The 57537-nt window shown below is 73.2% G+C and carries 46 protein-coding genes and 2 pseudogenes (2 of these 48 only partly in view); 30 read left to right on the forward strand and 18 right to left on the reverse strand.

Annotation, left to right across the window (positions count from 1 at the left end):
- From ACF089_RS21040 to ACF089_RS21080, 9 genes are all read left to right on the forward strand, one after another.
- A protein-coding gene (locus ACF089_RS21040; RefSeq protein ID WP_392028645.1) for a putative baseplate assembly protein crosses the window boundary here: on the forward strand, positions 1–1087 show its final stretch. Its footprint begins 2213 nt before the window's first position; the window shows 1087 of its 3300 coding nt (coding positions 2214–3300); its start codon lies off the left edge, out of view; its stop codon occupies positions 1085–1087.
- Positions 1084–4809 (forward strand): putative baseplate assembly protein, encoded by a 3726-nt coding sequence (locus ACF089_RS21045; protein WP_392028647.1) that lies wholly within the window; start codon positions 1084–1086, stop codon positions 4807–4809. Before ACF089_RS21040 ends, ACF089_RS21045 begins: the two co-directional genes overlap by 4 nt.
- 133 nt (positions 4810–4942) lie before the next feature.
- Complete coding sequence (locus ACF089_RS21050; RefSeq protein WP_392028649.1) at positions 4943–7120, forward strand: hypothetical protein; 2178 nt, start codon at positions 4943–4945, stop codon at positions 7118–7120.
- A 75-nt stretch (positions 7121–7195) separates the two neighbouring features.
- On the forward strand, positions 7196–8809 hold the full coding sequence (locus ACF089_RS21055) for a DUF6519 domain-containing protein (protein WP_392028651.1): 1614 nt from the start codon (positions 7196–7198) through the stop codon (positions 8807–8809).
- Between the two features lie 30 nt (positions 8810–8839).
- Positions 8840–9745: a peptidoglycan-binding protein gene (locus ACF089_RS21060; protein ID WP_392028653.1), complete on the forward strand. Its 906-nt coding sequence runs from the start codon at positions 8840–8842 to the stop codon at positions 9743–9745.
- A 91-nt stretch (positions 9746–9836) separates the two neighbouring features.
- Positions 9837–10343: an FBP domain-containing protein gene (locus ACF089_RS21065; protein ID WP_392028655.1), complete on the forward strand. Its 507-nt coding sequence runs from the start codon at positions 9837–9839 to the stop codon at positions 10341–10343.
- Between the two features lie 130 nt (positions 10344–10473).
- Positions 10474–11388 carry a zinc metalloprotease HtpX gene (gene htpX, locus ACF089_RS21070; protein ID WP_392028657.1) on the forward strand — a complete coding sequence of 305 codons (915 nt, stop codon included), beginning with the start codon at positions 10474–10476 and terminating at the stop codon, positions 11386–11388.
- Positions 11389–11398: 10 nt separating this feature from the next.
- Positions 11399–12004, forward strand: a complete 606-nt coding sequence (locus ACF089_RS21075; protein WP_392028659.1) for a hypothetical protein — start codon at positions 11399–11401, stop codon at positions 12002–12004.
- 287 nt (positions 12005–12291) lie between these two features.
- Entirely contained in the window at positions 12292–14028 is a 1737-nt protein-coding gene (locus ACF089_RS21080) for a lysyl oxidase family protein (RefSeq protein ID WP_392028661.1), read from the forward strand.
- Positions 14029–14191: 163 nt separating this feature from the next.
- On the opposite strand, the gene ACF089_RS21085 is transcribed toward ACF089_RS21080, so the two are convergent.
- Complete coding sequence (locus tag ACF089_RS21085; RefSeq protein WP_392028663.1) at positions 14192–15556, reverse strand: lysine N(6)-hydroxylase/L-ornithine N(5)-oxygenase family protein; 1365 nt, start codon at positions 15554–15556, stop codon at positions 14192–14194.
- Positions 15557–15605: 49 nt separating this feature from the next.
- Between ACF089_RS21085 and ACF089_RS21090 the strand changes: the two genes are divergently transcribed.
- Positions 15606–16553 carry a methionyl-tRNA formyltransferase gene (locus ACF089_RS21090; RefSeq protein ID WP_392028665.1) on the forward strand — a complete coding sequence of 316 codons (948 nt, stop codon included), beginning with the start codon at positions 15606–15608 and terminating at the stop codon, positions 16551–16553.
- Between the two features lie 342 nt (positions 16554–16895).
- Here the strand turns inward: ACF089_RS21090 and ACF089_RS21095 are convergent, their stop codons facing one another.
- Complete coding sequence (locus ACF089_RS21095) at positions 16896–17666, reverse strand: hypothetical protein (RefSeq protein ID WP_392028667.1); 771 nt, start codon at positions 17664–17666, stop codon at positions 16896–16898.
- A gap of 204 nt (positions 17667–17870) precedes the next feature.
- Between ACF089_RS21095 and ACF089_RS21100 the strand changes: the two genes are divergently transcribed.
- Positions 17871–19430, forward strand: a complete 1560-nt coding sequence (locus tag ACF089_RS21100) for an amidohydrolase (protein ID WP_392028669.1) — start codon at positions 17871–17873, stop codon at positions 19428–19430.
- Between the two features lie 88 nt (positions 19431–19518).
- Here ACF089_RS21100 and ACF089_RS21105 read toward each other — a convergent pair whose 3' ends face one another.
- Positions 19519–20073 carry an ATP-binding protein gene (locus ACF089_RS21105; protein WP_392028670.1) on the reverse strand — a complete coding sequence of 185 codons (555 nt, stop codon included), beginning with the start codon at positions 20071–20073 and terminating at the stop codon, positions 19519–19521.
- A 193-nt stretch (positions 20074–20266) separates the two neighbouring features.
- On the opposite strand from ACF089_RS21105, the gene ACF089_RS21110 reads away from it, so the two are divergent.
- Both ACF089_RS21110 and ACF089_RS21115 read left to right on the forward strand, forming a co-directional pair.
- Positions 20267–20482, forward strand: coding sequence for a DUF397 domain-containing protein (locus ACF089_RS21110; RefSeq protein WP_392028939.1), 216 nt, complete (start codon positions 20267–20269; stop codon positions 20480–20482).
- Positions 20483–20568: 86 nt separating this feature from the next.
- Positions 20569–21471 carry a helix-turn-helix domain-containing protein gene (locus ACF089_RS21115; protein WP_392028672.1) on the forward strand — a complete coding sequence of 301 codons (903 nt, stop codon included), beginning with the start codon at positions 20569–20571 and terminating at the stop codon, positions 21469–21471.
- Between the two features lie 169 nt (positions 21472–21640).
- Here the strand turns inward: ACF089_RS21115 and ACF089_RS21120 are convergent, their stop codons facing one another.
- On the reverse strand, positions 21641–22453 hold the full coding sequence (locus ACF089_RS21120) for an SAM-dependent methyltransferase (protein ID WP_392028674.1): 813 nt from the start codon (positions 22451–22453) through the stop codon (positions 21641–21643).
- Positions 22454–22965: 512 nt separating this feature from the next.
- Here ACF089_RS21120 and ACF089_RS21125 point away from each other — a divergent pair.
- From ACF089_RS21125 to ACF089_RS21135, 3 genes are read left to right on the forward strand one after another with little or no spacing between them, the layout of a single operon-like run.
- The gene (locus ACF089_RS21125) at positions 22966–24018 is read left to right on the forward strand and encodes an iron-siderophore ABC transporter substrate-binding protein (protein WP_392028676.1); all 1053 of its coding nucleotides are present in this window, start codon (positions 22966–22968) and stop codon (positions 24016–24018) included.
- Positions 24019–24045: 27 nt separating this feature from the next.
- Positions 24046–25077 (forward strand): FecCD family ABC transporter permease, encoded by a 1032-nt coding sequence (locus tag ACF089_RS21130; protein WP_392028678.1) that lies wholly within the window; start codon positions 24046–24048, stop codon positions 25075–25077.
- Positions 25074–26168, forward strand: coding sequence for a FecCD family ABC transporter permease (locus ACF089_RS21135; RefSeq protein WP_392028680.1), 1095 nt, complete (start codon positions 25074–25076; stop codon positions 26166–26168). The genes ACF089_RS21130 and ACF089_RS21135 overlap by 4 nt, the downstream gene beginning before the upstream one ends.
- A 285-nt stretch (positions 26169–26453) precedes the next feature.
- Here ACF089_RS21135 and ACF089_RS21140 read toward each other — a convergent pair whose 3' ends face one another.
- From ACF089_RS21140 to ACF089_RS21160, 5 genes are all read right to left on the reverse strand, one after another.
- On the reverse strand, positions 26454–27917 hold the full coding sequence (locus tag ACF089_RS21140; protein WP_392028682.1) for a glucoamylase family protein: 1464 nt from the start codon (positions 27915–27917) through the stop codon (positions 26454–26456).
- Positions 27918–28124: 207 nt separating this feature from the next.
- The gene (locus ACF089_RS21145) at positions 28125–29972 is read right to left on the reverse strand and encodes a glycoside hydrolase (RefSeq protein ID WP_392028684.1); all 1848 of its coding nucleotides are present in this window, start codon (positions 29970–29972) and stop codon (positions 28125–28127) included.
- 181 nt (positions 29973–30153) lie between these two features.
- Positions 30154–30984 (reverse strand): carbohydrate ABC transporter permease, encoded by an 831-nt coding sequence (locus tag ACF089_RS21150; protein WP_392028686.1) that lies wholly within the window; start codon positions 30982–30984, stop codon positions 30154–30156.
- Positions 30981–31844 (reverse strand): carbohydrate ABC transporter permease, encoded by an 864-nt coding sequence (locus ACF089_RS21155; protein WP_392028941.1) that lies wholly within the window; start codon positions 31842–31844, stop codon positions 30981–30983. The genes ACF089_RS21150 and ACF089_RS21155 overlap by 4 nt, the downstream gene beginning before the upstream one ends.
- A gap of 106 nt (positions 31845–31950) precedes the next feature.
- Complete coding sequence (locus ACF089_RS21160) at positions 31951–33192, reverse strand: sugar ABC transporter substrate-binding protein (RefSeq protein ID WP_392028688.1); 1242 nt, start codon at positions 33190–33192, stop codon at positions 31951–31953.
- Between the two features lie 2006 nt (positions 33193–35198).
- On the opposite strand from ACF089_RS21160, the gene ACF089_RS21165 reads away from it, so the two are divergent.
- Positions 35199–35651, forward strand: coding sequence for a VOC family protein (locus ACF089_RS21165; RefSeq protein WP_392028690.1), 453 nt, complete (start codon positions 35199–35201; stop codon positions 35649–35651).
- A gap of 393 nt (positions 35652–36044) precedes the next feature.
- On the opposite strand, the gene ACF089_RS21170 is transcribed toward ACF089_RS21165, so the two are convergent.
- A complete protein-coding gene (locus ACF089_RS21170; protein ID WP_392028692.1) occupies positions 36045–36509 on the reverse strand; it encodes a GNAT family N-acetyltransferase in 465 nt (154 codons plus the stop codon).
- Between the two features lie 585 nt (positions 36510–37094).
- Between ACF089_RS21170 and ACF089_RS21175 the strand changes: the two genes are divergently transcribed.
- Positions 37095–37874 carry a calcium-binding protein gene (locus ACF089_RS21175; RefSeq protein WP_392028694.1) on the forward strand — a complete coding sequence of 260 codons (780 nt, stop codon included), beginning with the start codon at positions 37095–37097 and terminating at the stop codon, positions 37872–37874.
- A gap of 215 nt (positions 37875–38089) precedes the next feature.
- Positions 38090–38781 (forward strand): annotated as a pseudogene (locus ACF089_RS21180) (MOSC domain-containing protein).
- Positions 38782–38812: 31 nt separating this feature from the next.
- Here the strand turns inward: ACF089_RS21180 and ACF089_RS21185 are convergent.
- Positions 38813–39886: a LacI family DNA-binding transcriptional regulator gene (locus ACF089_RS21185; protein WP_392028696.1), complete on the reverse strand. Its 1074-nt coding sequence runs from the start codon at positions 39884–39886 to the stop codon at positions 38813–38815.
- A gap of 220 nt (positions 39887–40106) precedes the next feature.
- Here ACF089_RS21185 and ACF089_RS21190 point away from each other — a divergent pair, with 220 nt between their 5' ends.
- Together ACF089_RS21190 and ACF089_RS21195 are read left to right on the forward strand one after the other, a co-directional pair.
- On the forward strand, positions 40107–40421 hold the full coding sequence (locus ACF089_RS21190) for a DUF1778 domain-containing protein (RefSeq protein WP_392028698.1): 315 nt from the start codon (positions 40107–40109) through the stop codon (positions 40419–40421).
- Positions 40418–40816 carry a fic family toxin-antitoxin system, toxin component gene (locus ACF089_RS21195; RefSeq protein WP_392028699.1) on the forward strand — a complete coding sequence of 133 codons (399 nt, stop codon included), beginning with the start codon at positions 40418–40420 and terminating at the stop codon, positions 40814–40816. Before ACF089_RS21190 ends, ACF089_RS21195 begins: the two co-directional genes overlap by 4 nt.
- A gap of 46 nt (positions 40817–40862) precedes the next feature.
- Here ACF089_RS21195 and ACF089_RS21200 read toward each other — a convergent pair whose 3' ends face one another.
- Positions 40863–41300: a PPOX class F420-dependent oxidoreductase gene (locus ACF089_RS21200; protein ID WP_392028701.1), complete on the reverse strand. Its 438-nt coding sequence runs from the start codon at positions 41298–41300 to the stop codon at positions 40863–40865.
- 140 nt (positions 41301–41440) lie between these two features.
- The gene (locus ACF089_RS21205) at positions 41441–41770 is read right to left on the reverse strand and encodes a winged helix-turn-helix transcriptional regulator (protein ID WP_392028703.1); all 330 of its coding nucleotides are present in this window, start codon (positions 41768–41770) and stop codon (positions 41441–41443) included.
- Positions 41771–41991: 221 nt separating this feature from the next.
- Between ACF089_RS21205 and ACF089_RS21210 the strand changes: the two genes are divergently transcribed.
- Both ACF089_RS21210 and ACF089_RS21215 read left to right on the forward strand, forming a co-directional pair.
- The gene (locus ACF089_RS21210) at positions 41992–42882 is read left to right on the forward strand and encodes an NAD(P)-dependent oxidoreductase (RefSeq protein WP_392028705.1); all 891 of its coding nucleotides are present in this window, start codon (positions 41992–41994) and stop codon (positions 42880–42882) included.
- A gap of 414 nt (positions 42883–43296) precedes the next feature.
- The gene (locus ACF089_RS21215) at positions 43297–44487 is read left to right on the forward strand and encodes a Cmx/CmrA family chloramphenicol efflux MFS transporter (protein ID WP_392028707.1); all 1191 of its coding nucleotides are present in this window, start codon (positions 43297–43299) and stop codon (positions 44485–44487) included.
- A gap of 122 nt (positions 44488–44609) precedes the next feature.
- Here ACF089_RS21215 and ACF089_RS21220 read toward each other — a convergent pair.
- Together ACF089_RS21220 and ACF089_RS21225 are read right to left on the reverse strand one after the other, a co-directional pair.
- Positions 44610–44837, reverse strand: a pseudogene (locus ACF089_RS21220) (HAD family hydrolase); the annotation flags it as partial.
- Positions 44726–45148 carry a hypothetical protein gene (locus ACF089_RS21225; protein ID WP_392028709.1) on the reverse strand — a complete coding sequence of 141 codons (423 nt, stop codon included), beginning with the start codon at positions 45146–45148 and terminating at the stop codon, positions 44726–44728. The gene ACF089_RS21225 and the pseudogene ACF089_RS21220, both read right to left, overlap by 112 nt.
- Before the next feature lie 357 nt (positions 45149–45505).
- On the opposite strand from ACF089_RS21225, the gene ACF089_RS21230 reads away from it, so the two are divergent.
- The gene (locus ACF089_RS21230) at positions 45506–46417 is read left to right on the forward strand and encodes a nucleoside hydrolase (RefSeq protein ID WP_392028943.1); all 912 of its coding nucleotides are present in this window, start codon (positions 45506–45508) and stop codon (positions 46415–46417) included.
- 54 nt (positions 46418–46471) lie between these two features.
- Here the strand turns inward: ACF089_RS21230 and ACF089_RS21235 are convergent, their stop codons facing one another.
- Positions 46472–47311, reverse strand: a complete 840-nt coding sequence (locus ACF089_RS21235) for a nitroreductase/quinone reductase family protein (protein ID WP_392028711.1) — start codon at positions 47309–47311, stop codon at positions 46472–46474.
- A 1284-nt stretch (positions 47312–48595) separates the two neighbouring features.
- Positions 48596–49282, reverse strand: coding sequence for a 2-oxoglutarate/malate transporter (locus ACF089_RS21240; protein ID WP_392028713.1), 687 nt, complete (start codon positions 49280–49282; stop codon positions 48596–48598).
- Positions 49283–49320: 38 nt separating this feature from the next.
- On the opposite strand from ACF089_RS21240, the gene ACF089_RS21245 reads away from it, so the two are divergent.
- Complete coding sequence (locus ACF089_RS21245) at positions 49321–49992, forward strand: TetR/AcrR family transcriptional regulator (RefSeq protein ID WP_392028715.1); 672 nt, start codon at positions 49321–49323, stop codon at positions 49990–49992.
- 157 nt (positions 49993–50149) lie between these two features.
- On the opposite strand, the gene ACF089_RS21250 is transcribed toward ACF089_RS21245, so the two are convergent.
- On the reverse strand, positions 50150–51355 hold the full coding sequence (locus ACF089_RS21250; protein WP_392028717.1) for a thiolase family protein: 1206 nt from the start codon (positions 51353–51355) through the stop codon (positions 50150–50152).
- A gap of 432 nt (positions 51356–51787) precedes the next feature.
- Here ACF089_RS21250 and ACF089_RS21255 point away from each other — a divergent pair, with 432 nt between their 5' ends.
- The 5 genes from ACF089_RS21255 to ACF089_RS21275 all read left to right on the forward strand — a co-directional run.
- Positions 51788–52396: a response regulator transcription factor gene (locus ACF089_RS21255; protein ID WP_392028719.1), complete on the forward strand. Its 609-nt coding sequence runs from the start codon at positions 51788–51790 to the stop codon at positions 52394–52396.
- 199 nt (positions 52397–52595) lie between these two features.
- Complete coding sequence (locus ACF089_RS21260) at positions 52596–54242, forward strand: ABC transporter substrate-binding protein (RefSeq protein WP_392028721.1); 1647 nt, start codon at positions 52596–52598, stop codon at positions 54240–54242.
- Positions 54239–55282: an ABC transporter permease gene (locus tag ACF089_RS21265; protein ID WP_392028722.1), complete on the forward strand. Its 1044-nt coding sequence runs from the start codon at positions 54239–54241 to the stop codon at positions 55280–55282. Before ACF089_RS21260 ends, ACF089_RS21265 begins: the two co-directional genes overlap by 4 nt.
- Positions 55279–56139, forward strand: coding sequence for an ABC transporter permease (locus ACF089_RS21270; protein ID WP_392028724.1), 861 nt, complete (start codon positions 55279–55281; stop codon positions 56137–56139). Before ACF089_RS21265 ends, ACF089_RS21270 begins: the two co-directional genes overlap by 4 nt.
- On the forward strand, positions 56136–57537 hold the 5' portion of the coding sequence (locus ACF089_RS21275; protein WP_392028726.1) for a dipeptide ABC transporter ATP-binding protein. Its footprint extends 266 nt past the window's final position; 1402 of the gene's 1668 nt are visible here — the first part of the coding sequence; its start codon is at positions 56136–56138; the stop codon falls past the right edge of the window. The genes ACF089_RS21270 and ACF089_RS21275 overlap by 4 nt, the downstream gene beginning before the upstream one ends.

The following is a 57537-nucleotide window of genomic DNA, read 5'->3' on the forward strand; positions in this document are numbered from 1 at the left end:
GAGCTGGGGGCCCCGATACGCGGCGGGGCTGCGTCCGGACGCGCCGGAGCTGCGCGGTCCGGCGTCGGACGTGCAGGATCCGCGGGCGGCGCTGCCCGCGGTGTCGGTCGCGCACGGCGGTGGGCGGTGGACGCCCCGGCGCGATCTGCTGGGCTCGGGTCCACGCGATCGGCATGTCGTCGGGGAGCTGGAGGACGACGGGCGGATCGCGCTGCGGTTCGGCGACGGCCGGTACGGGGCCCGGCCGGGGCCCGGGTCGCGGCTGGAGCTGCGCTATCGCGTCGGCGGCGGCGCGGCGGGCAATGTCGGCGCGGAGGCCATCCGCCATCTGCTGCTGCGCCGCCCGGCGGACGGTGCGGAGGCCGGGGAGGCGTGGCCCTCGGTCCGGGTGCGCAATCCGCTGCCGGCCGTCGGCGGCGCCGAGCCGGAGCCGCTGGGGCGGGTGCGCGGGGCGGCTCCGCTGGAGCCGCGGCGCACCCGGCTGCGGGCGGTGACGGCCGAGGACTACGCGGAGCTGGCGGGCGGCCTTCCGGGGGTGCGGCGCGCGGCGGCGGAGCTGCGGTGGACGGGCAGCGTGCGCGAGGCGCATGTGGCGGTCGACGCACGGGGCGGCGGCGACGCTTCCCCGGAGCTGCTCGACTCGGTGGCGTACGCGCTGGAGCGGTATCGCAGGATCGGCCACGAGCTGGTGGTCGGCCCGGCCCGGAGCGTGCCGCTGGACATCGCGCTGGCGGTGTGCGCGTCGCCGGGGCATCAGCACGGGCAGATCCTGGCGGAGCTGTACCGGCTGCTGGGCCGGGGGCGGCTGGCCGGCGGACGGCCGGCCTTCTTCCATCCGGACGCGCTCGATTTCGGGGAGCCCGTGCGGCTGAGCCGGCTGGTGGCCGTCGCGGCGTCCGTGCGGGGTGTGGAGAGCGTACGGGCGGTGCGGCTCGACCGGCTCTTCCCGGAGGGGCCGCCGGACGGGGCCGCGCTGCGGGAGGGCGTGCTGCGGGTCGGCCCGCTGGAGGTGGCGCGCTGCGACAACGACCCCGACCGGCCCGGACTGGGCCGGCTCACGATCGAGCTGGGGGGAGACACCCGGTGAACGTCTTCGACGACGGCTGCGGCTGCGGCGGCCACGACGAGCTGCGCGCTCCTCCGGCCCCGTACAACCCGCCGGGCCGTACGGGGCTGGAGTACCGGGTCGGCGACCACGGTTCGTTCCTGGCCGCGATGACCGACCGGCTGGCGTCGCCCGCGTATCCGGCGCTGCGCGGGCTGACCGTGCGGACCCCGGAGGATCCGGCGCAGGCTCTGGTGGACGCCTGGGCGGTGGTCGGGGATCTGCTGACCTTCCACTCCGAGCGGATCGCCGACGAGGGGTATCTGCGGACGGCGAAGGAGCACCGTTCGCTGGTGCTGCTGGGGCGGCTGGTGGGTCACCGGCCGAGGCCCGGCGTCGCGGCGGCCGCGCGTCTGGCGTACACCCTGGACCGCGATCCCCGGGCGACGGATTCGGAGGTGGTGATTCCGATCGGGGCGCGCGCGCTGAGCGTGCCCGCGTCCTCGGCGGAGGAGCCGCGGACCTTCGAGACCGGCGCGGAGCTGACGGCGCGCTGGGCGTGGAACGAACTGTCCGTGCGCCGCCGCCGTCCGGGGCTGCTGACCGCCGAGGATCTGCGGACGCGTTCCGGGATCGAGGTGCTGGGCACGGACGTTCCGCTGAGCGTCGGCGACCGGCTGCTGTTCGTCTTCGGCGAGGGACCGGGCGCGCCGGAGCGGCTGCTGCTGTCGGTGGCGCGGGTGCGGGAGGACCGGGACGAGGGGGTGACGGTGATCGGGCTGCCGAGGTCCGCGCCGCCGTCGCTGCGGGAGGCCGCCGCCGAGCTGCGGCTGTGGATCACCGAGGACGACCGGGAGACGGAGGACGGCGATCCCGCTCCCGGGAATCCGAATCCGCGTCCGGTCAGCCGGCTGATCGCGGACTTCGACGCCCAGGTGCTGGCGCCGCTGCGCGCGGACCTGGACGGGCTGGGGAGCGCGGCCGAGTTCGCCCGGCGGCTCGCGGGCCCGCTGGAACGGCTGGCGGAGGCTCGGGCGCTGGCCGCCGGGCACGAGGAGGTCGCGGAGTGGTTCGAGCGGCTCGCTGCCGTCGTCGGCGAACTGCGGGAGCGGGCGGCCTGGCTGGAGCCGTCCCGGCCCGCCGAGGAGGGCGACGGGGGCGGTCCGGCGGCGGCGCGGGCGCTGGCGGCCGTCCTGCCCGCGCTGCGCGCCCCGGCCCCGCCGCCGCCCGCCGCGACGGCGGGCGGCGTCTTAGAGTCGGGCCCGGAGCCGGCCGCGCAGCTGCTGTCCGCGCTCGATCCCGGGGCCGGTCCCGGGCTGTACGCGGCGTGGCGGCGGGCCGCGCCCGTCGTCGAGCCGCTGCTGCGCGAGCTTCAGGCGCTGCGGGTGACGGCCGCGCCGTTCGGCGCGACGGCTCCGCTGCGTCCGGTGCAGGACGAGCGGGGGCGGGTGGTCCGGCAGACGGACTGGCCGCTCGGCGGTTCCGCGCTGGTGGCGGCGCGGGTGGTGTTCGACACGGCGGGCCGGGTGCCGGTGCGGGCCGAGTTCCAGTACACGGAGCACGGTTCCTCGGTGCAGAGGTCGGAGCATCTGCCGGCCGGGACGGAGTTCGCGCTCGGTCCCGGGCGGGTGTCGCTCGGCGCGGGCACGGGCGCGGACTCGGGACCGGCCGGCGCGGTCGGGTCGCCGGAGGAGGGGGTGGTCGCGCGGTTCTCGCCCGGCCTGCCCGAGGCGACCGTGTTCGTGGCCCGGCCCGGCGGCGACGGGCGGGTGCGGGTGGAGGTGCGGGTCGGCGAGACCCGGTCCTTCGATCTCGCGCCCGGCGAGCGGCGGCAGGTCGGCCACGGCGGGCACGCGGTGACCGTGGCGTACACGGCCGCCGGGGAGCCGCCGAATGTGGAGGTCGGCGTCGCGACCGTGCCGGAGCGGGCCGACCGCCGGGTGCTGTCGCTGGACGCGGTGCACGAGGGGATCGCCGTCGGGAGCTGGGTGGCGGTCGAACGCCCCCGCAAGGGCGCGGAGGGCGGCATTCCGGGCGATGCGGCGCTGGCGCTGGTGACGACCAGGGTGACCGGGGTGCGGACGGCCGCGTACACCGATTTCGGCATCACGGGCCGGGGCACGGAGCTGACGCTGGCCGATCCCTGGCTGGACGGGCACGATGTGCTGCTCTCCACGATCCGGGACGCCGCCGTGCACGCGGGCGGCGAGGCGCTGCGCCTGGCGGACGAGCCGCTGGGCGAGGAGGTGCACGGGAACGAGATCGAGCTGGCCGCGCTGTACGACGGGCTGCGGCCGGGACGCGAACTGATCGTCTCGGGCGAGCGCACGGACGTCCCCGGGACGTCGGGGGTGCGCGGCGCGGAACTCGCGGTGATCGCCGCCGTGGAGCAGCGTCTCGATCCGCTGCTGCCGGGCGACCATGTCCACACCCGGCTCACGCTGACGGCCGATCTGGCGTACCGCTACCGCCGGGACTCGGTGCGGATCCGGGGCAATGTGGTGGCGGCGAGCCACGGCGAGAGCCGCGACGAGCCGATCGGCAGCGGGGACGCGAGCCGTCCCGGCCAGTCGTTCACGCTCTGGCAGTCGCCCCTGACCTGGCTGCCGGACGACGGCCCGCTGGGCGCGGCCCCGGCCCTGGAGGTGCGGGTCGAGGGGCTTCGGTGGCACGAGACGGACGATTTCACCGGCCGCGGTCCCGGGGAGCGGCTCTATGTCCGGGGCACGGACGCGGCCGGGCGGACGACGGTGACCTTCGGCGACGGGGTGAACGGCGCCCGGCTGCCCACCGGGCACGAGAACGTCCGGGCCCGCTATCGCTTCGGCACGGGAGGGGCCGCGAATGTGGCCGCCGACCGCATCACCCAGGCGGCCACCCGGCCGCTGGGCGTCACCGCCGTCACCAATCCGCTGCCCGCGACGGGCGGCGCGGACGCCGACGGGCCGGAGCTGACCCGGCGGACGATCCCGCTCGCGGTCTCGGCGCTGGACCGGCTGGTGTCCGTCGCGGACTACGAGGACTTCGCGCGCTCGCGGGCCGGGATCGGACGGGCCTCGGCGCGGGAGGTCTTCGACGGGCGGCGCACGGTGCTGCATGTGACGGTCGCCGGGGTGGACGACGCGCCGATCGGCGAGGGCTCCGAGGTGCTGCGGTCGCTGCGCGCCGCGCTGGCCCGGTACGGCGACGCCCGGCTGCCGGTGCGGGTCGAGGCCCGGGAGCTGGTGCGACTGCTGCTGGCCGCGCGGGTGAGGACGGCCCGCGACCACAGCTGGACGGTGGTCGGGCCGCGGCTGCGGCGGGCGCTGCTGGGACGGTTCGGCGCCGGGGAGCGGGAACTGGGCGTCCCGGCCCGGCTCTCCGAGGTGCTGGCGGTCGCCCACGAGGTGCCGGGCGTCGGCCATCTGGACGTCGACGTGTTCGAGGGCGTGACGCTCTCGGCGCTCTCGGCGCTCCCGGAGCGGCTCGCCGGCGCGCACTCGGCTCCCGCAGGGCCGGAGTCCGTCGTACGCGCCGGGCCGGCGCGGTACGAGGAACGGGTGCACCGCGTCACCGCCGGGGGCGGGGAGACGCTCACCGCGATCGCGGCCCGCTACGGCATCCCGCTGGACCGGCTGCTGCGGCTGAACCCGGACATCGCCGACACCAGGCCGCTGGAGCGGGGACGGGCGGTGTTCGTCTTCCGGGGGGTGCGGCCGGCCCGGCTGGCGCTGCTGTCGCCGGGGGCCGCCGAGGCGCTGGTGCTGTCGGAGATCACCGGATGAGCGGCCCCGGGCGAGAGGCCGCGGACGCGGCGCCGGGCGGACGCGGAGTGCTGTCGTACCGGACCCGGGGCGTCCGCCGGGGCCGGGAGTCCACCGTCCCGCCCGTGGAGGCGGCGGAGAGGAGGGTCCTGTCATGAGCAGGGAACCGGACGGGCTCGCGGAGCTGTTGCCCCGGTGGCACCGGCTGCGCGACGCGGACGCCGGGGGCGAGGAGCCGCTGCGCGCGCTGCTGGCGGTCCTCGCCGAACAGGCGGACCGGGTGCGGGACGGCGTCGAACAGGGCTATGAGGACTGGTTCGTGGAGACCGCGGCCCCCTGGGTGCTGCCGTACATCGGCGATCTGGTGGGCCACCGTCCGCTGCCGGGGTACGAGCGGGTGCTGACCCGGGGGCTCGGCGGCGGCGATCCGCGCGGTCTGCTCGCCGAGGCTCTCGCGCCGCGCCGCGACGTCGCCGCGACCGTGGCCCACCGGCGGCGCAAGGGGACTCTCGCGCTGCTGGAGGAGCTGGCGGACTCGGTCGCCGGATGGCCCGCGCGCGCGGTCGAGTTCTCCCGGCTGGTCGCGGTCCATCAGCCGGTCAGGCTGTACGGGACGGGCACGGCGGCCGTGACCGCGCGGCGGCTGGAGCGCGGCCGGCTCGCCGATGTGCGGGAGGGCGCGGAACTGGATCTGGCGGGCGGTCCCTTCGGCACGGTCGCGCGCTCGGCCGGGGTGCGGCGCACCGGCTCGGCCCGTGCCCAGGGCGCGCCCTCGCCCGCCGGGGTGGGGCTGTTCGTGTGGCGGCTGCGGCCGCACCGGATCACCCGGGCCCCCGCGTACTGCGTGGACCGGGCCCGCAGTCTGTACACCTTCTCCATCCTGGGCAACGACGGTCCGCTGGTGACCAGGCCGGTGCCCGAGCCGTCGACCTCGCACATCGCCGCGGTCGACAACGTCCCCGCGTACATCGGCCGCCGTCAGCTCGCCGACCGGCTCGCGGACCACTACGGCCCGGAGCGGTCGTTCGCGATCTGGCGGGACGGCAGGCCGGAGCCGGTGCCGGCGGAGGACGTCGTGGTGGCGGACCTCTCGCACTGGCGGTACCGGCCCCGGCGCGGGCAGGTGGCGGTCGATCCGGTGCTCGGGCGGATCGCGTTCGGGGCGCGCTCCGCGCCCCGGCAGGGGGTGTGGGTCACCTACCATCACGCGTTCTCGCACGACATGGGCGGCGGCGAGTATCCGCGCGACCGGGAGACCTCGCCCGCCGCGAAGGTCTACCGGGTCGGCCCGGACCGGGCGCATCGGCGGATCATGGACGCGTACGCGGCGTGGCGCTCGGACCGGGCGGCCTCGGGCACGGGACCGGACGGGATCATCGAGATCTCCGGCGGCGGGGCCTTCCAGGAGCAGCTGGACTTCGATCTGGAGCCGGGCGACCGGCTGGAGCTGAGGGCGGCGCAGGGCGCGCGGCCGGTGATCCGGCTGCTCGACTGGTACAGCAACCGGCCGGACGCGCTCAACATCCGCGCGCGGGAGTGCGACGGGGACGGCGCGGGCGGCGAGGACGCTCCCCGGTTCACCCTGGACGGTCTGCTGGTGACCGGGCGCGGGCTGCATGTCAGCGGCCCGATGGGGGCGGTGACGCTGCGGCACTGCACCCTCGTGCCGGGCTGGTCGCTGGAGCCGGAGTGCGATCCGCACTCCCCCGAGGAGCCGTCGCTGGTGCTGGACCGGACCACCGCCTGCGTGACCGTCGAGCACAGCGTGCTGGGCACGATCGAGGTGATCGGCGACGAGGTGGGCCGTGATCCGCTGGAGATCCGGCTGCGGGACAGCGTGCTGGACGCCACCGGGCGCGACCGGGCGGCGCTGTCGGCCCCCGACTGCCGCCACGCGCACGCCGTGCTGTCCGCGCACCGCGCCACGGTCCTCGGCGAGGTGCACGCCCACGCGGTGCGGATCGCCGAGAACAGCCTCTTCACCGGGCGGCTGCGGGTGGCCCGGCGCGGCATCGGCTGTGTGCGGTACTGCTGGGTGGCGCCGGGGTCGCGCACCCCGCGCCGCCACCGCTGCCTGCCGGATCCGGCGGCGGGCCCGCACGACCCGGTGGTACGGCCGCTGTTCACCAGCGAGCGGTACGGCACTCCGGGGTACGCGCAGCTGATCACCGGCGGCGGCGGGGGCGCGGATCCGGGCCGGGCCGCGGACGACGGCTCCGAACTGGGCGCGTTCCACGATCTGTACCAGCCGCAGCGGCTGGACAGTCTGCGCGCGCGGCTCGCCGAGTACGCCCCGGCCGGCTCCGACGCCGGAGTCGTCCTGGTCACCTGAGCCGCCCCAGGGCCCCTGATCCATCCGTCCGAGACCACCTCCCACCGAACGCGAACCTCAAGGGGGACCCCTTCCATGCACGCAGACATCTCCCGCGCCACCTTCCGGCCGGACCGGCACTACTCGGCGGTGATCGCCCAGCAGGGGCGGGTGCAGCTCGACGCCGACGCGAACGAACAGACGGCGATCGAGCTGGCGCGGGCCCGGACGCTGGCGGCCGATCTCATCGGGCAGCACGGCGGGCCGAGCGGGGCGACCGGCTTCGCGGTGGGCTTCGAGGGCCGCGGCCGGGAGCTGGACGATCTGTCCATCGGGGGCGGCCGGTACTACGTCGACGGCATCCTGCTGGACGCCACCCGGCCGGAGCCGGGCACGGCGGTGGCCGGCGGGGCGGCCGCGGGGGACGCGGGAGCCGGGCCCCTCCCGCCGGCGGCGACGGCGCCGGCGGGTCCGGCCGCCCCGGCGACCTGGACGTACTGGGACCAGCCCGACGGCCACCGGGACCCGGAGCGCCCCGGCGACCGGCTGCCGGGCCGGTTCCCGTATCTGGTCTTTCTGAAGGTGTGGGAGCGCTCGGTCACGGCGGTCGAGGATCCGCTGCTGCGGGAGGTGGCGCTGGGGTCGGCGGCACCGGACACGACGGCCCGGCTGAAGGTGGTCTGGCAGGTGCTGCCGCTGCCGGGCGACCGGCTGGGGCTGGAGGACGGCGCGGACAAGGACCGGATCCGGGCGGCGTTCGCCGACTGGGCGGCCCGGCAGGCCGCGACCGGGCGGCTGGCGGCCCGCAGCGAGCGCCCCGGCCACGCCGACGACGATCCGTGCCCGGTGGGTCCCGACTCGCGCTACCGGGGGCCGGAGAACCAGCTGTACCGGGTGGAGATCCACGAGGGCGGCGCGGCCGGGGAGGCGACGTACAAGTGGTCGCGGGAGAACGGTTCGGTGGCCCTCGCCGTCGACGGGCTCGACGGCGTCTGGGCGGAGCTGGCCTCGCCGGCCGGGGACGACCGGCTCGGTCTCCAGGTGGGCGACTGGGTCGAGTGGTCGGACACGGCCTCGGTGAGCCGGGGTGAGGCTCTGCCGCTGCTGCGGGTGGAGGAGGTCGATCTGCCCGGCCGGCGGGTGCGGCTCTCCGCCGAGCCGCACCCGTCGGTGGGGCGGCGGCCCGAACTCCGTCCGTTTCTGCGGCGCTGGGACCACCGTCCGGGCGCGCGGCCCGCGGGCGCGGGGGCGCGCGGCACGGTCCGGCTGCGGCGCGGCGCGCTCCCGGTGGAGGAGGGCGGCTGGCTGCCGCTGGAGGACGGCGTCCAGGTGTGGTTCGAGCCGGGCGGGAGCTATCGCCCGGGAGACTTCTGGACGGTCGCCGCGCGGACCGCGACGGGCGACGTCGAATGGCCCGTGGATCCGGCCCGCCGGCCGCTGCTGCGGTCGCCGCACGGGATCCGGGTGCACTACGCGCCGCTGGCGTGGGTACTGGGCGAGGGCTCGGTCGCCGATCTGCGGCTGGCGTTCGGGCCGTCGGCCCTCCCGCTGCCCGCCGCCGACGCCCGGGCGCTCGCTACGGAAGAGGCCGCTGAGGCGGAGACAAACGCCGCGGAGAACACGTTGGCCCCACAAGGCGACGCCCCGGCGGAAAGCGGTTCACAGACACCTGAGACGGGGCATAACGATCAAGGACAGTCCGACGGCTGACCGACGCAACCGGAAGAAGGAGCACGACGTATGGCGACACCACTGACCGCCGCGAGACTGGTGAAGATCCTCCGCGACGAGGGTCTGCGGGTGGTCGAGCACCGCAGCTGGCGCACGCACAACCGGAATCACAAGGGCCCCTGGGGTCCGGTGCACGGGGTGATGATCCATCACACCGTCACCTCCGGCACCGCGAACTCGGTGGAGCTGTGTTACAACGGCCACTCCAGCCTGCCGGGTCCGCTCTGCCACGGGGTCATAGCCAAGGACGGATCGGTCCATCTGGTCGGCCACGGCCGGGCCAATCACGCGGGTCTGGGCGACGGCGACGTACTGCGCGCGGTGATCGCCGAGGCGGCGCTGCCCGCCGACAATGACGCGGACACCGACGGCAATCGCTATTTCTACGGCTTCGAGTGCATCAACCTCGGCGACGGGAAGGACCCGTGGCCCGCCGTCCAGCTGGAGGCCATCGAGAAGGCGTCGGCGGCGCTCTGTCGTGAGCACGGCTGGTCCCAGCGCTCGGTGATCGCGCACAAGGAGTGGCAGCCCGGGAAGATCGACCCGCGCGGGTTCACGATGGAGTCGATGCGCGCCCGGATCAAGGAGCGCCTGGCCGCCGCGAAACCGGCTCCGGCCAAGCCCGCGAAACCGGCCAAACCGGCGAAGCCCGCGAAGCCGGCGGCGAAGTACGAGCCGTTCCCCGGCGCCGCGTTCTTCGCCTCGGGGCGGCGCAGCGCGATCATCACGGCGATGGGAAAACGGCTGGTGGCGGTGGGATGCGGTCGTTACGAAGTGGGCCCCGGTCCGTCGTGGAGCGAGGCCGACCGGAAGTCTTACGCCGCCTGGCAGCGCAAGCTCGGTTACACGGGCGCGGCCGCCGACGGAGTTCCGGGGAAGACGAGCTGGGACCGGCTGAAGGTGCCCAACGTCTGATCCGTCCGCATCCTTCGGCCGCCGCCCCGGCGCGGGGCGGCGGCCGGAAATCCGGATGCCGCCGCCGGTGGACCTGTGTACGGTCCACCGGATGGAACCGCTCACCGAGAAACAGATCCGCTCCTCCTTCGTGAACTGCTCGAAGGGAGAGGCGAAACGGCTCCGGCTGCCGCTGGACTTCGCCGAGCTGCCCTGGCCCGACCTGGACTTCGTCGGCTGGACCGATCCGGGAGCGCCCCTGCGCGCGCATCTGGTGGTCCCCCGGGAGACCGGCCCGGTCGGCATCACGCTGCGGGTGCCCGCGGCCCGGCGGACCAGCGCCGTCAAGTCCAGCCTCTGCGCCATCTGCCTGACCGGGCACGCCTCGTCCGGCGTCTCCCTGCTGGTGGCCCCGCTCGCGGGCGCGGGCGGCCGGGACGGGAACACCGTCGGCGTCTATCTCTGCTCCGATCTCGCCTGCTCGCTCTATCTGCGCGGCAAGCGGCAGCCTCATCTGCGGACCGGCCAGTACGAGGAGTCGCTGAGCCTGGAGGAGAGGATCGCCCGCGCCATGGGCCATCTCGACGCCTTCATCGCGAAGATCACCGCCGGGACCTGATCACCGCGCGCGCCGCCCCCGGGACCGGGAGTGACGTACCGCCCCCCGAATACCCCATATCCGCACACACGCGATGAAGGGGCACAATCGAGGGTGGGGGCAGTGCAACGCTCTGCCGGAAGGTGATCAGATGGCAGCCCGCCGGACCCGGTCCCGATACGCCCCGGACCAGGGGCTCACCACGCGCATGGTGACCACCATGTTCCTGATCGGACTCCTCTACGTGGTCTTCGTGGGGGTGCTGCTCGCGCTCATGCGCGGCGCGTGGCCCATCATCCTGGTGATCTCGGGCGGGCTGTTCATCGCCCAGTTCTGGTTCAGCGACAAGATCGCCGCGCGCGGTATGGGGGCCCGCGAGGTCACCCCCGAGCAGGCGCCCGAACTCCATGGGGCGGTGGACCGGATCTGCGCCCTCGCCGATATGCCCAAGCCCCGGGTGGCGATCGCGGACAGTGATGTGCCGAACGCGTTCGCCACCGGCCGGAGCCAGAAGACCGCCCTGGTGTGCGCCACCACGGGGCTGCTGCGACGGCTGGAGCCGGAGGAGCTGGAGGGCGTCCTCGCCCATGAGCTGTCGCATGTGGCCCACCGCGATGTGGCCGTGATGACCATCGCCTCCTTCCTGGGCGTCCTCGCCGGGCTGATCACCCGCTTCTCGCTGTACGGCGGGCTCAGCCGGGCCGGGCGCGACAGCGGGACGGCGATCGCCGTGGCGCTGATCCCGCTGATCAGCGCGGTGGTGTACGCGATCAGCTTTCTGCTGACCCGGCTGCTGTCGCGCTATCGCGAGCTGTCCGCCGACCGGGCGGCGGCGCTGCTGACCGGCCGGCCCTCCGCGCTGGCGTCGGCGCTGACCAAGGTGACCGGCGAGATGGCGCGGATCCCGACGCGCGATCTGCGCCAGGCGGAGCCGTACAACGCGTTCTGGTTCGCGCCCGCGTTCTCCTCACGGGAGAGCCTCGCCCGGGTGCTGTCCTCCCACCCGACGCTGGAACAGCGTCTGGACCAGCTGGGCCGGATATCGGCCCGGCTGTCCCGTCCGTGACGGGGCCGGCATGGGACTCCTCGATGTCATCCTCGGCCGCAGCAAGCCGGTGCGGCCCGATCTCGACCGGCTCTTCGGGCTGCCCGGCGCGGCGATCACCCTGGAGGCCGGGGCGGACCTCCTTCCCACCGGGGCCGGGTCGGTCTGTTTCGCCAGTGTCGAGGGCGGCGCCTTCGGCCGGCTCCGTACGGAGGTGCGGGAGCTGCTGGACACCGCCGCCGAACCCGGCTCCGGGCAGGGCGGCGTCCCGGTCTCCTTCAGCCAGGACGGCTACGGCTACACCTGGCTGCTCGCCCGCCGGCCGGCCGCCGACACGGTCTCGCTGGTCAATGATCTGCACGCGGTGAACACCCTGCTGGAGGAGGCGGGCTTCGGCCCGCAGCTGCTGTGCTCCCTGATCGGTTTCCGGGCGGCAGCGGGCGATCGGGCGCTGGCGCTGGTCTATCTCTACAAGCGCGGCACCTTCTATCCCTTCGCCCCGCTGCCCGGGGCGGCGGAGCGGAGGGACAACGCGCTGGAGATCCAGCTCAAGGCGCTGCTGGCGGACGATCTGCCGATGGAGGCCGATCTGTCGCGCTGGTTCCCGGTGTGGGGCGCGCCGGGGCTGACGGACTGAGCGGAACACCGGACGGCCGGGGCGGCGGAAACGCCTCTGTAGCAGAACCGGATCCATCGTGCGGGGCAAAGGGAATCACATGGCGCGTTCCCAGAGGAAGCAATCAATTCCGGCCAACGATGGATGAGTTGTCGAAGGTCAGACAACCCTGGGGGAATTATCTCCCTCTCTTACGGCACAGGCCACGAGATCACGCGATATCGGCGCCGTCGGGCGGGTTCGTCCGGCCGGCCGCCCGTGCGCCGCCGTCACTCCCGCCCCAGGGCACTCGCATCAGCAGAGGAACGATGACCAGAACTCCACGTACCCGCATCTGGCGTTCGGCACTGGCCGCCTCGGCGGCGATCGCCGTCACCGCCGGCGTCGTCGCCGCCGCGCCCGAGGGCAGGACGGCGGCCGCGGCCGCCCCGAATCCGAAGCTCAGCCTTGTCACCGCGACCGCCTCGGTCAATCTGACCCGGTACCCGGACGACCCCGACTACCCGCAGTACAACGGCGTCCTGCTGGACCTCGGCACCTATGTCGGCGCCCAGGGCTCGCCGTTCGAGCTGAAGGTGACGCGCAAGTCGTACAAGGACCCGGTCATCGCCCAGCAGATCATCCACGAGGGCAAGAAGAAGCGCGTCAAGAACCTGCCCAAGGGCCTGGTCAAGGACTTCCGGGGGCTGCCCGGGTTCCTCGACGTGAGCGTCTCCGACGCCTCGGGCAAGACGGTGTTCACCGGCAGCCAGGACTTCTGCCCGAACAACGCCTCCGGGCGGATCAGCCACGACGCGCCGGTCAAGTCGCGCTACCCGCAGAGCTGTCCGGCCAACCCCTTCACCCTCGGCTCCGTGTGGGGCGTCGAGAAGGGCTGGGCGGCCAACACCTTCTCGGGCCACTACGACCAGAAGCGCGCGCTGCTCGGCGCCGGCTCCTACACCGCCAAGGTGACCGTCGCGAAGAAGTACCGCGACCTCTTCGGCATCGCCGGCAAGGCCAAGTCGGTCAAGGTGAACGTGGAGGAGTACAAGGAGGAGCCGGGCGGCCCGCAGGGGCGCTCCGCCAACGCGGGCGCGCACGACCACCACGCCGCCGGCCACGCGAGCCACGGCGAGCCGCAGCCCCCGGCGAGCCTGGCCGAGGCGGCGAACGGCACCGCCCCCACGTACAACGTGGGCCACGGCCCGTACCCGCCGGCCCCGCCCGCGCTGCCCTGGGCCCTGAAGAAGGGCGCCCGCTCGGCGGCGAACGTGGGCGACAAGGCAGGGCAGACGGACGGCTCGCGCATGGCGGCCGGCGACAAGCCCGCCGCCAAGCGGCCGACCGGCAAGGCGAAGGTGCCGAATGTGCCCAAGCCCGACCTGCGCTCGCTGCCGGCCTTCGGCATCATCACCACCAACGGCACCGACGGCGGCGCTCCCGGCCGGGACGAGCTGGCCTTCAGCGCCAATGTGTGGAACGCGGGACCGGCCAAGCTCATCGTCGAGGGCTTCCGCGCCCCCGGCAAGGAGCTGATGGACGCGTACCAGTACTTCTACGACGCCAAGGGCAAGCAGGTCGGCTACACCCCCTCCGGCACCATGGAGTGGGACCCGCGCGAGGGCCACGACCACTGGCACTTCACCGACTTCGCCAGCTACCAGCTGTTGACGGCCGACAAGAAGAAGGCGGTGCGCTCCGGCAAGGAGGCGTTCTGCCTGGCCAACACCGACGCCGTGGACTACACGGTGAAGAACGCCAACTGGCACCCGACCGGCACCAACCTCTCGCAGGCCTGTGGCGAGGAGACCGCGATCTCCGTCCAGCAGCAGCTGGACGTGGGCTCCGGCGACACCTACACCCAGGGGACGCCGGACCAGTCCTTCGACATCACGGACGTGCCGAACGGCACCTACTACATCGAGGTGCTGGCCAACCCGGAGAAGCGTCTCAAGGAGACCAGCACGAGCAACAACTCGGCGCTGCGCAAGGTCGTCCTGGGCGGCAAGAAGGGCGCGCGCACGGTGACCGTGCCCCCGCACCACCTGGTCGACGCCAACTGATCCACCGCTGAACCCCGGGCCCGGCCGCCGCTGCGCGGCCGGGCCCGGTCGTGTGTCCGGCCGGTCTTGTGTCCGGCCCGCTCGCTCCGGAACAGCCCGTCACGGTCCGGGGCGCTCCGCCACAGCCCGCTCCGACACGGGCTCCGACACGGCCGCTGCGGGGTCAGGCCGCGCCGCGCGAGCGGGCCTCCGTCGCCCGCCGGGCGATCAGCGAGGCCCTGATCTCCCCCGCGCGCACCGCCGTGTTGGACAGCAGCGTGGAGGTGATGCCGTGGGTGTGCTCGGTGCCGCCCTGAAGATAGATGTCCGAGGTGACCTGGGCGATGGTCTCCACCCGGTGGTCGCGCCCGACGAGCAGCGCGTCCTCCTCGTCCCGCAGACAGAGCTTGCCGATCTCGCCGAGGCGCTCGCCGATGCCCTGCGGCTGATAGCCGGTGGCATGGACCAGCAGATCGGCCTCGAGGACCTCGCGCTCCCCCGTCGGCAGGAACTCGACCGTGATGCCGAGGCGGTCGCCGTCGGCCGAGACCTCGCGGATACGGGAGACATTGAGCATGCGCAGCCGCTGCCGGCCCTGAACCTTCTCCTGGTACATCGTCCTCGACAGCCCCTCGATCAATTCCATGTCGACCACCGAGTAGTTGGTGGAGCGGTGGTAGTCGAAGAGGGAGCGCTTCACCTCGCGCGGCGCGCCGTAGTAGACGTCGACGGCCTCGGGGTCGAAGATCCGGTTGGCGAAGGGGCTGTCGTCGGCCGGTGTGTAGCCGTACTTGGCGAAGACCGAGCAGATCTCGGCGTCGGGAAAGCTGCGGTGCAGATAGTCGACGGCCTCGGCGGCGCTCTGTCCCGCGCCGAGGACCACCGCGCGGCGCACCGGGGTCGCGCCGCCGACGAGCCCGGCGACCCGGGGTATCAGTTCGCTGTTGTGCCAGACCCGGTCGCAGAGCACGGTCCCCGGCGGAAGCCGCGGCTCCATGCCCGTGGCGACGCAGAGGCTGCGCGCCCGGCGGACGGTGAGCCGGCCGCCGTCGGCGGGATCCCTGCTGGTGACGTCGAACCAGCGCACCTCGCCCTGTTCGGTCACCGGTTTCACCGAGACGACCTCCGCCGAGTACTCCACCAGCTCGCCGACCCGGGCGGCGGCCCACTCGAAGTAGTCGTGGAACTCGATTCGCAGCGGAAAGAGCGTTTTCTGATTGAGAAAGTCGACCAGCCGGTCCCGTTCACGCAGATAGCAGAGAAAACTGAAATCGCTGGTCGGATCGCGCATGGTGACGAGGTCTTTGAGGAAGGACACCTGCATGGTCGCGTCATCGATGAGCATGCCCCGGTGCCAGCCGAAACGCGGCTGCTTCTCCAGGAACCCGGCCCGGATCCGATCCCCCTCGGCCACTTGCGCGTTGTACTCCCGGACCGCGATCGCCAGGGCCAGATTCGAGGGTCCGAAACCGATCCCCAGAACGTCGTAGATGGTGCCCGAACCACTGTGCAGTGTGTTCACCGCGTCATCGCCTCCCTCAGCAGGCATATGTTAGATAAGGTTAGCCTTACCTTGCAATGTCCTGAGGAGGATTCGCATGCGGGTCGTCATGTTCGGCTATCAGACCTGGGGTCACCGCACTTTGCAGGCCCTGCTGGACTCCGAGCACGAAGTGGTCCTCGTCGTCACCCACCCCAAGAGCGACCACGCGTACGAGAAGATCTGGGACGACTCGGTGGCCGATCTGGCCGAGACGCACCGGGTCCCGGTACTGCTGCGCAACCGCCCGGACGACGCCGAACTCCTGGACGCGCTGGCGAAGGCGCGTCCCGACATCATCGTGGCGAACAACTGGCGCACCTGGCTGCCGCCCGAGGTCTTCGACCTGCCGCCGCACGGCACGCTCAATGTGCACGACTCGCTCCTCCCGTCGTACGGCGGTTTCTCGCCGCTGATCTGGGCGCTGATCAACGGCGAGCCCGAGGTCGGCGTCACCGCGCACCGCATGGACGCCGAACTCGACCTCGGCGACGTGCTCTTACAGCGGTCGGTGCCGGTGGGACCCGCCGACACCGCCACGGACCTCTTCCACCGCACGGTCGACCTCATCGGGCCGATCGTCCGCGACTCGCTCGATCTGATCGCCTCCGGCTCGGCGGTCTGGACTCCTCAGGACCGCTCCCGGGCCAGCTTCTTCCACAAGCGGGCGATCGAGGACAGCCGAATCGACTGGAACTGGCCGGCCGCCGACCTGGAACGGCTGGTGCGCGCCCAGTCGGACCCGTACCCCAACGCCTTCACCCACCATCGCGGCGCACGGCTGCGGATCGTCTCGGCGGCGGTGTCGAGGAAGCGGTACGGAGGGACCCCGGGCCGGATCTTCATCCGCGAGGGGGACGGGGTGGTCGTCGTCGCGGGCGCGGACGCGCGCTCCGGGGAGCGCCCGGGGCTGCTGATCCGGCGGGTGCGGACCGACGACGGGACCGAGCACGCGGCCGCCGACTACTTCCGGACCATGGGGGGCTATCTCACCGCCCGGCCCTGACGAACTCCCGGTCCGCACACCGCCGACGGACTCGCGGCACCGAGCACGGGGCGGACCGGGCGCGCGTCCGACGGGTGAGGGCGCGCCGGAGAGCGGTCCGGAGCGGCCGTCGCGGAGCCGGGGCCGACCGGTCCCGCACATCCGACGGGCCCGCACGTCCGGCGGGTCGCACGTCCGGTGGGCCCGCGCTCCGGCGGGTCCCGGCTCCCGCCGACCCCAGGCCCGGCGGGTCTCAAGTCCCGGCGGTTCCCGGATCCGGCCTCGGAGCCAGGGGCCGGACCGGGGCCGACCGATCGGCGCGGGCCCGGGTCATCCGCTTCACCCGGCCCCGGCCGGGTGCCGTCACACCCCGGAGAGACCCGTCGCGCGTCCGGGCCCGACGGACGCCTCCGGGCGCTCGCCGACGGACGGAAGGGACGGACGGAACGCGCCGTCGGCGGCGCGGGGCACCCGCCGGGCACGGTCCGGGGCCGGGGCGGGGAGCCCGGGCACGACCTCGGGACCGGCGGCGGGAGCGTGCCCGGGCCCGGAGGGCTCGGGCGGACCGCCCTCCTCCATCGGCACCAGCCGGTAGCGCTGCTCGTACTTCGACCGCCGCCGGCGGTCCGCCTTCTTCGGCCGGGCCCGCCGCGCGGCCGCGACCAGGGCCGCCAGCTCCGGGCTCTCCCGGCGCAGCCGGTACAGCGCCCGCCCGGACATACCGACGAGGGCCGCCGCCGGAGCGTGCAGCACACCGCCGCGCAGGGCGGCGAGCAGCACCCGCAGCGCGGTGGGACTCAGCCCGTCGGCGGGCGGCCCCGCGCCGTGCGCGCGAGCCATCTCGCGCGCCGCCGTCATCGCCGCCGCGAACGCCTCATCCCCCCGCTGCCAGTTGAGCAGCAGCCGCTCGGAGACGCCCGCGGCCATGGCACAGGCGGCCGGGTTCAGCCCCAGCGCCGCCGCGCGCAGCGCGTCGGCCATGCGCGAGGCGTTCTCCTCGCGCAGATCCGGCTTGCCGCCCCTCAGGGCGCGGCGCAGGGACTGGTCGATCTCTTCCTGTGCGTCGAGGCCCGCGACCACTCCGTCGGCCCAGGCCTGCAGCCGACTCGGGGGGACCTCTCGCCGCTCATCCACTCGAACACCTTCTTAGGTTAGCCTCACCTAAGCATAGTCGTCGCTCAGGGGTGACGCCGCCCCGGCGGGAAAGTTCGTTGATCTCTGACGGGTTTTCATCATCCTTGTGGCTCACAGACTTTCATCAGGCTCCACCGATCCGATCGGTTCCAGCCGCCCGAAGCCCGGCTGCGACCGCGACGGCCCCGCCGAAGGGATGCGCCCGTGCTCTGCACCAGGATCATCAACGCCGACATCGTCACGATGGACCCGGCCCGCCCCCGCGCGCGGGAACTCGGCATCTGGCGGGGGCTGATCGTGGGGCTCGACGAGGAGGTGTCCGCGCTGCCCGCCCGGCGCGTCCTCGATCTCGACGGCGCGACGGTGCTGCCGGGATTCATCGACAGCCATGTGCATCTGATGTGGGCGGGGCTGAAGGGGCGGTCCCCGAGCGTCGCGCCGTCCGCCCGGGCCGACGATGTGCTGGCCGTCGTCGCGGCCGCCGTGGCGGACTCCGCGCCGGGATCCTGGGTGGATGTGTCCGGCTATGACCAGCGCCCGCTCGGCCGCCATCTGACCGCCGCCGAGCTGGACTCGGTGAGCGAGGGCCGCAAGGTGCTCCTGGGGCACATCTCCGGGCACGGGTGCGTCGTGAATGGCGCGATCATGGAGCTGCTGCCTGCCGCCGTCCGTACGGAGGGTTTCCTCGCCGAGGAGTCGATGGCCGAGGCCCGCCGGCTCCGGCCCCCGCACTCGCTGGAGGAGCTGGCGGCGGCGATCGGGGACTCCGCGCGGGTGTGCCGTTCCGAGGGGGTGACGGCCTGCGCCGAGGCGGGCGTCGGCAGCGAACTGTTCGCCCACGGCCCGATCGAGGGCGCGGCCGTCCAGCTCGCCCTGGAGACGGGCCGGCTGCCGCTGCGGCTTCAGCTGATGGTGGCGGCCGACGCCCTCGCCCCGGTGACGGCCGCGCCCGAGGACACCACCTCGTACGCCATCGATCTCGGGCTGCGGACGGGCTTCGGCTCGGGGCGGCTCTCGCTCGGCGCGCTCAAGGTGTTCATGGACGGCGGCATGATGGCGCGTACGGCCGCGCTGAGCAGCCCTTACGAGGGCTCCGGAAACTCCGGGCGGCTTCAGCGGACGGCCCGCCCGCTGGCGGATGTCATCGTGGACGGACATCTCGCGGGCTGGCAGCTCGCCGTCCACGCGATCGGCGACCGCGCGGTGGATCTCGCGCTGGACGCCCTGGAGCGGGCCCAGCGGCTCCGGCCCCGGCCCGGCGCCCGGCACCGTATCGAGCACGCGGGTCTGGTCCGCCCGGACCAGCTGCCGAGGTTCGCCTCGGTGGGGGCGACCGCCGTCGTCCAGCCCTCATTCCTGCGGCACTTCGGGGACGACTACTCGGCGATCATGGGGCCGGAGCGGGCCCCTTGGCTCTACCGGGGCCGGGGATTCCTCGACCACGGGGTGCGGCTCGTCGGCAGTTCGGACCGGCCCGTCGCCGACGGGGCTCCCCTGCGGGCGATTCAGTTCATGGTGGAGCGGACCTCGCTGTCGGGCCGGACCGTCGGCCCGGCCGAGGCCGTCACCGTGGACGAGGCGCTGCGCGCGTACACCGTGGACGCGGCGTACGCCTGCCGCTGGGAGGAGAGCGCGGGCACCGTCACTGCGGGCAAGCGCGCCGATCTGGTGGTGCTGGGCGACGATCCCCGGCGGGTGAGCACCTCGCGCATCGGGGACATCGAGGTCGTCCGCACCTTCCTGGAGGGCGACGAGAGAGTCTGAGGCCGGGAGCCCGGCACGGATCACCGGGAAGAGCGGCCGTCCGTCCAACTACGAGGCGGATCGGTCGGCCGTACGCGGGGCGGGTCGGTCAGCCGTACGCCGGGCGGTTCAGCGTCGCCCAGACCGTCTTGCCCCGGGGCGGGGTGAGCGACCACGACCAGCTCGCGCTCAGCGCGCTGATCAGCGACAGTCCCCGGCCGCCGAGGGCGCGGGAGTCGGCGACCCGGGGCATCGGCGGCCGGGAGCTGGGGTCGGTGACCGCGCAGACGACGTCGTCCGGGTGGAGGAACATCCCGAGCCACACCGGATAGTCGCCCTGGCCGGCCGCCTCGGGCTCCAGCGCGTGCTGGACCGCGTTGGTGACCAGCTCGCTGACGACGAGCGCGGCGTCGGGGACCAGGGCGGGCAGCGCCCATTTGTCGAGGGTCGCGGCGACGAAGCGGCGCGCCTGCGGGGCGTTGCGAAGATTCCCGTCGAGGCCGCACGCGGCGAACCCGGCCGGGACGGCCCCGCGCCCCAGCCCCCACAGCACCTCGCTCACATCGGTCGGGCCGAGCGCCCGATCCCGGGGGAAGGCGGCGGAGCAGGCTCCCGCACCGTCCCTGATGCTCGTGCTCGATGAGGCCGACACGTGGGTCGTCACAGGTCATGTCCCCCTGGAGGATGCGGACTTCGGCGCTGGGAGAGTCACCGTGCGACGAGTATGGTCGACTCTCGCGTGAGAATGCAATTGCATCTGGGATTGCAGATGGGATTGCATTCACGGCACTCTGAAGGAGAACGATCGACCGTACGAAGAGCAAGGGGCTGTTCAAGTGGAACGTTTCGTCAACGGCATGCGGGCGAGTGCGCTGGACTCTGCGGCGTGGACCAAGAGCAGCCACAGCAACGCGACCGGAAACTGCGTGGAGTTGGCCCCGCTGCCCGACGGGTCGGTGGCCATGCGAAACTCCCGGGACCCGCAGGGACCGGCCCTCGTCTATACGCGCGACGAGATAGCGGCCTTCGTCGCGGGCGCCCGAAGTGGCGACTTCGATACCCTTATTGGCTGAAAAGCATTTTGGGGCCGTCGGGCCCCCTGCCCCCGGCGGTTCCGTGGTGGATACTGGCATCTTCCGAGCGTCCGCAGGAGCGCCCCATGGCCGCAGCCGAACCGAACGAGTCGTTGTTCCTACGACCGCTGGGGGCGGTGGAGCAGAACCCGACGGCCCTCAAGCTCATCCTGGGCGGAAAGCTGCGCGAGCTGCGCGTCACGGCCGGGCTGGACCCGGCGGACGTCGACGGCCGGCTCGGCTTCTCCCGTTCGAAGACCAGCCGGATCGAACTCGGCCGACACGGCTGCAAACAGGCCGACGCGCTGGCGCTGCTGACTCTCTACGGGGTCGAGAGCGAGGAGCGCGTCGAGGAGTTCCTGCGGCTGGTGGACCAGTCGCGGCGCTCCGACTGGTGGCGCTCGTTCAGCGACGTCCTCTCCGACTTCTTCACCCCGCTGGTCGCGCTGGAGAGCGCGGCGGAACGTATCCGCACCTATGAGCCCTTCTATGTGCCGGGGCTGCTCCAGACCTCCGCGTACACGCGCGCGGTGATCCGGTCGGGGCCCGGCCAGCTGCTTCCGCACGAGGTCATGCGCCGGGTCGAGCTGCGCCAGGAGCGGCAGCGCCATCTCGACGAGCCGGACGCGCCGCATCTGTGGGCAGTGATCGACGAGTCGGTGCTGATGCGCACGGTGGGCGGCCCGGAGGTCATGCGGGCGCAGCTGGAGCATCTGCTGAAGCTGGTCGAGCGGCCGAGGATCACCCTCCAGATCGCCCCGCTCGACGTGTCGGCCGCGGTCGGCGTCGGCACCGGCGTCACCTATCTGCGCTTCGCGCTGGGCGATCTCAAGGACGCGGTCTACATCGAGCATCTGACGGACTCGACGTTCACCCAGAAGCCGCCGGTCGTGGAGCAGTACCGGAACATGCTGGACCGGCTGGGCGCCTGCGCCCTCACACCGGCCCGCTCGCTGGAGATCCTGCGGAAGCGGCTGAGCGAGTCCTGACCCGGGGCCGGGTCCGCCGGGGCGGCGCGCTCCGGCGCGGGGAAGCTCCCGGCTGCGCGTCGGCGCGGGGAAGCTCCCGGCTGCGCGTCGGCGCGGGGAAGCTCTCGGCTCCGCGTCGGCACGGGAAGGAAGCTCCCGGTCCCACGTCGCGCGCGGGACCGGGCGACGGTCACCCCAGTCGGGCCACACCGCCCCATTCGAGCCATTCGTCCGTCTGCTGCACCGGCGCCAGATCGTTGTCCGGCCGCCAGGTCGACACCTCGACCAGTCCGGGCTCCAGAACGCTGAGGCCGGTGAAGTACTCCGCGACCTCGCGCTCCTCGCGCACCCGGCCCCAGTGGCCGCCGGTGGCCTCGGCCATGAAGTCGGTGACGAACTTCCGGATCTCCGGACGCTCGCTGACCAGCTGGCACACGACGAGGAAGCTGCCCGGCGCCAGCCGCTCCGCGACCCGCCTGATCAGCCCGGCCGGATCGCTCTCGTCCGGGATGCAGTGGAGGACCGAGACGAAGAGCGCCGCGACCGGCCGGTCGAAGTCGATCAGCCGGGCGGTCTCCTCATGGCCGAAGATGCCGTCGGTGTCCCGCATGTCGGCCTGGATGACCGCGGTGCGGTCGTTCTCGTCGAGCAGCGCCCGGCCGTGGGCCAGGACGATCGGGTCGTTGTCGACGTAGACCACCCTGGAGGCGGGGTCGACGGCCTGGGCGACCTGGTGGACGTTGTCCTGGGTGGGCAGGCCGGAGCCGTGGTCGATGAACTGGCGTATGCCGTACTCGCTGGCCAGGAGGCGCACCACGCGCCGGAGGAAGCGGCGGTTGTTGACCGCCAGGACCTTGGTGCTGGGGACCTGTGTGAGCAGTTCCTCGCAGGCCACACGGTCCGACTCGTAGTTGTCGCTGCCTCCCAGGTAGTAGTCGTACATTCGCGCCACGCTGGGCACCGTCGTGTCGATGGCGTCCGGGCGCCACGACTCGTTCTGCATCCCGCACTCACCCGTGTCTGTCGTTAGGAGGAGCCGTAAGACGCCCATGCTAGGGAGCGGGCGGGGCCCGGCATAGGCCGGAGCGGGGGAATCAACCCCAACAGACAGCGTTTTCAGCCATGTTCGAATGGATCGGCCCACCGTCCGCGCCGCCGAACTGGGCGGACGTCCGGGCGCTCGATCGCCGCCCCGCGACAATGCGCCACCGCGCGCCGGCGGACCGCCCCGCGCCCCTCCGGTCGCCGGAGCCCGGCGACGGGGCGGGACGGGGCGGGACGGGGCGGGACGGGGCGGGACGGGGCGGGACGGGGCGGGACGGGGACCGGGCAGGATCGGCTGTGCCGTGCGTCTCGCGGGGGGACGGTTGAACGTTGAGAGATTTGTAGCTTAGGCTTGCCTAAGTCGATCAGTGTCGCCATCACCCGCTGCCACCTGACCGTATTTGGGGATAAATATCCCTTTCATCCGGGCTTTGGGTCGACTGCCTTGCACATCAATCTTGAGGAACGTCCATGCTCGGGTTCACTCGCGTGGGTCGCCGCGCGCTCGCCGCCGCGGCCACCGCCACCGCCGTCGTACTCACCGTCGGCGGCTGCTCGTCGTCCGACGACGGCGGCGACAAGAAGTCCGAGGGCGCCGCCGAGAAGAGCGGCGGGGCGTTCCCGGTCTCCATCAAGAGCGCGCTCGGCACCGCCGAGATCAAGGAGCAGCCCAAGCGGATCGTCACGCTCGGCCAGGGCTCGACCGAGACGGCGATCGCCCTCGGCCACACGCCGGTGGGCATCGAGAGCTACCCGTGGGGCAGCGACAAGACCGGCTACCTCCCGTGGGTCCACGAGGCCGTGACCAAGAAGGGCGAGAAGCTCCCCAAGCAGTTCACCGGCGGCGAGGAGCTGGACACCGAGGCCATCCTCGAACTCGACCCCGATCTGATCCTCGCCCCCTGGTCGGGTGTCACGCAGAAGCAGTACGACATCCTCAAGGACATCGCCCCGACGGTCGCGTACCCGGACCTGCCGTGGAGCACCAACTGGGACCAGCAGATCGAGATCGTCTCCAAGGCGCTCGGCAAGGCCGACCAGGCCCCGAAGCTCATCGGCACGATCGAGAAGCAGCTGGCCGACGCCGGCAAGACCCGGCCGCAGTACAAGGACCTGAAGTTCTCGTACATCTACAACACCGGCCCCGGCACCCTCGGCGTCTTCAAGCCCGAGGAGCAGCGGGTCAAGATGGTCTCCTCCCTGGGGCTGACCGTCGACCCGGTCGTGAACGGCTTCAAGGAGACCAAGGGCACCGACTCGGCGCTCATCGGTCTGGAGAACGCCGGGAAGCTCAAGGACAGCGACCTGATCTTCACGTTCTACAGCGACGAGAAGAACCGTGAGGAGATCGAGAAGCAGCCGCTGTACGCGAGCATCCCCGCGGTCAAGAAGGGCGCGGTCGTCGTCGGCGACAACAACGCCTTCGTGACGGCTTCCTCGATCATCAACCCGCTCACCGTGCCGTGGACGATCGACCGGTACCTGCCGCTGATCGACAAGGCCGTCGCCGCCGCCGGCAAGTAACCGAGGATCCGGGGACACCACAGCCTGATGGCCACCGTCACCCACGTACCGCCGAGCAGTGCCCGGGACACGGGCACTGCTCGGCGGGTGTTCGGCATGATCGCCGGACTCGTCCTGCTGGCGCTCGCGCTGGCCGCGAGCGTCATGTTCGGCAGCTCGACCACCTCGCCCGGCGATGTCGTCGACGTGCTCCGGGGCGCCGCGGACGCGCAGACCGCCACCATCGTCGAGAGCCGCTATCCGCGGACCGCGCTCGGTGTGCTGGCCGGTCTCTGTCTCGCGGTCGCGGGCACGCTCATGCAGGGCGTGACCCGCAACCATCTGGCCGAGCCCGGTCTGCTGGGCATCAACGCGGGCGCTTCCGCGAGCATCGTCACCGCGACGGCCTTCTGGGGCGCGACCGGCAGCACGGCCGCCATGTGGTGGGCGCTGCCCGGGGCGGTGCTCGCCGGATTCGTCGTCCAGGCCGTCGGCGCCGTCGGCTCCAGCAGGAGCCAGGTCCGGCTGGTCCTGGCCGGGGCGGTGCTCTCCGCCGTGCTCATGGCGTACATCCAGGCGGTGACCCTCAGCAAGCCGCAGGTGTTCGACAGCTACCGCTACTGGGTGGTGGGCGCGCTCGGCGGCCGGGACTTCGGCGTCCTGATGTCGATGCTGCCCTTCGCGGCGGTCGGCCTGCTGCTGGCGCTGCTGCTGGGGCGCGGTCTCAACGCGCTCGCCCTGGGGGACGCGACCGCCGCCGCGCTCGGGGCGAACCCCTGGTTGGTGCGGACGGGCGGTCTGCTCGCCGCCACCCTGCTCAGCGCCGCCGCCACCGCGGCGGTGGGCCCGATCGCCTTCGTCGGTCTGGCCGTCCCGCACATCGTGCGGGCGGTGGTCGGGGTGGACTTCCGCCGGCAGATCGTCTTCGCGTCGGTGGTCGGCCCGGCGCTGCTGCTGGCCGCGGATGTCGTGGGCCGGCTGGTGATGCGCCCGCAGGAGCTGATGGTCGGGGTCGTGACCGCGTTCGTCGGCGCTCCCGCGCTGCTCATCGCCGTACGCAGAATGAGGGGGAACGCATGACCGCCGTGAAGCCGGCCGGGCCCGTGCCCGCCGGTCCGGGCGCCGCGTCCCGCACGGCCTCGCCGAAGGGCTTCCTCACCGTCGGCCGGGTCGTGGCCGTGCCGGTCCGGCGGGTCTCCGTCGTCACCGCGCTGGTGCTGCTGGCCCTGATCGTCGCGGGCTCGGCGGCCACGCTGTCGCTTGGCCGACTCGGGATTCCACTCTCCGGTCTCGGCGAGGCGCTGACCGGCGGGGCCGAGGGCAAGGACGCGTTCGTCCTGGAGCGGCTGCGCGGCCCGCGGCTGACAGTGGCGCTGGGCACCGGGTGCGCGCTGGGTCTGTCGGGGGCGCTGTTCCAGTCCGCCACCCGCAATCCGCTGGGCAGCCCGGACGTGATCGGTCTCGGCGCGGGGGCGGGCGCGGGCGCGGCCCTCGCCGCGCTGATGCTGCCCGGCACGGTGACCGTGCCGCTCGGGGCCCTGGTCGGCGGGGTGCTCGCCATGGCGCTGGTCTATGTCTCGACCGGCACCGGCTTCCGCAACCCGGCCCGGCTGGTGGTGGCCGGCATCGGTGTGGCGGCGATCTGCACGGCCGTGACGCAGTACGTCGTGTACGCGATGAAACGGGACAGCGCGGCCGAGCTGACCGCCTATGTCAACGGCAGTCTGGACTCGCGGTCCTGGGACGACGCGACCACCATCGGTCTGGTCCTGCTGGTCGCCGCCCCGCTGACCGCGCTGATCGCGCGGCGGCTGGCCATCGGCGAGATGGGCGACGAGATCGCCCAGGGGCTCGGTTCGGAGCCGAGGAACACCAAGACGTTCGCGGTCCTCCTCGCCATCGTGCTGTCGGCCGGGGCGGTGAGCGTGGCGGGGCCGATCGCGTTCATCGCGCTGACCGCTCCGCAGATCGCCAAGCGGATCACCCGGGCCTCCGGGCCGCATCTGGTGCTGGCCTCGCTGACCGGGGCCCTGCTGCTGGTGGCGGCGGATCTCTGCGCCCAGCAGCTGCCGCTCTTCGAGGATCTGCCCGTGGGCATCTACACGATGGCGATCGGCGGGGCGTATCTCGGCCATCTCCTGATCCGGGAGCGGCGCAAGGGAGCGCTCTGAGCCGGGGGCCGCGCGGGTGAGGGGCCGTTTCCGAGGGGTGTCACATCCTTCGGGGACGGCCCCTCACGGGTGTTCGTGACGAAGGAGCCCGACGGCGGCGGGCGCGCGATCGGCGTTCCGGGCGGCGGGCGAACGGCGGTCCGGGCGGCGGGCGATCGGCGAACGCCGGTCCGGGCGCGGGCGAACGGCGGTCCGGGCGCGGGCGAACGCCGGAAGCACCGGACGGTGTCGGCCGTCCGGTGCTCCGGGGCGGATCGGGGGGCGCGGCGTGGTGTGCCGCGCGGTTCAGATGCTGAAGCGCTCCCTGGCCAGCAGGGGCTTGACGCGTGCAGCAAAGCCGCCGGTGCGGAACGGGCGCTGGAGCAGTCCGGGGCGCAGCTCCTGGGCGAGCGCCGCGGCGATCATGCCCTGGTCGAGCGCGAGCACGAAGTCGCTGACCCGGCCGGTGCGGACGTCGACGGAGTCGCGGAAGCCGAAGCCGTCGTGGTACGCGCCGAAGTCGTCGGCGATCGCGCGGAGGTTGGCGACGGCCTCGCGGCGGGCGTACGGCAGCGCGAGGAACGAGGCGTGCGGGGTGACGACGCCGCGGGACTGGTAGCCCTCGACCTGCATGCCGATCGCGTCGACGCCGTATTCGCTGTAGCCGCCCTCGGGGATGTTCGCCGGGGAGAAGCCCCAGTAGCCGTACCCCTCCTCGATCAGGCCGTGCTCGATCTGGGAGCGGACGAACCGCTGGTGGGTCACGCCCCAGGAGCGGCGTCCCCACTCGGGCTCGGGGACGAACAGCGGGACCATGAGCGCCTCGAACATGGAGCCGCCCCAGGCGGGGACGAGCTTGCGGCCCCGGTGGGTGTAGTGCCCGTTCCAGACCCGGATGCCGTCGACGGTGACGTACGAGCCTCCGGGCCGCTGCTCCTGCTCGTGCTCGGGGAGCATGGTGCGGAGCAGGTGCCAGTAGTGGTCGCCGGGGAGCGAGCCGTCGGCGATGCCGAGGTAACTGGCCATGCGCGGCTCGGTGTTGAGGGCTCCGTAGTGGTGGGGGGTGGGCTCGCCGGTGTCCGTCCAGAAGCCGCCCCGGAGCTGGCCGGGGCCCTTGACCGGGTCGGCGGCGTCGTAGGGGGTGTAGAAGTACGACCAGTCGGCGTCGGCGAGGATCCGGGCGACGCGGCCGCGGAGCGCGGGGGCGGCGTCGGCGGCGATGCGCAGACCGGTGACGAGCCAGGCGTTGTCGACGGAGGAGAGGAAGGGGCGGACGGGTGCGCCGGTCTCCGGCCAGGCGGTGAGGACGGAGCCGTCGTAGGCGTCGTACCAGTTGACCCAGAAGCCGTGGAAGCGGTCGAGCTTCTCGACGGCGGTGACCATGTGGGCGAGCCGGCGGTGCATGGTCGCGCGGCTGATGACGCCGAGTCCGCCGGCGGCGACGGTCGACCAGAGGCCGCAGCCGATGTTGGTGGGAGAGGTGTTGCGGGAGGGGACGGGCTTGCCGGGCCCGCTGAGGTCGGCCTTGTCGGCGGTCAGACCGAAGTCGGTCGTCATGCACTCGATCGAGTGATAGGTGTCGCGGAACCAGGTGTGCAGCAGGTTCGTAGGAGAAGCATGAGGGCTTTTCCTACGGTGACGGGCGGTCGTCGCGGCCTCGCCCGTGAGGGGCGCGGCCGCTGCGGACGGTGCGGAAAGCGCCGGTACGGAGAGGGCTGCTGCCCCTGCCCCCGCGGCGGTGAGGAGCGTACGGCGGTCGAGACGGTCCATGTGTTTCCAGCTCCCGGTGGTGAAGGCGGGCGTGAGGAGGCGGTGCGGGTGCGGGGGCCCTCGGACTCCGGCGGTCCCCCGCACCCGTCGCCCGGAGGTCCCGTACGGGCGGGCGGGGCTGGTGCTCGTCCCGTACGGGGGTCAGGGGTGCGTCCGGGCCCGGCGCGGGCGGGGGTGTGGCGCCCGCGCCGGGCCCGGACGGGCGGGTCAGCCCCGGGCGAGGTGCAGGAAGCGGATGCCCGGGTTGGGGAGGTCGACGGTCAGGACCGCCGCGCCGTCGGCGTCCGCGGCGACGGCGCCGAGGCTCTCCTCGGGCAGCCGGTCGGCGTCGCGCAGCTTCTCCCACTGCTGGTCGTCGGGCCATTCGCCGCCGCCGAGGTCGTCCCAGACGGCCCGGATGTTGGCGTGCGCCTCGTCCACCCGGCGGGAGGAGACGGTGTAGCGCGCGCCGGGGGCGAGTCCGGTGACGCGGACGGTGGCGGTGCGGTCGAGCGCCGCCGAGCCGTCGATCTTCGACTGGTCGAGGGTGCCGTTCCAGACGAGGACGTCCAGGGTGGAGCCGTCCTCGGCGCGGGTGGCGACCGCCTCGACCAGCGCCTCGGCTCCGTCGCCGGTGACGGCGGCGGGGGCCCGGCCGCCCGCCAGCTGGGAGAGCAGATACAGCGCCCAGAAGCGGGGCTTGCGCAGATTGCCGACGGTCAACAGGCCGAATCCGCCGTGGAAGAGGCGGGGCGGCCAGCCCAGCTCCTCGAACTGGTCGGAGGCGACCCAGTAGGCGAGGCAGTCGGTGGAGGCGAGCGCGCTCTTCATGCCGCGCAGCACGAAGGGCGCGGCGAAGACGGAGTCGCTGACCCGGTGGAAGTGGGTCGGGGTGACTCCCCACTCGGTCCACAGGATCTCCGGCTCGGGGCGGCCGGTGGTCTCGGCGAAGGCGCGCGTCATGGGCCGGAAGTCCAGGGGCGCGTTGCCGTAGGTGTGGGTGGAGACGAAGTCGACCGGCACATCGTGGGTGCGGCAGTGCTCCAGCAGCGCGCCGACCCAGCCGGCCGCGGCGGAGGAGGGTCCGCCGACCCGGATCCGCTCGTCGACGCCCTTCACGGCGCGGACGGCGACCTCGTAGAGGCGGTGGTAGTCGTCCTGGGTGCCGTTCCAGAAGACTTCGAGGTTGGCCTCGTTCCAGACCTCGAACTCCCAGCCGGCCACCTCGTCCCTGCCGTACCGCTCCTGGAGGTGGACGGTCAGCTCGCGGCAGAGGTCGCCCCAGCGCTCCCAGTCGGCGGGGGTGGAGACCAGGGCCTTGTAGTCGAAGACGGTGTAGTCGGGGTCGGCGGCGAGTTCCTTCGGCATGAAGGAGAGTTCGACCACGGGCTTGAGACCGGTGGCGAGGAAGCGGTCGTAGACCTGGTCGAGCCCGGAGAAGTCGAAGGAGCCGTCGGGGCGGACGGAGACCGTCTCGGGGAGGAAGGTGCCGTGGGCGCGGACCGAGCGCACGCCCAGCTCGTCGCGGACGATGCCGAGCGCCTGGGCGTACTCGGCGGCGACGTCGGAGCCGCCGGCCCCGGGCTTGTCCCAGATCAGCAGGGAGAAGTGCTCCGCGCCGATCATCCGGTTCCACACCCGGGGAAGCTCGGTGGTCGGCGCGGCGGCGTCCACCGCGACGGTGACCTCGGCGGGCCGCTCGCCCGCGGCCGCCGCGCCGCCCGTGACGGCCTCGGACAGCTCGCCCGCGCCGCTGTCGGACCAGGTGGCGATCTTGTAGTGGTAGCGGCGGCCGGGCTCGGCCAGGGTGTCGGCGTAGGGCGGGTGCGGTACGGCCAGCACATCGCCGCCGAGGTGGTCCAGCGGGTCGAACGGCCCCTCGGCGGTGTCCGCGCGGTGCACGAGATAGCCGAGCGCCCCGTCCACCGGGGCCCAGTTCAGCAGGACATGGCCGGTACCGTCCTCGGCGCTCACCCGGCCGGGGGCGGGCAGCTCGCCGACTCCGGTGAGGCGCACATCGCTGGGCTTGCCGATGCGGGACTCCCAGTCGACATGGGCTGCGGACTTCTCGCTCATATCAGTACAAACCTTTTCGTGAAGGGGATGGGTGATGCGGCTGCGGTGCGGGGACCGCCAGAGAGGGGAGGGCGTCGCCGGGCGACAGCCGGCGCGGCCCGGGCCCGCGTCCCGGGCGGTCCCGACGGAGGTACGGGACGGACCGGGGCGCGGCCGGCGCGGTACGGGCCGGGGCCGCGGGCTACTTGAGACCGGCGGTCGCGATGCCCTGGGTGAAGTGGCGCTGCAGCACGGCGAAGACGAGCAGCACGGGCAGCACCACCAGGAAGGACCCGGCCATCAGCACACCGCTGGAGCCGTTGGCCCGGTTCGGGTCGGTGGCGAAGGTCGCCAGCGCCACGGGCAGGGTGTATTTGTCGGGGTCGTTGGTCGCGATCAGCGGCCAGACGAAGTTGTTCCACGACTGGAGGAAGGTGAGGATCGCCAGCGTCGCGAGAGCGGGTTTCACCAGCGGCATCACGATCCGCCAGAAGATGTACCACTCCCCCGCTCCGTCGAGCCGGGCCGCCTCCAGCAGCTCGTCCGGGACGGAGAGCATGAACTGGCGCATGAGGAAGACGCCGAAGGCGCCCGCCGCGAAGGGCAGCACGAGACCCGCGTAGGAGTCGATCAGCCGCATCTTGCTCATCAGCACGAACAGCGGCAGCAGCATCAGATTGCCGGGCACCATCAGCGCGCCCAGGACCAGGCCGAAGACCTTGCCGCGGCCGGCGAAGTTCAGTTTGGCCAGGGCGTAGCCGAGCATCGAGCAGAACAGCAGATTGGAGACGGTCACCAGGGAGGCGACGATGGTGGAGTTGAGGAAGTAGGCCGGCAGGTCCAGGAGGTTCAGCAGCTCGCGGAAGTTCTGGAGCGTCCACTCGGTGGGGATCCAGACCGGCGGGCTGGCCGACAGTTCGGACTTGGTCTTGAAGGCGGACAGCGCCATCCACAGGAAGGGGGCGGCCATCAGCACCAGACCCAGGCCGAGCGCCAGATAGGCCGCGGGCTTCTTCAGTCGTACGGTGCTCATTTCGTGTTGTCCTTCAGCAGACGGAGCTGGAGCACAGTGATGCCCATGATCACGACGAACAGCACATACGCCATGGCGCTCGCGTAGCCCATGTGGAAGAAGTTGAAGCCCTCCCGGTACATGTTGAGGGAGACCGTCAGCGTGCTGTTGGAGGGGCCTCCGTTCGTCATCACGAAGGGCTCCTCGAAGACGTTGAGATAGCCGATCGTGGTGATGACGGTCGCGTACAGCAGGGTGGGCCGCAGCAGAGGGACGGTGATCAGGCGGAACTCCTGCCACATCCCCGCGCCGTCGAGCCGGGCCGCCTCGCGGACGTCGTGCGGGATGGCCTGGAGGCCCGCGATGAACAGGACCATGACCGTGCCGAGGTTGCGCCAGACCGCCATCACGATGAGCGAGGGCATGGCGAGGGTCTCGGAGCCGAGGAAGTCGGGCGGGGTGAGGCCGAGTTCGACGGCGACGCCCGCGACCAGGCCGTCGGCCGGGTCCAGGACGAAGCGCCAGACGACGGCGATGGCCACGATGCTGGTGACGACCGGGGCGTAGAAGCCGATCCGGAAGAAGGTGCGCATCCGGTCGATGCCGTTGTTCAGCAGCACCGCGACGACGAGCCCCGCCGCGATCGTCAGCGGCACGCCGACGACCACGAAGTAGCCGGTGTTGAAGAGCGAGGTGAGGAACTTCTCGTCGCCGAACAGCTTGGTGTAGTTGTCCAGGCCGACGAATTCGGCGGAGAACGGGTCGGTGACATTGCGCAGGCCGAAGTCGGTGAAGCTCATCACCAGGGTGGCGATGATCGGCAGGGCCATGAAGACGGCGAACAGCGCCAGGAAGGGGGTGGAGAAGAGCCAGCCCGCCAGATTCTGGACGCCGGCCCGGCGCTTGAGGGGGCCGGGCTTCGGCGGGGGCGGTCCGGCCGCCCCCGCCGAATCCTTGGCCACCGTGTCGGTGAGGGTGCTCACTGCACTACTCCACGAGGCCGGCGGTCTCGGACTGCATCTTCTTCGCGGCCTCCTCCGGGGAGGCCTTGCCCTGGGTCACCGACTCGATCGCCGCGTCGATCTTGGAGCCGATCTCCGCCCACTTGGCGAGCGCCGGGATGGCCTTGGCGCTCTCCATCTGGGTGCGGAAGGTCTTCAGATTCGGGTCGGCGGCCAGCTCGCCGTCGTCCCACGCGGCCTTGTTGGCGGGCAGGTCGGTGGTGCGCTTGTACCAGTCGGCCTGGCCCTCGGCGTCCGTGAGGTGCTTGATGAACTCGCGGGCCGCGGCCTTGTGCTCGCTGTCCTTGGAGATCACCAGGCTGGAGCCGCCGGCGAAGGAGGTGGAGGAGGTGCCCTTCGGCAGCGGGGCGGCGGCCCACTTGCCCTTCAGCTCGGGCTGGTTCTCCGAGATGTTGACGGTCTGCCAGGGGCCGGAGAGGAACATCGGCACGCTGTCGTTGCCGAAGTCCTTGATGACGTCGTAGCCGGGCTGGACGCTCTTCTTCGCGAGCCCCTTCTCGAAGTACGAGGCGTACTCGGTGAGGGAGGTGACCGCCGCCTCGCTGTCCAGCGCGGGCTTGCCGTCCTTGATCAGCTCGCCGCCGGCGGAGTAGAAGAACGGGAGCCAGTTCTGCCACGCGTCGAGGTTGTAGGGCTGGAGCGAGATGCCCCAGGTCGTCTTCGCCTTGTCCTGGTAGGCGGCGGCCAGCTCGGACATCTCCGCCCAGGTGGTGGGGGCCTTGTCGACCCCGGCCTTCTCGGCGAGGTCGGTGCGGTAGTAGAGGACGCGGGCGTCGACGTACCAGGGGACGCCGTAGACCTTGTCGTCGACGACATTGCCCTCCCACGCGGCGGGGAAGAAGTCGTCCTTGGCGAATTCCTTGGTGTCCACCGGCTCCAGCACGCCCAGCTCGGCGAACTCGCCCATGAACGTGGAGCCCATCTGCATCACGTCCGGCAGGGTGCCGGCGGCCGCGGCGGAGACCAGCTTCTGATGGGCGACGTCCCAGCCCACCGGGGTCACCTTCACCGTGACGTGCGAGTTCTTCTTCTGGTATTCCGCCGCGACATCGCCGAGCTTCTCGCCCTCGGTGCCCATCGCCCAGACGGTCAGCGTCTGCTTCGCGTCCGCCGCGACATCAGCCCCGCCCGAGCCGCCGCACGCTGAGATTCCGAACGTGGCCGCGAGCGCGACGGCGACCGAGGCGGTTCTGGCAGAGCGGTGCATGGGGCTCCTCCTTGAGCGTTCCAGCGATGTCAAGCGGTGATGTATGCGCTGCCTGTAAGCGCATACATCACCCTGCGTCAGCCGGGAGGACATCCGCAAGGACCCTCGGGATCACGCTTCGGTAACGACGCCGGAATGTGGGATGCGTGCTTCGCACGCTAGGCCGGGTGTTTGCGAATCGAAAGCAGATGTGACTTATTCCGCTTCTGGTGGGGTTTGCGGCGGGGGCGGGGGCTTGCCGGGGGGGGTGGGCGCCCGGGCGCGGGGGGCTTGGGGGGGTGCGCCCGGCGGGGGGCGGGGGCCCGGGTGGTCGCTGGGGCGCGGGGTGTGGTCCTGCGGGGGCGCGAGGCCGGGGGGGGCGCTGGGGCGCGGGGTGTGGTCCTGCGCGGGCGCGGGGCCGGGGGGCGCTGGGGCGCGCGGCCTGGTCCTGCGCGGGTGGAGGGCCGAGGGTGGAGCGGAGTGCGGTCGGCGCTGCGGCGGAGGCCGGGGGCGCGGGGTGTGGTCCTGCGCGGGCGCGAGGCCAGGAGTGGAGCGAAGTGCGGCCGGGACGGGGCCGCTGGGCCGGGGCCTTCTGGGGCACGGGACGTGGTCCCGCGCGGGCGCGGGACCAGGGGTGGAGCAGGGTGTGGCGGCGGAAGCCGGGGGGCGCTGGGGCACGGGACGTGGACCCGCGCGGGCGCGGGACCAGGGGTGGAGCAGGGTGTGGCCGGGCGTGGCGGCGGAAGCCGGGGGCTCTGGGGCACGGGATGTGGACCCGCGCGCGGGCGCAGGGCAAAGGGTGGAGCGGAGTGCGGCCGACGCCGGGGCGGAAGCCGGAGGCATCTGGGGGGCGGGGCTGTCGGCCCCTTGGAGGTGCGGCGGGCCGCAGGAGGTGCCGGGCCAACCTCCGTAACCTCGGGGGCATCGCAGGGGAGCCCGCACACCCCTACAAAAACACCATGGGAGCCCCCCGCAGGGCGGTCGGCCCGCGGAGAAGCACCGTCAGGAGACCTTCGCAGCCCCGGGGCGACCTCACAGCAGGGGGCGGTCGAGGTTTCCCCAAGATGTCGGGCAGCCGCAGAGGGGCTCGGCCGAGGGACGGACCCCGTAGCTCCCTGGGCCGGTCCGGCCAGGGCAGCGCCGTGCCTTCCTCGGGGCGGGCGGTACGCAGTGGTCCGCTGCCGGGATCCGGACTGCGGCAGCCCGGATCGCACCACACGCAGCAGGCGCTGCTGCGGCCTCCGGGGAAGGCGGGCAAACCGCAGAGCGGCGCTGCCGAGCGACAGCCCCACAGGCCGGGGACGGCTCGGCGAGGACAGTTCCGGAACCCCGCAGGGCGGACGGCCCAAAGAGAAGCACCGCCAGGAGACTTTGGCGGCCTCGCGGCAGGGCGCGGCCGGGGTTTCCCAGGAAGGCGGGCAGCCGCAGAGGGGCACTGGCGCGCGAAGAAGCCCGCAGCCCCCGAGGCGGTCCGGCCAGGCTCCCCGGGGCGGATGGCCCGCGAGGCGCGCTGCCGGGAGCCGACTGCGCGGCCTCCGGGGCGATCGCGCGCGGCGCACGGTGTCGAGAGGTGTCGCGCGTCATCCAGGGCTGTCCGGCAGAGGCACTGCCGGATTCTCCTCGGAGAGGGTCGGTCCGCAGGGGTAGGTCACCGGGAGACCTTCGCGGCCTCGCGCGGGCACGCGAAGGACTGCTGGGATCTCCTCGGAGGCAGGCGGCCGCAAACGGGTGCTGCTGAGCGACGGCCTCCGGGGCTCACGGGCGATGCGGCGGGGCGCTGTTGGGGGCGGGGCAGGGTCGGGCGGCTCGCGGAGGGAGCGCCGCCGGAAGGTCTTCGGAACTGCGAGGCGGTCACGCGGGAGGCAGGGCAGGCTGGCGGGAGTGTTGGCGGGGGCGTTTTTGGACTCCCGAGCGGAAACGGTCGCGGGCTCCGGGGAGGTACGGAGTCGGCGTGGTGCACTCGCGGTGTCCGGCCCGGCAGGCGTCGCGAGCCGGGGTGTGTCAGACCTGTCTGAGACGCTGCGGGTATGGATGTGACGCTGCAAGTGACCATTGACTGCGCGGACCCTCAACGGCTGGTGTCCTTCTGGGCCGACGCACTGGGATATGTCCCGGAGCCGCCGCCGGGCGGTCATGAGACGTGGCGGGACTACTGGGCCGACATGGGTGTGCCCGAAGAGGAATTGATCGGCGCCGGGGAAACGCCGGAGTCGATCGTCGATCCGGCGGGGCGGGGGCCGCGAGTGTGGTTCCAGCGGGTGCCGGAGCCCAAAGCCGTCAAGAACCGGGTGCATCTTGATCTGAAGGTCGGCGGCGGCCGGAGCGTCCCGCTGACGGTTCGCACTCAGCGAGTCGACACCACGGTGGAGCGGCTCACCGGCGCCGGGGCGACGGTGCTGCGGGTGATGGACAGGCCGGACATGGACTACTACGCGGTCGTTCTGCGGGACCCTGAGGGCAATGAGTTCTGCGTCGCCTGAAGGCTGTCCGGCAGGGCTGTCCCGCAGGTGATCGCCGAGGTCTCCGGTCGTCAGCGTTCCGGGGACCGCGCGGCAACGGCCGTCGGGCGCGGGGATGATGAGGGCATGGCCCGACGTCACGACGTCGCCCTCGTCAGCGCTCGGCACGCGGCCACGGCTCGCTTCCGGGCTGCGGCGAGCACCGTCGAGGCGGTCTGCGCCCCGGCCGACTCCCCCTGACTGAACGGTGCCGGGCCCCGTTCACCGCCCTGCGCCGCTTCACCCTCGACGGCGCCGATCACAAGGGGCGGCCCGATCCGCCGCCGCGTCGCCCGGCGGAACCGCCACGCCGAGATGACCAGCGCCCACGAGCCGCCGTCACCCGGCCGACATCGCGCGAATCAATCGCGTGAATCAGCTGACGGCCCGGCGAAAGATCTGCCGGGAACCGCCTTCCGGTCCCGGATCTGCGGCCTCGGCAGCGGCGAAGCCCAGACGCTCGTAGAAGACGCGTGCGCCGCTGACGACAGCACCGGGATGGTCGGCCCCGAAGGTGACGACCTCGACAGTGCCCGGGCCCCGCACCCACCGGCGCGTCGCGTCCGACATCAGTGCGCGTCCGACGCCCTTGCCCCGCACCTGCTGCGAGATGACGAGCCAGTGGACGTGGTGGACCGGCGCCTCGGCTCCGAACAGCAGCCCGCCGAGGAGTTCCGGCCCCGGGGAAACAGCGACGAGCGCCCGGGACCGGCGTATGTGCTCGCGCACAGCGTCATGGAAACCGACGTCCTCGACCATCGGACCGAACCAGTGCTCAACCTGGGCCGCCAGGCCGAGAAAGCCGGCAAAGTCTGCGTCTTCCGCGAGTCTGATGATCATCCGAGCAGTCTGGCACAGACGAGGCGAACGTCGCCCGGTGCGGCACCAGCGCCTCGCACAGCCCCGGAGGACGCGACTCCGCCGACTTCTCACGGCCACCGCGCGACGGACGCCTGACGAGGTATCGTCCGCAGCCTGTCAGCCCCGGCCGGGAAGTCCCCGTACCGACCGGCGCGGCACCCGTCCTCGTCCGCCCGACCCACAGGAACTGGCGGGCGGCGCGGGCGCTTTCCCGGCCCCGGCGGCCGTTCGCGCGCGCCGCCGGGGAGCGCCCAACCCTCCCATCACCGGGGGCAGTTCGACTCGACGGTGATCCCCGCGTGCTGGTTTGGTCTAGACCAAGAGGGGTACGCTTCCGTCGCCGACCATGGACACCCCAACGGCCATGGCACGGCGATTTGACATGCCCATGTCCGGATTGTCTTCGGGCGGGCGGGGGCGAACCCCCCACGGAGGAGTCCCCCACGAGCCCCGTCCGGGAGGGCCGGCCACGAGGACGCCGCCGTCGAGACCGATCGCCCGGTCGGCCGGCGGCCGCCCCGCCGGCAGGTCGGTCCACCGGTCGCCACATCGAGATGAGGCCTCATGAACCGATACCGAGCCACCGCCCGCGCGGTCGCCGTGACTCTGCTCGTCACCGGCATCGCCGCCGCCCCGGCGGCCGCCGCCCCCGCCGCGCCCGCCGCCGGGGCGAAGGCCCTCGTCGGCGCCGACTGGGCGTCTCAGTCGATCGTCTTCACCGCCGGCGCGGGACAGGTCAACGACCTCCATGTGGTCCCGATGGACCTCGGCGACGGGGTCCGGCGGATCGGTTTCCGCGACTCGGTCGCGCTCGAACCGGGCGACCACTGTACGTACCTCACGCCCGGGGACCCGACCTACGTGGTCTGCGAACTGCCCACCGGCACCGCCCGGCCGGACCGGATCGACATCTTCCTCGGCGACGGCGACGACACGATCGCCACCAGCGACCCCGGGGTCTCCACCGTCCGCGGCGGCCCCGGCGACGACGCCCTGCACGCCCACACCGCGCACACGGTCCGGGGCGACGCGGGGAACGACATGGTCATGGGGCGCGTGGTCATGGACGGCGGCGACGGCATGGACCATCTGATGGGCGACGACGGCGACCAGCGGCTGTGGGGCGGCCGGGGCCACGACATGATCGAGGCGTACGGCGGCGACGACATCGTGTACGCCGGTCCCGGCAATGACCACGCCATGGGCGGGGACGGCCGCGACGTCCTCCTCGGCGGCCCCGGCGACGACACGCTGAACGGCGAGGGCGGCGACGACCTGGTCAGCGGCGGCCCCGGGAAGGACAAGGTCGAAGGCGGCCCGGGCCGCGACGTCGTCCTCCGGTAGTCGTCCCTCCCGCGCCGGAGGCGCCGGGCGCTGTCCGACAGCGGGCCTCGTGGCGCGATCGCCGACAGGTGATCGCGCCCCGGGGCCCGCCCCCGGTCGCGGAGCGGCCGTCCGCCCCGGGGCCGACCGCCCCGGACGTCGGGCAGGCCCCGGGGCCGGAGGTGAACGCGGTGGAGGGTTCGCGGACGACTCGTCAGCCTCCGGCCATGAGGCGCATGAAGCTGCTGACCGTGAACCGGGGCCGCCCGAGGCCGGTCGACTACACCTCCGCCCCGAGCGGGATCACCGGGATCCACAAGGAACCCGTCGACGGCCCGGGCCGCCCGGCCGAGGGGGCGGCGGTGTGGCGGGCGACACGGTCTGCGATCTTCGTTTTCACGGCGGCGGCGACCAGGCGGTGCACGCCTTCGCCCGGGAGGATCTGGACTTCTGGGAACGCGAGCTGGAACGACCGCTGCCCAACGGCTCGTTCGCCGAGAACCTCACCACGGCCGGAGTCGACATCGCCGAGGGCAGGATCGGCGAACGCCGGCGGATCGGTCCCGATCTGTTGCTGGAGATCACCAGCGGACGGATCGCCTGCCGCACCTTCCAGGGCCGGCTCGGCGAGGCCGGCTGGATCAGGCGCTTCACCCGGCACGCCGTCACCGGGGCCTGTCTCCGGGTGATCGCCCCGGGCGAGATCCGCGCGGGCGATCCGATCGAGGTCATGTAGCGGCCGGACCACCGGGTGACGGTGGGCATGGCCTTCCGCGCGGTGACCCTGGAACGGGAGCCGCTGCCCGAAGTCCTCGCCGCGGGCGACGCGCCGCACTACGAGGTGCCGCGCACGGCGCGCGAGTACGTCGCCTCCCTCGGGGCGGGCAGGACGAAGGGCGACACCGGGGCGGCCCCCGGCGGGGAGTGACGCGCGGCCCGCGCACGGGCGGAGCCGTGGATCAGCTGTGGTGCTGGGGCGGGGGGCAGCCGCAGCTGGTGCGGTGGGCGACGGAGACGGGGAGCACCAGGGAGACGGGCTCCCGGACGCGGTCCTGGAGCCGGCGGACCAGGAGGTCCACGGCCTCCTCGCCCAGCCGTCGCATCGGCTGGCGGACCGTCGTCAGCGCGGGTCTGACGATCCGGCTCAGCGGAATCCCGTCGAATCCGGTGACGGCGACGTCCTGCGGGACCCGCACGCCGCGCCGCTCCAGCGCGCGCAGCGCGCCCACCGCCATCTGGTCGTTGGCGAACAGCATCGCCTGCGGGCGCTCGCCCTCCCGGTCGAGCAGCGCCTCGGCCGCCCGCGCCCCCTCCGCCTGGGTCATCGGGCGGCCGCGCTCGGCCGGCTCGTCCGGCACGGGCAGTCCGGCGTCGCGGCAGGCCTCGCGGAAGCCGGCGAACCGGGCCTCGGCGTCCGGGGAGTCCGCCTCGCCGCCGACGAAGGCGAGCCGGCGGAGCCCGTGGTCCTCGATGAGGTGCCGGGTCAGCTCGCGCTCGCCGGCCGCGTTGGCCACCTCGATGTGATCCAGGTGGTCGATCTCGCGCGGGCCCGCGAGCATGACCACGGGGAGCCGGCGCGAGATGAGTTCGAGGTCCTCGGTGGGCACGGTACGGGCCAGGACCGCGAAGCCGTCGACCCGTCCGGCGACCTGTTCCACCAGGCTGCGGGGCCCGCCTTCGAGGGAGGCGGCGATCAGCAGCGCGTAGCCGTGGCGCCGGGCGGCCCGTTCCATTCCGCGAATGATCTGGTCGGAGTAGAGCATCACGGCGGAGTCGTCGTCCTCGGCGTCCGCGCCGTCGGCCTCGGTGTCCGGATCCGCGTAGTCGGGGAAGCAGAGACCCAGCACCCCGGTGGTGCGGCTGGCGAGCCCGCGCGCGCTGCCGCTCGGGACATAGCCGAGCCTGCGGGCGGCCTCCAGGACCCGGTCCCGGGTCTGGGCGCGGACCGAATCGGGGTTCCGGTAGACCCGCGAGACCGTCGCGATGGAGACGCCGGACTGTTCGGCGACGTCGTACACAGTGGGGGTGCTCAACCGACCGACCGTCCGCTTCTTGTGTGCTCTGACCGTGTGCGCATGCGTAATGAAAGCGCATTCACCCTAGGTCGCGCGACTCCCGCCGGGCAAGGCGGAGCCCGCTTCCGGTCACTTCCCCGGAATCGTACGACTACTTTCGGCCACCACATCCTCCAGGTCCGCAGCGGGCTCCGCCATGACCTCCGTATGGAGTGATACCAGTGATACCGTCGCCACCATGACCGAGCCCAAGGCCATGAGTCTGCGCTTCCCCGACCCCGAGCAGCGCGCGGCGATCGCCGCCGCGGCCAAGGCGACGGGCGTGAGCATGCAGGAGTACATCCTCTCGGCGGCCTATGAGCGCGCCACCGCCGTGGAGAGCACGTTCCTCGATCACTTCAAGGCGTCGGTGGCCCGCAGCCACGAGGCGTTCGCCGCCGAGACCGGGAGCGCGGGCGGGGGCCCGGGCGGGGAGATCGCCGACGAGCACCGCGCGGCCGAGGTGCGCGCCCGCCGCGAGCTGGAACGGGACGAGCGGGACAACGCCGCGTGAGCGATCCCGGGGAGGACCGGCCGGAGCCGCACCGTATCGATGTGTCGTTCCTGCTGCACGCCGCCGAGTTGGTGCCGGGCGATCCGCAGGTCGACGACTACGGCCCGCTCTACGCCGCGGTCGCCCGCATACAGTCGCGGGCGATGGGCCGGGACATCTACGGCTCGCAGCACCTCAAGGCCGCGGCCCTGCTGCAGACGCTGGCGAAACTCCCGTGCCTGGAACACTCGAACGAGGCGTTCGCCTGGCACAGCACCGAGGCGTTCCTCGCCCTGGGCGGCCATCGGCTGGGGTACGCGCCGAAGGACGCGGTCGTCCTGGTGCGGGACGCCGCCTCCGGCGCTCTGGGCGTGGCCCGGATCGCCCACCTGCTCCATGTCTGGACCCTCGACTGATCCACCGGAGCCGCACCGGAGGCCCTGACGGATGACCGGAGCCGGTTCAGCCGCCGGCCGGATCGACCGGGGGGCGGTGGACGGTCCGTACCGGTTCGCACCATTCGGCGCCGACGGGCAGGCCCTCCAGATTCCAGCTCCAGGAGAGCGTCGGGGTGACGCGCATGTACAGCCCCGGACCGACCAGGCCGACCCGCTCGAACGGCTCGTCGGCCACACCGTAGATCCGCATACAGCGCGCGGTGAACGGTTCGAAGGACATCAGATCGTCGATGACCAGGGCGACCTTGCGCTGTCCGGACCGGACATTGCGGAATTTACGGGTACGGGCGACGCTCGGCCCGGAGCCGCCGATCCAGAAGTAGGTCCCGTCGAACTCATAGGCGAGCGGGACCACATCGGGCTGCGCGTCCGCGGAGACGCTGGCGAAGCGCGCCAGGGGCTGTGACTGCAGATAGGCGATCTCTTCGCCGGTGAACGGCATGGGGGCTCTCCTCTCCGGGCACGGCACGGCGGGCCGTTCGGCTCGCCGTGCCGTCCGTCGGGACCGTGGGGACGCGGTGCCATCTGAGCCGTACCGCGTTCCCCGGGGTCTCATGCGCGACACCGCGCGCGGCCACCTGTTCAGGGAATGGCCTCGATGCGCTCCATGTGCTCCTCGCCCCACTCGCCGAGCGGGGCCAGCGCGGTGTTGAGGGTCCGGCCGAAGTCGGTCAGCGAGTACTCCACCTTCGGCGGGACCTGGTGATGGACCTCGCGGTGCACCAGACCGCTGGTCTCCATCTCCCGGAGCTGGAGGATCAGTATCCGCTCGCTGATGCCGGCCACCGTCCGTCTCAGCTCGCCGAAGCGCAGCGGGCCGTCCTGCAGCGAGAACAGGATCAGCCCCTTCCACTTGCCTCCCATGACATCGATGGCGGCGTCGAGCCCGCAGGTGTAGGACCGCTTCTTCATCATCACTCCAACCGAGCCACTGACTCTGCGACACCTCACACTGACAAACATGTGAGTACCCAACAAAATTGTCGGTACTTGATCGTTTGTCTGCGGAGACCCAGCATGGATACCGGACGCGGGTGACCGGCTCCGCACCGGGGTCAGGGTGGAGCGGCGGCGGCCCGCCCGACGGGACTTTGTCGAAGTCATACAACCGACCCTCTGGGAGTGGAGCATTCATGGCCGAGGACAGCCGTACACCCGTGACCGTCGTCGGGCTGGGTTCGATGGGCGGGGCGCTGGCGGAGGCGTTCCTCGCGGCGGGGCATCCGACCACCGTGTGGAATCGCAGCCCGCACAGGGCGGCCCGGCTCGTCGCGCTGGGCGCCGACCACCGGACGGAGATCGGGGAGGCGGTGGCGGCGAGTCCGCTGACGGTCGCGTGTCTGAGCGCCTACGACGTCACCCGGCGGAGTCTGGAGGCCGCGGGCGACGCGCTCGCCGGACGGACGCTCATCACGCTGAACAGCGGCGTTCCGGCCGAGGCCCGGGAGATGGCCGCGTGGGCGGCCGGGCGGGGGGCCCGGTTCCTCGACGGGGCGGTGAAGAATGTGCCGTCGGCGGTGGGGGGACCGGACACGCTCCTCTACTACAGCGGGGACCGGGCCGTCTTCGACGCGTACGAGCCGGCGCTGCGGGCGCTGGGCGGCGACACCGTCCATCTCGGGCCCGAGGCCGATCTCGCCGCGCTCTACGAGTCGGCGGTGGGGGCCCTGCTGCTCCCGGCCCTGCTCGGCTTCTTCGAGGGCGCGGCGATGGTGACCGCGCGCGGGCTGGAGGCGGGTTCGATGGTGCGGTTCTCGGTCAAGTGGCTGGAGATGATCGGCTCCATACTGCCCGTTCTGGCACGGGAGATCGACACCGGGGAGTACGGCGACGCCGCCTCCTCCGTCGGCCTCTTCCATGACGCGCTGGCCTCCGAGGAGCTGTTGGGCGAGGAGGCCGGCGTCGATCTGTCCTGGCACGCGCCGATGAACGATCTGCTGCGGCGGGCGGTCGCCGAGGGGCATCGCGAGCACAGCGTCTCGGCGCTGGTGGAGATGGTAAGGAAGCCGCCGCGGTCGGTGTAGCGGCCGCGTACGAGGGCGAGGGCGCGCCGACGTCCGGGTACGAGGGCGCGCCCGCAGCCGGGCCCGGCCGTGCGACGGCGTCCGGGCCCGGCCGGGCGCGGGGGCGACCCGAGGGGGCCGGGGACCCGGGACGGTCCAGGGTTTCGGGTGGCGAAAAGCGCGTCCGTGATCCCGCCTGGCGGAAAAGCGCGTGGACAGGGCGGTACGGGCATGGCTAACCTGCGGCCATGTCCAGCCCCGAGTCCTCCAGAGTGGAGCCACCGGCCGCCCGGTGGCTTCCCGCGCTGTCGCGCTGATCTCCCGCGCCCGGTGATTCCCCGGGCCCGGTGACGGATTCCGCCGACTCCCTTCCGGATGCCGCCCGCGGCCCGCCGCTGACTCTGTCGATCTCAGTAGTGGCTGTGGAGTTCCGCTGTGCCCTTTGTTCTGTATCTCCTCGGACTGGCCGTTTTCGCCCAGGGGACATCCGAGTTCATGCTGTCCGGTCTGATTCCGGACATCGCCCGTGACCTACAGGTGTCCATCCCCGCCGCCGGGTCGCTGACCTCGGCGTTCGCCGTGGGAATGGTGCTCGGCGCGCCGTTGATGGCCGTCATGAGCATGCGCTGGTCCCGACGGCGCGCGCTGCTCACCTTTCTGATCGTCTTTCTGCTCGTCCATGTGGTGGGCGCCCTGACGAGCGACTACGGCGTGCTGCTGGCCACCCGCGTCGTCGCCGCGCTCGCCAACGCCGGGTTCCTGGCGGTGGCCCTGTCCACCGCCGCCGCGGTCGCGCCCCCGAACGCCAAGGGCCGCGCCACCTCGATCCTGCTCGCCGGCATCACCCTGGCCTGTGTCGCGGGCGCTCCCGGGGGCGCGGTCCTCGGTCAGCTGTGGGGGTGGCGCTCGGCGTTCTGGGCGGTCGTCCTGCTCTCGGCGCCCGCCGTCGTCGCGGTGCTGAAGTGGGTGCCCGACGGTACGCCGGGTTCGGCGGGCCCCGGGGTGCGCGGGGAGCTGCGGGTGCTGCGCGCCCGCCGGCCCATGGTGCTTCTGCTGCTGTGCGCGCTGGTGAACGGGGGCACCTTCTGCACCTTCACCTATCTCGCGCCCCTGATCACCGGTGTCAGCGGGCTGGGTTCGGTCTGGGTGCCCGTCGTGCTGGCGCTCTTCGGCGTGGGTTCGCTCATCGGGGTCACCGTGAGCGGCCGGCTGTCCGACGCGCGGCCGGTGCCGCTGCTGCTGACGGGCGGTACGGCGCTGCTCGTCGGCTGGGGCGTGCTCGCGCTGACCGCCGGGAGCCCGGTGGCGGCGATCTCTCTGGTCATGCTCCAGGGGGCGCTGTCGTTCGCCGTCGGCTCCACCCTGGTCTCACAGGTGCTCTACTCGGCGGCCGGAGCGCCGGCCCTGTCCGGGGCGAGCGCCACCGCCGCCTTCAACGTCGGCGCGGCGCTCGGCCCGGCGCTCGGCGGGGTCGCCATCGGGGCGGGGCTCGGGTATCGCTCGCCGCTGTGGGTGAGCGGGCTGATGGTCGCGCTCGCGCTCGCGGTGGCCCTGACGGCGATGGCGTCCGGCCGGGCCAGGGGCGGGGTGCGGGGGCCTCGGGCGGAGGGAGCGGCGACCCCGTGATCCGGGGGTGAGGGATTGAGGAGAAGAGCGAGGGCGGTGCGCAGATCCTCCGCGTCGCGGAAGACCACTCCGGTCATACCGAGGCGGACGGCCGCCTCGACGTTCTCCCTCAGATCGTCCACGACGAGGCAGCGGTCCGCGCGGACCCCGGCGCGCTGGGCGGCGATCCCGTAGAAGTCCGGGTCCGGTTTGGCCAGTCCGATGAGCGAGCTGTTGACGACGGCGTCGGCGAGATCGCTCAGGCCGAGCCGGGCCAGGTCCTCGTCCAGCCGGACGGTCGCGTTGGTGACCAGCACCAGCGGGCAGCGGCGGCGGGCCCGGCGCAGCAGTGCGACCACGGTCTCGTCCACCCGGGAGTCGGCGCGGACGAAGGCGTGGGCCAACGGCCCCGGGACCGGTCCACTTGGGGCAGCAGTCCCCGGACGATCGACTCCTCCCACTCCTCGTGGGTGATGCGGCCGAGGAGCAGCGGCAGATCGTTCTCCGGCGCGTACCCGACGGCGGCCGTGGCTCCCTCGGGCAGCCCGGCCGCCCGTTCCAGCCGGGTCACCTCGGTCATGTCGTAGGAACGGATCACTCCGTCGACGTCGCAGAGCACGGCGTGGGGGCGGTCGGCGGGGGCGGCCGGGTCGGTGGGATCGGCGGCGGTCGTCGTCGTCACGCGCCATGGATACCACCGCGTTCCCGGAGGCGACGAGTCCGTACGCGGTACGCCGCCCGGCGCGGCGCGGCGCGTCCGTACGTCCGTACCGTTCGGATCCGGACGTTGTGCGCCGCGCCCTTCCGGCGGGCGGGGGTTTCGTCGCCATACTGGCGATCACACGGGTCGTGCGGACGGGCGGCGGGCTCCCCCGGCGGACCGTTCCGGCGTGCGCCGGACCCGTGGCCCGGTTCGGTCCCGTCCCCCCTTACTCGTATCCGTCCCGTTCTCTTAACCCTGCCGAGGAGCGCCGTGCCGTCCACTCCTGTGCCGATCGTCATCGATTGCGATCCGGGCCATGACGACGCTCTGGCGATCATGCTGGCGGCGGGGGATCCGGCCGTCGAGCTGCTGGCGATCACCACCGTGGCGGGGAATCAGACGCTGGAGAAGACGACGCTCAACGCGCGCCGGATCTGCGCGGCGGCGGGGATCGCCGGGGTGCCGCTCGCGGCCGGGTGCGCGCGGCCGCTCGTGGAGCCGCTGGTCGTCGCGGACGATGTGCACGGGAAGACCGGTCTGGACGGTCCGCGTTTCGGCGAGCCCGCCGTGGAGGCGGTCCCCGAGCACGCGGTGGAGCTGCTGCGCCGGGTCCTCACCGGGCATCCGGAGCCGGTGACGCTGGTGCCGACGGCTCCGCTGACCAATGTGGCGCTGCTGCTGACGCGGTATCCGGAGGTCGTGCCGCACATCCGCGAGATCGTGCTCATGGGCGGTTCGACCGAGCGCGGGAACCGGACGCCCGCCGCCGAGTTCAACGTCCATGTCGACCCGGAGGCCGCCGACATCGTCTTCCGCAGCGGCGTCCCGGTGACGATGTGCGGTCTGAACGTCACCCACCAGGCGCTCGCCACTCCGGAGGTGCTGGCCCGGTTCGAGGCGCTCGACACCGAACTCGGCTCGCTGTGCGTCGAGCTGATGTCGTTCTACGCCTCCTCCTACCGGCGGCTGTGGGGTTTCGCCTCGCCGCCGGTGCACGATCCGGTGGCCGTGGCGCGGGTCATCGACCCGGCGATCGTGCGCTGTGCCGAGGCGAGCGTGGCGGTCGAACTGCGCGGGCGGTACACGCGCGGCGCGACCGTGGTCGACCCGTACGGGTATCTGGACCGGCCCGTGAACGCCCTGGTGGCGATGGAGTTGGACGCCGAGCGGTTCTGGGATCGCATGGTCGCCGCCGTCGGCGCGCTCGGGCGGCGAGGTGCGGAGGGGGCGCGGACGGGTACGGCGTGAGCCGCCGCCGCCCGGTCGGCGGCAGCGGCTCACGGGGCGCGGGCCCCTTCGGCCTCAGCCGTCCAGCAGCGGGATCAGCTGCTCCTCCTCGTAGGCGAGATGACTCTCCAGCTCGGCCAGGAGCCGGTCGACCTCGGGGAGGATGGTGCGCGGGTCGGCGTCCGCGTCGTCGACGAGCGTACTCAGCCGCGCCGTCAGCGCGGCTATCGCGAGGTGCTCGTCCCGCAGCCGGTCGAGGACCGGCGCGAGTTCGGGACGGCGTTTCCCGAGCATCGGGAACATCATCGCGTCCTCGCCTTCGTGGTGATGGCGCAGCCCCTGGCAGACGGTGAGGCAGTTGACCCGGAGCTGAGCGGCCAGGCCGCCCGGGCCCGATACGGCTATCTCCTCCCGGACCAGGGCGAATTCACGCCGGATTCCGTCGTGGATCAGTCTCACCGCGTCGCCGACGGACTTCGCGGCCGGGATGTCGGGCGGCCCGGCGGGGATCTCCCGGAGCGCGACCACGGGAATGACACGTGTGGTCTTCGCCTGGTACTCGGCCCAGCCGGGATCCGATTCGACCGCGCGGGCGAAGGCCCGGTCGCGTTCCTCGCCCCGCAGGACCACGGCCTCCGCCTCATAGGTGAAGACGCCGCTCTCGACGGTGACCCTCGGATCGGCGACCAGATTGTGGTACCAGGCCGGGTGCCGGGGCGCGCCGCCGGCGGAGGCGATGACGAGGACGCGTTCGCCGCCGTCGGGGAGATAGCCGACGGGGGTGGTGCGGGGGGCTCCGGAGCGGGCTCCGGTGGTGGTCAGAAGGAGCAGCCGGGCGCCTTCGAAAATGCCGCCGACACGGCCCGCGTTGGCGCGGAACTCATCGATGACGGTCTGGTTGAAATCGTTGGGCAATTCATCGCTTTCGGTTGAGGGAGGGCTGTCGGAGGTGGTCCGTCCGGTGGACGGGCATGCCGAACAGCCGTCGGCCAGGGGTGGGCGGGGGCCCTTGCGGGGGCGCGCGCACCGGGCGTGGCACGGCGGAGGGGGGCGCTTCAGGAGCGCGGGGGTGACGCACGGCGTGCGCGGAGGGGGCCGCCGTACGAGGAGGTGTGGCGGTGGAGGTGGAAAGGGCGGGGCTCGCACCCGCCTCGGAGTCACTCCGAGGCCGGGAACCCAACTCGCTTCTGGCACATGGCCGACCCGGCAGTCACAAGCGGGGATGGTAGTGGGGGGTGGGGGGCGGTGGCAATCGCCTTTCTTTGGGGCGGGGGCTTGGGGGGTGCTGGGTGGGGTCTTGTGCGGGCTCGCCTCAATCGCCGGCGGGGCTGAGGGGCGCGGGCTGCGGCGCGCCGGGATCGCGGGCCCTCGCGGGGCCCCGCCCCGAACCCCGCGCCTCAATCGCCGGCGAGGCTGAGAATTACCCGGCGGCTCCTGCTCCACACATCGACGCCGGGGGACTGAATCGTACGATCCACGCTTCCAGCAAGGCCGGCATTGACAGCACAGGCTCCAAGTGACGCCGGGACTTGCGACCCATGCCCCGGCGGAACGGGAATTCACGGCCCGCGCTCCCGTCAACGCTGGGACTCGCAGCCCTCACGCCGCCAGAAGCCCGGGCCCCCGCGGGGCCCCGCCCCGAACCCCGCGCCTCAAACGCCGGCGAGGCTGAAATTCGCGACCCACGCCCCGGCGGAACGGGAATTCACGGCCCGCGCTCCCGCCAACGCTGAGACTCGCAGCCCTCACGCCGCCAGAAGCCCAGGCCCCCGCGGGGCCCCGCCCCGAACCCCGCGCCTCAAACGCCGGCGAGGCTGAGAATTACCCGCCGGCTCCTGCTTCACGCGTCGACGCCGGGGGGCTGAATCGTACGATCCACGCCCTCAGGGTCGGCGGGGCCGACCTTCCACCCCGCGACAGCGGAATGCCGACGACCGGGCAGCGGCAAATCAAGCCCGTCCGGCGATTGAGGACGAACCCGCACCCCCAGCACGCGCAGCGAACAGTCACACCTCAGACATGAGCGGACGCCGAGTTCACGCACCCGCCCAAACACACACCCCAAGCGCCGACAGGACCCACGTCAGCACACCCCGCGAGAACGGAACCCCGACCGCCGGGCAGCGGCCCAACCCAGCCCGTCCGGCGATTGAGGACAGGCCCGCACACCCACCACGCGCAGACCTCGGGCGTCGCGGCTCACGTCGAGGAGGGGCGGATCAGGGTGAGGCCGAAGAGGGTGGTCCAGAGGAGCCAGAGGAGCCAGCCGGTGAGGCCGAGGAGGCCGAGGGGGCCGGGGGTTTGGGTGATGAGGGGGGTGAGAGTGGCGGAGGTGAAGAGGAGGGCGGCGGCGAGGAGGCCGAGGGCGGCGTGCCAGGGGCGGATGAGGCCGGCGCGGCAGCCTGCTGCGGAGAGGCCGAGGAGGGCCAGGGCGAGGAAGGTTCCGTTGAGGGTGAAGAGCGTGTCGTGGAGCGCCCAGAGGGCGGCGGTGCCGGGGTCGTCGGGCGCGCCGGTCGTCGTCAGGGCCAGCCGGGTCGCGACGACGCCGGCGAACAGGCCGTTCTGGAGGAGCAGTCCCGCGCAGCCGACCACCGCCCACGCGCGGACGTCGTCCCGCCCTGAGCGGGAGAGCGCGGAGTACGCTCCCGCGCCGAAGAGGGTGGCCAGCACCCACGCGGCCGGGGTCACGGCGGAGCCGATGCCGACGATGTCGGGCTTCGCGCCGAAGAACGCGGTGACGTCGGCGAGTTCGGAGCCGGTGCGGGGAAGCCCCGCGGGGACCATGATCATGTTGCCGAGGGCGATGGTGAAGGCGAACCCGATCGCGGCGAAGCCGCCGATCCGGGGGAGGTTCATCGGGGTCGGCGGTAAGATTTTACGCATCATGTATTCACTATAAGCACTGTAAAGCGAAAGAGGCGACCGTGGATTCGGAAGCGAACTCGGGCAGGCGCTCGTACGACTCGCTGCGCAGGGCGGCACAGGCGCGGGAGACCCGCGCCGACATCGCCCACGCCGCCCGGAAGCTCTTCCTCGCCCAGGGGTGGGCGGCGACGACGGTGCGGGAGGTGGCGCGCGAGGCCGGGGTGTCCGCGCCGACCGTCTACGCGACGTACGGGAACAAGGCAGGGCTGGCCGGGGCGCTGGCCGACGCGGCGGATCTGTCGGCGGACGCGGCGCGGCTCGTCGAGGAGTTGGAGGAGCCGGGGGCGGACCCCGCGCGGCAGCTCGCGGCGATGGCCGGGTACGACCGGCGGCTGTTCGAGCGGGCGGGCGATGTCATCGCGCTGGTGCGCGAGGCGGGGCGCGGCGAGCCCGCGCTGGCGGCGACCTATCGCGAGGGGCGGGCGGGAGGGGACCGTACCCGCTCGGGAGTCTTCTCGACCTGGCCGCCGGGGGTGCTGCGGGAGGGGCTGGACGTGCCGGAAGCCGTCGACGTGTACGCCGCGATCTGCAACATCGACGTCTACCGGACGCTCACCGTGGAACGCGGCTGGCCGCCCGAGCGGGTCGAGCGGTGGTGGGCGGGCGTCCTCGCCCGTGAACTGCTGTCGGCCGGGAGCCGCCGGACCGCCCCGGAGGAAACGTCTTCCTGAGGCCGGGGAGCGCGGGCGGGGACGCCCGCACCGGGGCCGGCGAGGACGCGCCCGTACCGGGGGCGCCGGCGGGACCTCACGTACCGGCCGCGCCGGCGGGGGCGCGCGCCCGAGCCGCTCCCCGGCGCCCCGCCCCCGCCCCTGGCAGACCGCTCGCTCAGGGCGCGTCGAGGACCATCGCGAGCCCCTGGCCGACGCCGATGCAGAGCGCGGCGACGCCGGAGCCGGAGCCCGCGGCGGCGAGCTGATGTGCCACGGCCCCGGTGATACGGGCGCCGGACGCGCCGAGCGGATGGCCCACGGCGATCGCGCCGCCCCGCGGATTGACCACGGCGGGGTCCAGCTCGGGCCACTGTCCGAGGCAGGCGAGGGCCTGCGCCGCGAACGCCTCGTTGAGTTCGACGGTGCGCAGATCGCCGAACCCGCGTCCGGCCTTCTTCAGGGCGCGCCGGACCGCCTCCACCGGGCCCGCGCCGAAGAGCTGCGGTTCGATGCCGGTGACCGCGGTCGCGCCGATCCGCGCCAGGGGCGGGCGGCCGGTGGCGCGCAGCCCGTCCTCGTCGGTGAGCAGCAGGGCCGCAGCGCCGTCGTTCAGCGGCGAGGAGTTGCCGGCCGTGACGGTGCCGCCCTGGCGGAAGGCGGGCTTCAGCGCGGCGAGCGCCTCGGCGGAGGTGGTGTCGCGGACGCTCTCGTCGCGTACGAGGGCCACACCGTCGAGCGGGCCGTCGAAGGGGACGACCTCGGCGTCGTACCGGCCGTCCGCCCAGGCCGCGGCGGCCTTGCGGTGGCTGTCGAGGGCGAAGGCGTCCTGGGCCTCGCGGCCGACGCCGTACCGGTCGGCGACGAGTTCCGCGCCCTCGCCGAGGGCGACCGTCCACTCCTGGGGCATCCGGGGGTTGGTCATCCGCCAGCCGAGGGTGGTCGAGTACATCTGCTGGTGTCCGGCGGGGAGGGCGCGCTCGGGCTTGGGCACCACCCAGGGCGCCCGGCTCATGGACTCGACGCCGCCGGCGACCGCGACGGAGGCGTCGCCGACCGCGACGGCCCGGGCGGCCTGGACGACCGCCTCCATGCCGGAGCCGCAGAGCCGGTTGACGGTGACGCCGGGCACGGTCACCGGGATCCCGGCGAGGAGCAGTGCCATGCGGGCCACATTGCGGTTCTCCTCCCCCGCGCCGTTGGCGTTGCCGAGGACGACGTCGTCGATCCGGGCCGGGTCGAGTTCCGGCGTACGGCGGAGAAGGGCGCGCAGGACATGGGCCGCGAGGTCGTCGGGGCGTACGCCGGAGAGCGCACCGCCGTATCTGCCGACCGGGGTGCGGACGGCGTCCACGACATAGACGTCTCGGAGGCGGTCGGGCATCTCTGCTCCTCGTTGGGCGGCGGGGCGGACTGCCGTCGGGGCGCGGGTCCGGGCCGCCGCACCCGCGCCCGCCCGTCGCCCCGGGGCGGCCCGGGCCGCCGGGAACCCCTCGTCAGAGGCGGGCGGCCGCTGCCGCGCCCGGATCCGTCCACCAGGTGAACACTCGTTCACTTCGGCGCTCCGAGTGTGCGTTTCGGCCGACGGACATGTCAACGGGACCCGCGCCCGGAGGCGTTGCGAGAGTGCGCCGCGTACGGCTCGGACGTGCAGGGGCGACACAATCACGCAACATTTAATCTAGCCAGAGATGATTGACCACCAGACATATTTTCCGTACCGTCGTGCCCCATGTTGCACTTCGATTCACCGCCGCGGGGGCGGAGTGCGATCCGTGTACTGGCCCCCGGCCGACCGTCGTTGCTCGCCGTCGGCATGACGGCGCTACTTCAGGAGGAGCCTGGGTTCGAGATCGTCAACGGCTGCCCCACCGCCGGCGCCACGGGCCGGTCGAACCCTCCCGACGTGGTCCTCATCGAGGATCTGCCGACGGTCAAGATCGCCGAGGCGATCGGCCCCGCCCGGCACTTCCCCGGCGAGACCCGCGCCACCCGGGCCGTCGTCGTCATGAGGAACGGACGCACCGACCGGATCTTCGGCTATCTCCGCTCCGGCGTCCGCTCGTTCGTCTGCGCCGACGCGGTGCCGGAGGTCCTGGTCGCCGCGGTCCGGGCCACCGCCCGGGGCGAGGCGTTCCTCAGCGACGACACCGCCCGGCTCATCATCGACATCGCGCTGCCCCACGGACCCGAGGACGTGTCCCCCGCCGCCGCGCGCACCACTCCGCTCACCGTCCGCGAACAGGAGATCTTCGCCCTGCTGGCGGCCGGGCGGTCCAACGCGGAGATCGCCGAGAGCTGCGGTCTGAGCAGCAAGACCGTGAAGTTCCACGTGTCGAACATCCTGCGCAAGCTGGGCATGCGCAATCGCATCCAGGCCGTCGTCCACGCCGCCCAGTTCACCGGCCAGGGCGCCGCCGCGTAACACCACCACCCCACCCGTCGCGGGAGCGCCAAGGTCGCCGTTCCCGCGACGGGCCACGCCCGGACGCCCGGGCGCGCCGACCGTCCCGTACGCCCGTACGCCTCCCCCGTACACCTCGCACACGCCCTCACCGCGCACGCCCGTACATCCGTGCGCGCCGAAACGCCCCGCACCCCGCACTATCTCCCTGGAGAAGCACATGCCGGCACGAACCGCCGCCGCAGTCACCGCCACCACCACAGCCCTGGCGATCGCGCTCACCGCCTGCGGCGGCTCCGAGGACCGGGGCGGCGGCGGATCGGCGGCGCCGGTCCGCGGGGGCACCTTCACCTACGGCGCCGCCGTCGGCACCTCCTGCCTGGACCCGCACACCAGCCCCGGCGACATCACCGCCGTCGTCCAGCGCAATGTGTTCGACTCCCTCGTCCACCTCGACGCGAAGGGCACGTTCCACCCCTGGCTCGCCACCTCCTGGGAGATCTCCGACGACGCCCGCAGCTACACCTTCGACCTGCGCGACGACGTCACCTTCCACGACGGCACCCGCTTCGACGCGGCGGCGGTCAAGGCCAATCTGGAGCACATCAGGGCGCCGGCCACCAAGTCCCTGTACGCCGCGGCCCTGCTCGGCCCGTACCGGAACAGCGAGGTGCTGGACGAGCACCGGATCCGGATCACCTTCTCCGAGCCCAGCGTCCCCTTCCTCCAGGCGGCGAGCACCCCCTATCTGGGCATCGCGTCGCCCGCCTCCCTCGCGCGCCACAAGGACGAGCTGTGCGCGGGCGGGAAGTTCTCCGTGGGCAGCGGCCCCTTCCGCTCGGAGCGGTACGTCAAGAACGACCGGGCGGAGTTCACCCGCAACGCCGACTACCGGTGGGCCCCGAAGGGCGCGGCCCACCAGGGTCCGCCGCTCGTCGACCGGCTCGTGGTCCGCTTCCTCCCCGAGGACTCCGTCCGCGCCGGGGCCCTGACCAGCGGCCAGGTGGACGCGGCGGCGGTGCCCATCACCTCCGCCGAGGCCCTCGAACGCGACTCCTCGCTCGAACTCACCGCCCGCCAGGCCCCGGGAGCCTCCTACTCGCTCTATCTCAACACCGACCGGGGCCCGCTGCGCGACGAGCGGGTACGCCGGGCCGTCCAGCGCTCCGTCGACGTCGACGCGCTGGTCCGCGGCGTCTACCGGGGCGAGTACGCGCGCGCCTGGAGCCCGCTCAGCCCCACCACCCCCGGCGGCTACGACGACTCCATCAAGGGCGCGATACCGCACGACCCGCGCGGCGCGGCCGCCCTCCTCGACCGGGCCGGCTGGACCGGCCGGGACTCCGACGGCTACCGCACCAAGGACGGCGAACGGCTGCGGCTGCGCTGGCCCTACATCGCGGCCCTCGTCCGCGACCAGCGCGACGTCCTCGGCGAGGCGGTCCAGGCCGAGCTGAAGAAGAACGGCGTCGACCTGGTCCGCGACGCGGTCGACACCGGCGCCTACTTCGAGCGGTACGGCAAGGGCGACTACGACGTGTGGGACAACGCCTGGGTCCGCGCCGACCCGGCGATCCTCTCCGGCTTCTACCTCTCCACCCAGCTGCCCTCGGCCGGCGGCCAGAACGTCTCCCGCACCGACGATCCGCGGGTCGACGCCTGGCTGCGCGCGGGCGCCGCCGAGAAGAGCCCGAAGGAGCGCGAGAAGTCGTACGCCAAGGTCGAGCGCTGGGCCGTCGACCACGGCACCGTCCTGCCGCTGTACGTGCCGGTGACCACCGTCGGCGTCGGGCGCGAGACCCGGGGTCTGACCTTCGACGCCAACGCCTGGCCGCAGTTCGCGGGCGTGTGGAAGAGCGATCGGTGAGCCGTCCCCTCCGGCCCGCCGACCGGGCGCCGCTCCCGCCGGCGGCCCGGCGTCCGCTCCCGCGCTCCGCCCGGCGACGGCCCGCCCCGGCCGCCCGGCGGCCGCTCGCCCCGGCGGCGAGGTGGCTGTTCCACCGGGCCGCCGGAGCCGTGCTGGTGCTCTGGGGAGCGGCGAGCCTGGCCTTCCTCGTACTCCACCTCGTCCCCGGCGACCCGGTGACCACCCTGCTCGGCGCGTCCGCCACCGATTCGGCGGCGCTCCGCGAGCAGATCCGGCGGGAGTACCGTCTCGACGACCCGCTCGCCGCGCAGTACGCCGCCTTCCTGCTCCGGCTGGCCGGCGGCGAACTGGGCGACTCCTACCAGCAGCGGCAGCCGGTCTCCGTCATCATCGGCGAACAGCTCGGCCACACCGCCGAACTGGCGCTCGGCGCGCTGGTCCTGCTGACGGCCGGGGCGCTGCTCGCCGCCACCCTCACCGCGGGGCGGCGGCGCACGGTGCGCGGCGCGGTCTCCGGGGCCGAGCTGGTCGCCGTCTCCACCCCCGCCTACTGGCTCGGCATCGTGCTGCTCACCGTCTTCTCCTTCCGGCTGAACGTGTTCCCGGTGGCGGGGGCGGGCGACTGGCGCTCGCTGGTGCTGCCCGCCGTCACCCTCGCCGCGCCGTTCGGATCGCTGCTCGCCCAGGTGCTCCGGGAGGGGATGGAGAGCGCGCTGCACCAGCCGTTCGCGCTCACCGCCCGCTCCCGGGGCCTCGGCCCCACCGCCCTGCGGCTGCGGCACGCGCTGCGGCACGCCGCCGTGCCCGCGGCGACCCTCGGCGGCTGGCTGGCCGGCGGACTGCTGGGCGGGACGGTGCTGGTGGAGACCGTCTTCGCCCGGCCGGGTCTCGGCCGGGTCGCCCTGGACGCCGTCTCGGGCCGGGACATCCCCGTCGTCGTCGGGCTGGTCCTGCTCTCGGCCGCCGTCTATCTCGTCGTCAACGCGCTGGCCGATCTGGTCTGCCTGTGGGCCGACCCCCGGCTGAGGAGTCCCGTATGAGCGTCCCCGCCGCCGGCCGGACCGGGCCGGCCCGTCTCGCGCGGACCGGCGGGCCGCGCCCCGGGCTGCCGCTGGCCTCGGCGGTGCTCGCCCTCGCCGCCGTCGCCTGTGCCGCCCCCGGGCTGCTCACCGAGGTCTCGCCCACGGCGGCCGACCCGCTCGCCGCCCTGCTGCCGCCGGGGCCCGACCACTGGTTCGGCACCGACCAGCTGGGGCGCGACGTCTACGCCCGGGTGGTGCACGGGGCCCGCCACTCCCTGCTGCTGGGCATCGGCGCGACCGCGCTCGGCGTCCTCGCGGGGCTGCTGATCGGGCTCCCGTCGGCGCTGCTGGGGCGGGCCGCCGACCAGGTCGCGATGCGCGGCATGGACGTGCTGCTGGCCCTGCCCGAAATGCTGCTCGCGCTGCTGGTGATCGCGGTGGCCGGTCCCGGCTCCGTGAACGCGCTGCTGGCCATCGCCGTCGCCTCGGTCCCCGGCTACGCCCGGCTGATCCGGGGGCAGGCGCGGGTGGTGCGGCGGGCGGAGTACATCGCGGCGGCCACCGCGCTGGGGCTGCGCCGCCGGACGGTGGTGCTGCGCCATGTGGTGCCCAACACGCTCGGTCCGCTGGTGGTGCCCGCGACCCTCGGCGTCGGCACGGCGGTCATCGCCGGTTCGGCGCTCAGCTTCCTCGGCATCGGTCCGAGGCCGCCCGCGCCCGAGTGGGGGGCGATGCTCTCGCAGGGCCGCGACGCGCTCCAGAGCGCCTGGTGGATCGCCGTCTTCCCGGGCGCCGCGATCACGGTGTCGGTGGTCGCGATCACCGTCGTCGGCCGGCGGCTGCATCTGCGACTCGAAGGGAGGCGGGAGGCGTGACCGCCGCCGTCCACGACACCGCGGCCGCCGCGCCGCGCCCGCCGTCCGCCGCCGCGCTCGCGGTGCGCGGCCTCACGGTCGCCTTCGGCCGGGGCCGGCTCCGCCGCACGGTGGTCCACGATGTGTCGCTCACCCTGGCGCCCGGGGAGTGCCTGGCGCTGGTGGGCGAGTCCGGCTCAGGGAAGAGCGTCACCGCGCGGGCCCTGGTGGGGCTCGCCGGTCCCGGGGCGAGCGTCGGGGCCGGGGAGCTGTGGGTCGACGGCCGGGAGGCGACCGGCTACCGGGAGCGCGACTGGCGGGCCGTGCGCGGCCGGGTCGTCGGACTGGTCTCCCAGGACGCGCTCTCCGCGCTCGACCCGCTGCGGCGGGTGGGCGCCGAGGTCGCCGAACCGCTGCTGGCGCACGGGCTGGCCCGCCGCGCCGAACTGCCCGGGAAGGTGTCCGGGCTGCTCGCCGACGCCGGGGTGCCCGAGCCCGGAGTGCGGGCGCGGCAGTATCCGCACCAGCTCTCGGGCGGACTGCGGCAGCGCGCCCTGATCGCCTCCGCGACGGCGGCCGGCCCCCGGGTGCTGATCGCCGACGAGCCGACCACCGCGCTGGATGTGACGGTCCAGGCCCAGGTGCTGGGGCTGCTGCGGCGGCTGCGGGACTCCGGCACCGCGCTCCTGCTGATCAGCCACGATCTCGCGGTCGTGGCCCAGTTGGCGGACCGGATCGCGGTGATGACGGACGGCCGGATCGTGGAGTCGGGACCGGCCGCGCGGGTGCTCACGGCTCCGGAGCATCCGTACACCAGGGCGCTGATCGCCTCGGTGCCGCGGCTGGACGCGCCTGCGGTCGGCCCGGACACGGCCGGCGGGCGGCGCGCCGGACGGACCGTGCCGCCGCTGCTGTCGGCCGAGGGGCTGGTGAAGCGCTACCGCTCCCCCGGCGGGAGCGAGCGCGCGGCCGTGGCGGGCGTCGGCTTCGCCGTCGGCCCGGGCGAGACCCTGGGCGTGGTCGGCGAGTCCGGCTCGGGGAAGAGCACCCTGGCCCGGCTGGCGATGGGACTGCTGACGCCCGACGAGGGCGAGGTGCTGCTCGACGGCGGCCCCTGGAGCGCGCTGGACGAACGGCTCCGGCGGCCGCTGCGCCGGGACGTCCAGCTGGTCCACCAGGATCCGCTCGCGTCGTTCGACCCTCGGTTCACCGTACGGCGGGTGCTCGGCGAGGCGCTGACGGTGGCCGGTACGCCCCGGCGGGCGCGCCGGGAGCGGTCGGCGGAGCTGCTGGAGCAGGTCGGGCTCGGCCCGGAGCTGCTGGAGCGGCGGCCGGACGGGCTGTCGGGCGGGCAGCGCCAGCGGGTGGCGATCGCCCGCGCGCTGGCCACGTCGCCCCGGCTGCTGGTGTGCGACGAGC

It is taken from the genome of Streptomyces sp. NPDC014894 (genome assembly GCF_043080985.1).
Lineage (GTDB): Bacteria > Actinomycetota > Actinomycetes > Streptomycetales > Streptomycetaceae > Streptomyces.

Excerpts from the sequence above, each read along its gene's own strand:
- ACF089_RS21110 (WP_392028939.1), top strand. The coding sequence starts at position 20,267 with ATGCGGGCGAGTGCGCTGGACTCTGCGGCGTGGACCAAGAGCAGCCAC.
- ACF089_RS21175 (WP_392028694.1), top strand. The coding sequence starts at position 37,095 with ATGAACCGATACCGAGCCACCGCCCGCGCGGTCGCCGTGACTCTGCTC.
- htpX (WP_392028657.1), top strand. The coding sequence starts at position 10,474 with ATGGCAGCCCGCCGGACCCGGTCCCGATACGCCCCGGACCAGGGGCTC.
- ACF089_RS21120 (WP_392028674.1), bottom strand. The coding sequence starts at position 22,453 with ATGCAGAACGAGTCGTGGCGCCCGGACGCCATCGACACGACGGTGCCC.
- ACF089_RS21270 (WP_392028724.1), top strand. The coding sequence starts at position 55,279 with ATGAGCGTCCCCGCCGCCGGCCGGACCGGGCCGGCCCGTCTCGCGCGG.
- ACF089_RS21065 (WP_392028655.1), top strand. The coding sequence starts at position 9,837 with ATGGAACCGCTCACCGAGAAACAGATCCGCTCCTCCTTCGTGAACTGC.
- ACF089_RS21085 (WP_392028663.1), bottom strand. The coding sequence starts at position 15,556 with ATGCCTGCTGAGGGAGGCGATGACGCGGTGAACACACTGCACAGTGGT.
- ACF089_RS21150 (WP_392028686.1), bottom strand. The coding sequence starts at position 30,984 with ATGAGCACCGTACGACTGAAGAAGCCCGCGGCCTATCTGGCGCTCGGC.
- ACF089_RS21160 (WP_392028688.1), bottom strand. The coding sequence starts at position 33,192 with ATGCACCGCTCTGCCAGAACCGCCTCGGTCGCCGTCGCGCTCGCGGCC.
- ACF089_RS21145 (WP_392028684.1), bottom strand. The coding sequence starts at position 29,972 with ATGAGCGAGAAGTCCGCAGCCCATGTCGACTGGGAGTCCCGCATCGGC.
- ACF089_RS21135 (WP_392028680.1), top strand. The coding sequence starts at position 25,074 with ATGACCGCCGTGAAGCCGGCCGGGCCCGTGCCCGCCGGTCCGGGCGCC.
- ACF089_RS21115 (WP_392028672.1), top strand. The coding sequence starts at position 20,569 with ATGGCCGCAGCCGAACCGAACGAGTCGTTGTTCCTACGACCGCTGGGG.
- ACF089_RS21060 (WP_392028653.1), top strand. The coding sequence starts at position 8,840 with ATGGCGACACCACTGACCGCCGCGAGACTGGTGAAGATCCTCCGCGAC.
- ACF089_RS21125 (WP_392028676.1), top strand. The coding sequence starts at position 22,966 with ATGCTCGGGTTCACTCGCGTGGGTCGCCGCGCGCTCGCCGCCGCGGCC.
- ACF089_RS21090 (WP_392028665.1), top strand. The coding sequence starts at position 15,606 with ATGCGGGTCGTCATGTTCGGCTATCAGACCTGGGGTCACCGCACTTTG.
- ACF089_RS21130 (WP_392028678.1), top strand. The coding sequence starts at position 24,046 with ATGGCCACCGTCACCCACGTACCGCCGAGCAGTGCCCGGGACACGGGC.
- ACF089_RS21055 (WP_392028651.1), top strand. The coding sequence starts at position 7,196 with ATGCACGCAGACATCTCCCGCGCCACCTTCCGGCCGGACCGGCACTAC.
- ACF089_RS21165 (WP_392028690.1), top strand. The coding sequence starts at position 35,199 with ATGGATGTGACGCTGCAAGTGACCATTGACTGCGCGGACCCTCAACGG.
- ACF089_RS21190 (WP_392028698.1), top strand. The coding sequence starts at position 40,107 with ATGACCGAGCCCAAGGCCATGAGTCTGCGCTTCCCCGACCCCGAGCAG.
- ACF089_RS21205 (WP_392028703.1), bottom strand. The coding sequence starts at position 41,770 with ATGAAGAAGCGGTCCTACACCTGCGGGCTCGACGCCGCCATCGATGTC.
- ACF089_RS21080 (WP_392028661.1), top strand. The coding sequence starts at position 12,292 with ATGACCAGAACTCCACGTACCCGCATCTGGCGTTCGGCACTGGCCGCC.
- ACF089_RS21140 (WP_392028682.1), bottom strand. The coding sequence starts at position 27,917 with ATGGACCGTCTCGACCGCCGTACGCTCCTCACCGCCGCGGGGGCAGGG.
- ACF089_RS21260 (WP_392028721.1), top strand. The coding sequence starts at position 52,596 with ATGCCGGCACGAACCGCCGCCGCAGTCACCGCCACCACCACAGCCCTG.
- ACF089_RS21230 (WP_392028943.1), top strand. The coding sequence starts at position 45,506 with ATGCTGGCGGCGGGGGATCCGGCCGTCGAGCTGCTGGCGATCACCACC.
- ACF089_RS21240 (WP_392028713.1), bottom strand. The coding sequence starts at position 49,282 with ATGATGCGTAAAATCTTACCGCCGACCCCGATGAACCTCCCCCGGATC.
- ACF089_RS21210 (WP_392028705.1), top strand. The coding sequence starts at position 41,992 with ATGGCCGAGGACAGCCGTACACCCGTGACCGTCGTCGGGCTGGGTTCG.
- ACF089_RS21200 (WP_392028701.1), bottom strand. The coding sequence starts at position 41,300 with ATGCCGTTCACCGGCGAAGAGATCGCCTATCTGCAGTCACAGCCCCTG.
- ACF089_RS21170 (WP_392028692.1), bottom strand. The coding sequence starts at position 36,509 with ATGATCATCAGACTCGCGGAAGACGCAGACTTTGCCGGCTTTCTCGGC.
- ACF089_RS21255 (WP_392028719.1), top strand. The coding sequence starts at position 51,788 with ATGACGGCGCTACTTCAGGAGGAGCCTGGGTTCGAGATCGTCAACGGC.
- ACF089_RS21250 (WP_392028717.1), bottom strand. The coding sequence starts at position 51,355 with ATGCCCGACCGCCTCCGAGACGTCTATGTCGTGGACGCCGTCCGCACC.
- ACF089_RS21050 (WP_392028649.1), top strand. The coding sequence starts at position 4,943 with ATGAGCAGGGAACCGGACGGGCTCGCGGAGCTGTTGCCCCGGTGGCAC.
- ACF089_RS21075 (WP_392028659.1), top strand. The coding sequence starts at position 11,399 with ATGGGACTCCTCGATGTCATCCTCGGCCGCAGCAAGCCGGTGCGGCCC.